The sequence below is a fragment of the Amycolatopsis sp. NPDC051372 genome (genome assembly GCF_040682095.1).
GTDB lineage: Bacteria > Actinomycetota > Actinomycetes > Mycobacteriales > Pseudonocardiaceae > Amycolatopsis.
The window spans coordinates 1-45,994 of the sequence record NZ_JBFBAF010000053.1 but is presented as its reverse complement, the minus strand read 5'-3'; the positions used below and the strand labels follow the sequence as shown (position 1 = coordinate 45,994).

Genomic DNA, 45,994 nt, shown 5'->3' with positions numbered 1-45,994 from the left:
AATCTAGATTTCTCAAAGGAACCTCATACGAGGTTACATATAAGCTCTACTGGCTTAGTTCACTAGCACACTGTTGAGTTCTCAAGCAACACACCGCAACCCAGCCCACCCAGCAGGCAAACCAGATCACCGCGTTGTTTCAAGCTATTTTGTTCCGGAGACCTACAGTACACCCTGGCGAAACTCGCGCTTCGCGGGGGGCTGGTTCAGCTCCGGAGGTTTGGGACCACCCACTCTACCACCAGAGGTGGGAGCTTGGTTCGTGTTCCCGGCGGCCGCTCGGTTTCCCTGGCGACTTGGAGAACTTTACATGGCCGAAAACCGGCCTGAACAGGGGGGTCCCTTAAGACCGCGCCAGCCCCCTGACCTGCATCGATACGCCGCTCAAGCCCAAGAGATCCGAAGCAGCCCACCACAGGCCCACCGACGCCCGATCAAGCCGACCGCATCCGCCCGTGACTCGCGAACACCGTCAGCGCCACCAACGCGGCCGCCAGCACCGCCGCGACGTGAATGGGCGCCGGCCCGAACGAAGCCGCCAGCACGAGCACCGCAGTAACGGGGTATCCGATCGCGATCTCCCGGCACTCGTTCGTCGGCCCGATGTGCAGCAGCCACACGCTCAGCATGAATACCGCGACCGGCACCGTCACCACGAGCGCCGTGGCGAGACCGCTGATCGCGCTGTGGTGCGTGTCGTAGTCCACCGCCAGCTCGAGCCCGGTCCCGACCGCCGCGGCCGAAGCGAAGATCAGGTAGTGCCCGTACCCCCAGCTCGAGGTGCTCAGCAGCGACGGGTGGCGCACGAGCCGCAGGTGCCCCGGCTGGTCGAAGTACAGCCACCACATCGAAAACACCAGCACGAGCCCTGCCGCGGCGAGCCCGATGAGCGTGCCGATGTGCTCGCCCTCGGACACGCCCTCCCGCACCGCGGTGGTGGCGCTCAGCACCACCTCGCCGAGCACGATCAGCGTGAAGAGCCCGTAGCGCTCGGCGATGTGGTGCGGGTGCCACGAAGTGCCGCCCCGTGACTCCGCGATGCTCGGCACCGCGAGCTCGCAGACCACCAGCACCGCGAACAGGATCACCGCCGTGGTCTGGGGGAAGCCGATCAACGCGTCGGCGACCCACAACGCCTGCACCACCGTGATCCCGCCCGCGTACCAGAGCGCGGTCGTGCGGTGTTCCGGATCCGATTTCGCGGCACGCAGCCACTGCGTCACCATCGCGAGGCGCATCAGCACGTAGCCGACCATCACCACACGGAAGTCGCCGTTGAACGCGCGGTCCACGCCGGCCGCGACGGTGAGGCCGCCGGCGATCTGCACGAGCGTGGCCAGCCGGTAGGGCACGTCGTCGGTGTCGAACGCGGAGGCGAACCAGCTGAAGTTCAGCCAGCCCCACCAGATCGCGAAGAACACCATCGCGTAGCTCAGGATCCCGTGGCCGATGTGCCCTTCGACCAGCTCGTGGTGCAGGTCCGCGCTCGCGGCCCCCACCGCGACGACGAAACACAGGTCGAACAGCAGCTCCAGCGGGGTGGACACGCGGTGGTTCTCCCCGCTGTCGCGCGACAGCATCGGCCGGTACCACACCCGGAACCGCTGGACCGGAAAAATCCCCTGGGACATCGACGCTCCCCGCACTCACCCGACGAACGCCGCCATCCCAACACGGCCAAAGCGCTCAGGCGAGTACGCCCCCCACCGGAGGGTGAAAGGGGAGAAAATCCGAGGTGAAAAAGGGCGGGCCCGGGTTCCCCCACTTCCGGGCCCGCCCGAATGCCTTCGCTGCACTCCCTCGCCACCTCGGGGGCAATGCTCCCGGCGGTCGCCGTACGGTCCCCCGCGGACGCCGACGATCCGGTGCCTGGGAGGTGACCAAGAGTGTCCATTCCATGAAACTCCGGAACTCTCAGCCGCTCGGCCGATCGACCCATCCCCGGTCGATCGATCGAAATGCCACTGTAGGTAGCCAAAGTGTGGTGCTGAAGGCTCCATAAGGTCTACCTGGTTGCTCTGAGTAGCACCAGGGTCAAACGTAGCGTGTCACTCGGATGGAGCATCGCGGATTCGCTGAAAGTATTCACCTGTAGTGCCGAGTGAGCGTGATCTGCTCACTGTCGGTGAACGCCGGCAGCCGCTTCCGCAGCGTCACGCTCCTCGTTACGCGCAGCCCTGTTGCGACGCGCCCGCAGCTCCAGCACTGCCAGCACGAGCGCGACGCACGTGAGCCCGGCCGAGCAGCACATCGCCGTGGTGAGGGCCAGCGAGTAGTTCCGGTTCGAGCCCACCACCACCGACTGGAAGACCGACGCCAGCACCGCTGTGCCGATCGCCGTGCCGATGCGCTGCCCGGTCTGCAGCGCGCCACCGGCGACGCCTGCCATCGACGTGGGCACGCACTCCAGCGTCAGCGTGGTGTTCGGCGCCAGCACCATGCCGCCGCCGATGCCGCCGATCAGCAACGGCAGCGCCACCGCCAACCCGGCCGCGGACGGCGGCACGAGCTCTACTACCAGCGCCACCAAGAGCAACGCGATCGCCACCAGGCTCAGACCCGTGACGGACAACCGGCGGCCGAACCGCGGCACGAGCCGGCCCGCGACCGCCGCCGAGACGGCCGAACCGATCGCGAAGGGCGTGACCGAAAGCCCCGACTGCAGCGGCGTGTAGCCCAGCCCCTGCTGGAAGAACAACGCGAAAACGAGCCAGATCCCGGCGAACCCGCAGAAGTACAGCGCACCCACCGCGGCGCCGGCCGAGTAGCCCGGCGTGCCCGTGAACAGCCGGACGTCCAGCAGCGGCGACCGTTCGCGGGCGACCACCCGGCGTTCCCACCGCACGAAACCGATGCCGAACACCACCGCCACGGGGAAGAGCCACCACAGCTTCGCGAGACCGCCCTGCTCCGACTCCACGAGTGGCAGCAGCACCCCGAGCACGGTGATCGCGAGTAGCGCGATGCCGACGAAGTCGATCTCCGAGCGCACCCGCATCGGCTTGCGTTCGGTCTTCGGCAGGAGCCGCATCGCCGGCACGAACGCGACGGCGCCCACCGGCACGTTCACAAAGAACACCCACCGCCAGCCGCCGGGGTCGCCGAACACCGCGAGGATCACGCCGCCCAGCACCGGCCCCACGGCCGTGGAGATCCCCACGACGGCGCCGAAGATGCCGAACGCGCGGCCGCGCTCGGCGCCGCGGAACAAGTCCTGGATCAGGCCGCTGTTCTGCGGCGTCAGCAGGCCGGCCGCGCAGCCTTGGGCGAGCCGCGCGATCACCAGCATGGTGGGGCCGGTCGCCGCGCCGGCCAGCACGCTCGTGGCCACGAACGCCGCCAGCGCGATGAGGAACATCCGGCGCCGGCCCAGCGCGTCGCCGAGCCGGCCGCCCGTGACCAGGACCAGGCCGAACGTGAGCGCGTAACCCGACACGACCCACTGGACCGTGCCGCTGCCGGTGTTCAGGCCGCGCTGCATCGCCGGCAGTGCCGTGTTGACGATGCTCACGTCGAGCAGCGTCATGAGCCCGGCCGCCAGCGTGACGGCGAGTGCCCGCCACCGGCGCGGGTCCGGCACGTACTCCGTCATCAGGTGTTGGCGGTGATCCCGGGGATGCCCTTGAGCTCACCGATGAGCATCGAACTGACCTTCACCGGGTAATCGTAAAGCGCGAACACGGTCTGGTTCTTGCCGACGAGCTTCAGGTGCACCGGGGTCTCGCCCTTGTGCGCCAGCAGCGTCGACTTGAGCTCGCTCACCACCGACTGGTCGATCTTCTCGGCGGCGGCCAGCAGCATCAGCGGTGGTTCCTCGTCGCCGTTGCCGATCTCGGACAGGTCCAGCGGCACGAGCCCGCCGCCGAACACCGACATCTTGTCCTCACGCCAGTTGACCCGGCCCTTGACCAGCACCGCGTTGTCCTCGACCAGGTCCGCGCCGAACATCGAGTACGCCTTGGCGAAGAACAGCACCTCGATGGCGGCGTCCATGTCCTCGACCGTGCAGATCGCCCAGGGCTCGCCCTTTTTGTTCACGCGCCGCTCCAGCGAGGTGAGCAGGCCCGAGATCACGACCTCGCCCTCCCTCGGCGGATCGGCGAGCAGGCCGGCGATCGGCTTGGGCGCGTGCTTGCGGAGGATGCGCTCGGCACCGTCGAGCGGGTGCGCGGACACGTAGAGGCCCAGCATCTCCCGTTCGTAGGCGAGCAGCTGCTTGCGCGGGTACTCCTCCTCGCCGAACTTCAGGTGCGCGAGCGGCGACGAGGACGGCGTGGCCTCGGCCGAGTCGTCGTCCCCGCCGAAGGAGCCGAACAGGTCGAACTGGCCCATGGCCTCCTGGCGTTTGAGCGGCACGACGGCTTCCACCGCGTCCTCGTGCACCTGGATCATCGACAGACGGGTGTGGCCCATCGTGTCGAACCCGCCGGCCTTGATCAGCGACTCCATGACCCGCTTGTTGCAGGCCACCAGCTCCGACTTGTCGAGGAAGTCGGTGAACGAGGAGTACTTGCCCTTCTCCTCGCGCGTCTTGATGACCGACTCCACCACGTTGGCGCCGACGTTGCGCACGGCACCCAGCCCGAAGCGGATGTCGGTCCCGACGGCCGCGAACCGCAGGGCCGACTCGTTGACGTCCGGCGGCAGCACCTTGATGCCGAGGCGACGGCACTCCGACAGGTAGATGGCCGACTTGTCCTTGTTGTCACCCACCGACGTGAGCAGCGCGGCCATGTACTCCGGCGTGTAGTTCGCCTTGAGGTACGCCGTCCAGTACGCGATCAGGCCGTACGCGGCCGCGTGGCTCTTGTTGAACGCGTAGCCGGCGAACGGGAGGATCGTGTCCCACAGCGCCTTGACCGCTTCGGGCGAGAAGCCGCCAGGCAGCAGAGGACTGGCCTTCATGCCTTCTTCGAAGCCCTCGTACTCCTTCTCGAGGACTTCCTTCTTCTTCTTGCCCATGGCTCGGCGCAGCGTGTCCGCTCGGCCCATCGTGTAGCCCGCGACCTTCTGCGCGATCTGCATGATCTGCTCTTGGTACACGATCAGGCCGTAGGTCTCGGACAGGATCTCCCGCAGCGGTTCTTCCAGCTCCGGGTGGATCGGCGTGACCTTCTGCCGGTTGTTCTTGCGGTCGGCGTAGTCGTTGTGCGCGTTCATGCCCATCGGGCCGGGGCGGTACAGCGCGAGCACCGCGACGATGTCCTCGAACCCGGTCGGCAGCATGCGACGCAGCAGGTCGCGCATCGCGCCGCCGTCGAGCTGGAACACGCCGAGCGTGTCACCGCGGCCCAGGAGCTTGTACGCCTCGGGATCGTCGAAGCCGAGGCGGTCGAGGTCGATCTCCTCGCCGCGGTTGGTCTTGATGTTGGCCAGCGCGTCGCCGATCACCGTGAGGTTGCGCAGGCCCAGGAAGTCCATCTTGAGCAGGCCGATGTTCTCACACGACGGGTAGTCCCAGCCGGTGATGATCGAGCCGTCGTCGCGCTGCCAAACGGGGATCGCTTCGGTGAGCGGCTCACTGGACATGATCACCGCGCAGGCGTGCACACCGGCGTTGCGGATCAGGCCCTCGAGCCCGCGCGCGGTATCGAAAATGGTCTTGCACTCCTCGTCGGTCTCGACGAGGGTGCGGACCTCCGCGGCTTCGGCGTAGCGCTCGTGCTTGGAGTCGACGATGCCGGACAGCGGGATGTCCTTGGCCATGATCGGCGGCGGCAGCGCCTTGGAGATCTTGTCCGCGATCGAGTAGCCCGGCTGCCCGAAGTGCACGCGGGCCGAGTCCTTGATCGCGGCCTTGGTCTTGATTGTGCCGAAGGTGATCACCTGGGCGACGCGGTCGGCGCCGTACTTGTCCGTGGCGTAGCGGATCATCTCGCCGCGGCGGCGGTCGTCGAAGTCGATGTCGATGTCGGGCATCGACATGCGCTCGGGGTTCAGGAACCGCTCGAACAGCAGCTTCTGCGGGATCGGGTCGAGGTTCGTGATACCCAGCGCGTACGCGACGAGCGCGCCGGCGGCGGAACCACGGCCGGGGCCGACCAGGATGCCGACCTCGCGAGCGTGCTGGATGAGGTCGGCGACGATGAGGAAGTAGGCCGGGAAGCCCTTCTGCTCGATGACGCCGAGCTCGTAGTCGCAGCGCTCCTCGTAGCCGTCGGGCACGCCGTCCGGGAAGCGCCACTTCAGGCCCTCGGCCACCTGGTGACGCAGCCACGTGGCCTCGCTGTGGCCCTCGGGCACCTCGAAGACCGGCATGCGGTCCTTGTGCGAGTAGACCTCTTCGTAGGACTGCACGCGCTCGGCGATCAGCAGCGTGCTGTCGGCCGCGCCCGGCACTTCCTTGTCCCAGTACTGCCGCATCTCCTCGGCCGACTTGAGGAAGTAGCCGTCGCCGTCGAACTTGAACCGGGTCGGGTCGTTGAGCGTCTTGCCCGCCTGCACGCACAGCAGCGCCGAGTGCGTGTCGGCCTGGTCCTTGGTGACGTAGTGCGAGTCGTTGGTCGCGAGCGGCTTGAGGTCGAGCAGCTTGCCCACCTCAAGCAGGCCGTCGCGCACGGACCGCTCGATCGGCAGACCGTGGTCCATCAGCTCGAGGAAGAAGTTGTCGGCGCCGAAGATGTCCTTGTAGTCCGACGCGGCCTGGATCGCGGCCTCGCGCTGGCCGAGCCGCAGGCGGGTCTGCACCTCGCCCGACGGGCAGCCGGTGGTGGCGATGATGCCCGCGTGGTTCTCGGCGATCAGCTCGCGGTCCATGCGCGGTTTGCGGTAGTAGCCCTGGATCGAGGCGATCGACGAGAGCTTGAACAGGTTGCGCAGCCCGGTGGCGTTCTCCGCCAGCATCGTCATGTGGGTGTAGGCACCGGCACCGGAGACGTCGCCGCCCTCACCCAGCTCGTCGGAGCCGCGCTGGCTGGCCTGGCCCCAGAACACCGGCTTCTTGTGGAAGCGGCTCTCCGGCGCGATGTAGGCCTCGATGCCGATGATCGGCTTCAGGCCGTGCTTCTTGGAGGTCTGGTAGAACTCGTCGCCGCCGTACATGTTGCCGTGGTCGGTCATGCCCACCGCGGGCATGCCCAGCCGCGCCGCCTCGGTGAAGAGGGGTCCGATCTTCGCCGCACCGTCGAGCATCGAGTACTCGGTGTGGACGTGCAGGTGGACGAAGGAATCGTTCGACACCAGCGAAAACCTCCCCTAGGCAGACGGCTTCCCGGTTGTTGCTGCGGCGCGGCCCGGGGTCCTCCACCCTAGTCCGCGCTCACGCTGTGCGGCTCGGTAGGGATCCTCTCTCCACACCCGCCCGCCGCGCCCGCCGACATGCCGCCCGGGGCCCGACGAAACCTTCGCGGGTGACGCCACGCCGACACCCTCGCACGCCCCACCGACAGAACCGGGACGAGTGAACCGGCCCACAGGATTCCGGTGATTCCCCCGGTCCGGATGTGGCAGACGTCCACCTGACTTGACACCGGTTCGGCGGAACTTCACGATCTCGTTCCATGAACCTGTCCGACAGCCAGACAGCCGGACAAGGCCCCCGTCGCGTGAGCGCCATGGAGGCCGTGCTGGCCTACCTGCGCCGCGCCATCGAACGTGGCGAGTACGCCGTGGGCGACAAGCTGCCGTCCGAAGCCGCGCTGAGCAAGGAGTTCGAGGTCAGCCGCTCGGTGATCCGCGAGGCGCTGCGCGGGCTGCAGGCGCTCGGGCTCACCGTCTCCCGCACCGGCAAGGGCACGTTCGTCACCGCGACCGGCCCGGCCGAGAACCCCACATTCGGTGGCTATTCGGCGCGCGACCTCATCGAGGTGCGCCGCCACGTCGAGATCCCCGTAGCGGGCTACGCCGCCTTGCGCCGCGACGCGGATCACCTCGACCTGCTCGGCCACCTCGCCGAGCGGATGGAGCTCGAGACCGACAACACGGCGTGGGTGGCGCTCGACTCGCGGTTCCACATCACCGTCGCCCAGACCTCGGGCAACCCGGTCTTCGCCAAGGTCATCGAGGAGATCCGCGACGCGTTGGCCCGCCAGTCTGCCTTCCTCAACCAGCTGGGCGACCGGCGCGCGGAGTCGAACGTGGAGCACCGGCGGATCGTCACGGCGATCGCCGACGGCTCCGAAGAGACGGCCGTGGCCGCGATGACGGCGCACCTCGCGCACGTCGAGCAGGCGCTGACCACCATCGTGCGGCCGGGCCGCACGGCGAAGCAGAACAGGAACGACTGAAAACCGTGAGTGAGCAGACCCTTCCGTCGTCCGGCGCGCGCAAGCGGATCGACATGAGCGCGTTCGAGAAGGCCGGACAATGAGCACTCCGGAACAGCGCGTGCCGCGCCACGTCCCCCTGGTCCACCTCCTGCGCGACGGCATGGTCGAAGGCGTGCACCACGGTTCGGTGATCGTCCTCGCGCCGGACGGGTCCACGCTGTTCGCCGCCGGCGACCCGGACGTCGCGATGTACCCGCGTTCCATGGCGAAGCCGCTCCAGGCCACGGCGATGGCACGGCTGGGCCTGCGGCTGCCGCCGGCGGGGTTCGCGATCGCCGCGGCCAGCCACTCGGGCGAACGCCGGCACCTCGACGCCGCGGCAGCCGTGCTGGCCGGCCACGGCTTCAGCGCCGAAGACCTCGGCAATCCGGCCGACTACCCGTTCGACCCGGTCGAGCGCGACGCGTGGGTCGCCGCGGGCCGGCCGCCCGCGCGCCTGGCGCACAACTGCTCCGGCAAGCACGCGGCGATGCTCGCGACCTGCCGGGAGCAGGGCTGGGACCCGCGCACGTACCTCGATCCCGAGCACCCGTTGCAGCTCGCGATCCGCGCGACCGTCGAGGACCTCACCGGGCAGACCGTGCCGCGCGTGGCGGTGGACGGGTGCGGCGCGCCGCTGTTCGCACTGTCGCTGCGGGGGCTCGCCCGGGCGGCCTCGCGGCTGGCGACCGCGGCGCCCGGCACACCGGAAAGCCTGGTGGCCCAAGGGATCCGGCGGCACCCGGACCTCGTGGGCGGCACCCGGCGTGATGTCACGGCGGTGATGCGCGCGGTGCCCGGGCTCCTCGCGAAGGACGGGTTCGAGGCCGTGCAGCTCGCCGCGCTGCCCGACGGCACGGCCGTGGCGCTGAAGATCGCCGACGGCGGCGACCGCGCGCGGCCCGCCGTGCTCGCGGCCGCGCTGGAGCTGTGCGGGGTCGACGCCGGCGTGCTCGAACCGTTCACGAGCCCGGCGCTGCGGGTCACGAGCGAATTCGAGGGCCGTCCGCGCGCTGCGTGACCCCGCTCACGCCAGACGGGTAGCTTCGAAAGCGTCCGGCTTGGTGAAAGGGGTAAACCTGTGCTGCAGCGCATCGCCGACTTCCTGCTCGGTCTCCCGAAGGCGGAGGGCCCGGCCCCCGTCGCCACCAAGGGCTTGCGGATACCCATGCCCGACGGGGTCCACCTCGTTGCCGACCGGTACACGCCGGCCGGCCAGCGATCGGGACCGGTGGTGCTCGTGCGCACGCCGTACGGGCGCAGAGGGCCGATCGCCGCGCTCTTCGGCAGCGTCTTTGCACGACACGGCCTGCAGACGGTGGTGCAGAGCACGCGCGGCACGTTCGGCTCCGAGGGCGAGTTCCGCCCGTTCCACCTCGAACGCGAAGACGGCATCGCCACCGCCGAGTGGCTGCGGGCGCAGCCTTGGTGCGACGGGCGGCTGGCGACGGCGGGCCTGAGCTACCTCGGGCACACACAGTGGGCGATCGGGCCTTACCTCGACCCGCCGCTCGAGGCGATGGCGCTGGGTGTGACGGCTTCGGAGTTCGTGAGCACGTTCTACCCGGGCGGGGTGCTCGCGGCCGACAACATGGTGTCGTGGTCGGCCATGATCGGCCGGCAGGAGGAGCGGTTCGGAGGGCTGCCGAACCCGGTGCAGACGCGCAAGACGCGCCGCGCGATGACGCACCAGCCGCTGAACGCCGCCGATGTGGCCGCGATCGGCAAGCAGGTGCTGTTCCTGCGCGACGTGACCACCCACGCCGAACCGGACGACGGCTACTGGGCCATGTCCGACCACAGCGCGGAGGTCGCCGGGCTCACCGTGCCCGTCAGCATGGTCACCGGGTGGTACGACCTGTTCATCCAGGGGCAACTCCGTGACTACCGGACCCTGCAGGACGCCGGGCGCGCGCCGCGGATCACGATCGGGCCGTGGGCCCACGGCGACCCGGCCAGCCTGCGGATCTCCGTGCAGGACCAGGTCGGGTTCCTGCGCGCGCACCTGCTCGACGACCGCGCGCAGCTGCAGCGCTCGCCCGTGCGGCTGTACCTGCAGCAGGCGGCGACCTGGCTCGACTTCGACGCGTGGCCGCCCGAGTCCACGGCCACCGACTCGCACCTGCGGCCGATCGGCGGCCTCGGCGAGGTGGTCGACGGCGAAGCCCGGCCCACCGCGTTCACCTACGACCCCGCCGACCCGACACCCGCGGTCGGCGGGCCGCTGCTGATGGGCGCCAACAAGCAACAGGACAACAACGTGGTCGAGGCCCGCGACGACGTGCTCGTGTTCACCGGCGAACCGCTGATCGCCGACCTCGACGTGATCGGCGAGGTGCGCGCGACCGTGTTCGTGCGCACCGAACTCGGCCACGCCGACGTGTACGTACGGATCTGCGACGTGGACCCCGACAGGCGCTCCCGCAACGTCACCGACGGCATCCTCCGGCTGCGGCCCGGCGCGCCCGAGCCGGACGCCGACGGGATCGTGACGGTGGGGGTTCAGCTCGACCCGACGGCCTATCGGTTCCGCCGCGGCCACCGGCTGCGCGTGCAGGTGGCGGGCGGCGCGTTCCCGCGGTTCGCCCGCAACCACGGCACGGGCGAACCGGTGGCGAGCGCCGTCGACGGCAAGGCGAACCGGTTCGAGATCTTCCACGACGCGGCGCACCCGTCGCGCGTCACGCTGCCCGTCTTCAGCCGCTGAACGGCACCACCCGCTGGTGGGTGGTGAGCCGGCCGTCGTCGTGCAGCACGTGCAGCAGCAGCGACGGCGGCCGCTCGAGGTCGATCGGGCCGCCCTCGGCCCAGGAGCGGTCGGCGCCGGGCTCGACGGGCAGCAGCCCACCGGAGACGACGCCCGGGGCGACGCGCACGGGCACGCCCGCGAACGTGGTGGCGGCGCCGGTGTGGACGTGGCCGCAGAGCAGCGCGAGCACCCGCGGGTGGCGCCGCAGGACCTCGGCGAGGCGGTCTTCGCCGGTCTGGCGGATGGCGTCCACGAGCGGAATGCCGACCTCGACCGGCGGGTGATGGAACGCGACGAACGCGGGACCGTCGTGGGCCGCGAGCGCTTCGTCGAGCCACGCGAGCGTCGCGTCTTCGAGATAACCCGCGCCCTCGCCGGGGATCGTCGAGTCGCACATGGCCACGAGGACGCCGTTCACGTCGGTGGCGACGTTCACCGGGGCGACGCTCGCCGGCTCGCCGAGCAGGACCTCGCGGAAGGCCTCGCGCACGTCGTGGTTGCCGGGGCACGTGAGCACGGGCGCGGGGTGCTTGAGCAGCTCGGTCGCGCGGCGGTATTCCTCGGGCAGGCCGTGGTCGGCGAGGTCGCCCGTCACGAACACGGCCTCGACCGGGCGCGCGAGGGCGCGCAGGTAGTCGAGGACCGCGGTGGTGCGTGCGTCGGCGCGATCGCCGCCGTCGAGGTGGATGTCCGACAGGTGCGCGAAGAACTTCATGCGTTCAGCTCCGTTCGAGGTACCCCAGTGCCTTGACCCAGTTGCGCACGAGCAGCGCCGTCGCGCCGGGCCCGTCGCCGGAACGCAGCGCGTCGGCGATCCCCCGGTGCTCGGCGATGCTCTCGGCGGCCCGCTCGGGGCCGCCGAAGTACACGGATTCGTAGCGTTTGAGCAGGGGTTTGGTCTGCTCGATCAAGCGCAGCAGGTGCGGGTTGCCGCAGCGGGAGAGCAACAGCTCGTGCCAGCGGTCGTCCACAGTGGACAGATCGGCGCCGGCAGGCAGGGCCGCCATCTCGTCGGCGATCGCGTCGAGCGCGTCCGGCAGGAGGGTCAGGTCCAGTGGCGAGGTCCAGCGCAGGGCGAGCGACTCCAGCTCGGCGACCAGCGGGTAGAGCCGCCGGGCCTCCTCCGGGTCGAGCGGCGCGACGAGGAACCCGCGGCCGGGCGCGGCGACGAGCAGCCCGCGGTCGGCGAGCCCGATCAGCGCTTCCCGCAGCGGCGTGCGGCTCACGCCGAGCTCGCGCGCGAGGTGCACCTCGTTGATCCGGGCGTCCAGCCGGCCGTCGAGCACGCGCGCGGTGATCTCCTCGATGAGCTCACCCCGCAGGAGTCTCCTGGTCATCCGCGCAGCATTACACACAAACCGGCATTGCATACACAAGAGCCCTACTGTATTCAGTTTCACATGGTCAGCATCCAGCCCGCCGACGTGGCCCGCGCCCGCGCCGAGACGCCCGGCTGCACCGGCGTCGTCCACTTCAACAACGCCGGTTCGGCGCTCCCCCCGGCCCGCGTCACCGACACGATGGTCGACTACCTGCGAGCCGAAGCGCTGGTCGGCGGCTACGAGGCCGCCGCGGCGGCGGCCGAGCGCACCGAAGCCGTGTACACGTCCGTGGCGAGGCTGATCAACGCCGCACCCGAGGACATCGCGATCACCGACAATGCGACCCGTTCGTGGCAGGCGGTCTTCTACGCGCTGCGCTTCGACCCGGGCGATCGGATCTTGACCTCCCGAGCCGAGTACGCGAGCAACGCGATCGCCTACCTCCAGGTGGCGCGCCGCACCGGGGCGCGCGTGGAGGTGGTCGCCGACGACGAGACCGGCCAGCTCGACGTGGCCGACCTTCGCCGCCTGATCGACGACGACGTGAAGCTCATCGCCGTGAGCCACGTGCCGACGCAGTGCGGCCTGGTGAACCCGGCCGAAGAGATCGGCAAGGTCGCGCGCGAGGCCGGGATCCCGTTCCTGCTCGACGCGTGCCAGTCGGCCGGGCAGCTCGACCTCGACGTCGAGCTCCTGCAGTGCGACGCGCTGTCGGCCACCGGCCGCAAGTACCTGCGCGGGCCGCGCGGCACCGGCTTCCTCTACGTGCACCCGCGCCTGCGCGATCGGCTCGAGCCGGCGACGCTCGACCTGCACTCGGCCAGCTGGGAGTCGCCGGACGAGTTCGTGATCGACCCGACGGCGAAGCGCTTCGAGGTTTGGGAACGCGACTACGCGGCCGTGCTGGGGCTCGGTGCGGCGGTCGACTACGCGCTCGAATGGGGCCTGCCGGCGATCGAGCACCGCGTGGCCGAGCTGGGCGCGACACTGCGCGGCCGCCTCGGCGAGCTCGACGGCGTGCGGGTGCACGACGTCGGCGCGCGCAAGTGCGGGCTCGTCGCGTTCAGCCTCGACGGCCTCGGCGCGGAGCAGGCGAAGGTGCGGCTTTCGGCCGCGAAGATCAACACGAGCGTGACCCACGCGACCTCGGCGCAGTTCGACTTCACCGCCCGCAACCTGCCCGACCTCGTCCGCGCGTCGGTGCACTACTACAACACCGAGGGCGAGATCGACCTGCTGACGAGCGAGGTGGCGAAGCTGGCCCAGGAGTCGCGCAACGGCTGACTCGCTACCCGGCGAACCAACCTGCGACGTCGAGCCGGAAGCCGCCGCCGGTCACGGTGCGCAGGTCGGCTTCGAGGGCGCGGACGCGGTCGGCGCCGAGTTCGGCCACCCAGTTCGCACGCAGTGTTTCGAAGATGGCGGCGGAGCGGGCGAGGGAGTCGATGCCGCGGGGGGTGAGCCGTACGAGTTTGCGGCGGGCGTCCTCGGGGTCTTCGGCGCGCTCGGCGTACCCGAGCTGCTCCAGGCGGTCGACGGTCTTGCCTGCGGCCTGCTTCGAGACGCCGAGCCGCTTGCCCAGCTCCGACGCGGTGGCCCCGCGCGGTCCGATGGCCTGCATCGCGAAGCCGGACGCCGGGCGCACGTCGGGGTGACCCTGGCGAGCGAGCTCGGCGTGCAGGTCGTCGATCAGCGTGCGGAAGCCCGAGAACAGCAGCAACGGCAGCTCGAAGCCGGGCGCGTCAGCCATGCCGCTTGCCAAATTCGACAACCAGGTTTACCTTCTGGAATTCGACAACCACGTTGACGACTTTACCTGAGGAGGGTTCCGTGCCGCACTTCCCCGAGCACACCGCCGAGACCGCGCCACCGGCCGCCCGCCGCGCACTGGCCGCGACCGAAGCCCAGTTCGGCTCACTGCCGGCCGCCGTCGCGCGGCTGGCGACGTCGCCGGAGCTACTGAACGGGTTCCTCAAGCTGAGCGCCCTGTTCGAGACCACCACGCTGTCGCCGCTGGAGCGCGAGACGCTGATCCTGGTGGTGTCGACGCGCAACAGCTGCCACTTCTGCGTCGCGATGCACACCGCGAAGCTGGTGCAGCTCGACGCGCCGGCTTCGCTGATCGCGGCGCTTCGCGCGTCGGCGCCGTTGCCCGTGCCTCGGCTGGAGGCGCTGCGCCAGTTCGCTTTGACCACGTTCGCGACGACCGGCGACGTGCCCGCCGCCGACCTCGACGCGTTCCTCGCCGCCGGCTACACCCCGCGGCAGGCGCTCGAGGTGGTGCTGGGCATCGGCGCGTACACACTTTCGACGTTCGCCAACCGGCTCGTGGCCGCTCCCCTGCACCCGAGCCTGGCCGAGCACGCGTGGACCGCCGCCTGACAGCGCCGATCCTCGTCGGGTCGTCGTCAGTCGTCGTCGGGTCCTCCTCGGTCTCGGAAGATCACCCGTTTGCCGCAGTCTCCGACGTATCCACCGGAGCCCACCGAGCCTCCTACTCCACGTTCACCCGCGACGCGCACCACGCGGCCGGGCCTGTCGAGGGGGCAGGCCCGGCCCCGGTCCGCCGGCCTCAGAACGGCGGCGGCTCCACCGCGGTCCACTCCCGGTAGTGCTTGATCGCCTCGCGGATCGCGTAGGCCGCCGCCAGCACGGCGATGATCCAGCCGGTGACGCCCTGCGGGAGGACGTAGTCGCCGTTCGGGGCGGTGAGGTAGCCGTAGACGTAGTTGCCTGCGAGGTACAGCAGGCCCATCCACGGCTGGGCGCCGCGGGTCATGATGTTCAGGCAGGTGATCGACCCGAGGAGGATGCCGGCGACGCCGATGACGGCGCCGACGACCGAGAGACCGGCGCCGGCGTCGAGGGCGTAGCCGATCGCCACCAGGGCGAGGGCGCCGAGGGAAGCCGGGTGGGACAGGGCGCGCCAGGCGGATCGGCGGGTCGACCAGTTGACCATCATGAGCAGCAGGATCGAGAAGCTCACGACCGCCGGCCCGGCGAGGACGCCAAAGCCGCCGGTGAGGAGCTCGGCCCAGGTGGGGCGGTCGTCGTCGGACAGCAGCCGGGGCACGGTCGCGCCTGCGAACAGCGCGGCGTCGACCAGCGTGCCGACCAGCCAGAGCCGGGTCGCTTGGATCGGCCGCGGCGGCTCAGGCTCGACCAGGACCGCGATCCCCGCCGCCTGCAGCGCAAGCAGCTCGTGCCGTTCCCGAAAACGCCACGAGTAGTACCCGGCGGCCGCCAGGAGCACGAGCCCGGCGAACAGCAGGAGAATCGGCCGCGGGAAGTCCACGAGTGCCTGCAGGCGCGCACGTGATTCGGCGTCCCCGAGTTCGCCGGCCACGACCGCGGTGCCGGCCACCGCCCCGAAACCCGCCGCGGCGAGCACCCAGGCGGCCAGCGTGAACGGGAACGCCGGCGAAAACCCCGCCCGGCGCCGCCGCCTGGAGGCTTCGACGTACCCCGCCGACGCGACCTTCCGCCCGACCCGCAGCGCCACCGCTCCGACCACCGCGATTCCCGCCAGCACCAGCGCGGGCGTCCACTCCACCCTCGACCGGCTCAGTGCTCCGTCAGCGACGACCGCCGTGCCCACCGCGGTGCTGAACAGCAGCGCGAAGAATCCGAACGTCCCGCTGACCCGTCGATATGCACGCTGCGCGTCCACTCGTCCCCCCACCGCAGACCGGCGACCCCCCGATCACGCCGGTCCAGCGTAGGGCCACTCCGCTGCGCCGGTCTCGCCCCGTCCCCGACCGATCACCAACCGTTACTGATCAAACAAAGACGCCCACCGCCGGGGGCGGCTCCGGGAACTCCCCGCACGACCACCGCCGAAAAGTCCGGCACCGCCACGACCACCCCAGCCGACGACCGCCGGAACCCGGGAGACCACCCACCCAAGCCGACCACCGCAGGAATCCGGGGGCAACACCACCCAAGGCGACCACCGTGGGGGTCCGGGGGCGACGAAACGACCCAAGGCGACCACCGTGGGGGTCCGGGGGCGAAGCCCGCCGGGCGGGGTTTGGGGGTTGCACCCCCGAAAGACACCGCGGGACGAGCCGGTTCGCGCATTCCGCGAACACAGCTCACCGCGAGAACCGCGTGGGCGCAGCAGGGTTCGAACCTGCGACCGCTCGGGTGTAAACCGAGTGCTCTTCCGCTGAGCTATGCGCCCGCTGACGGGACCGGCCGGTGAGAAGCCGGGCCCGTCAATCAGGGGAACTCAGGCCAGTTCGGCCACGGCCTTCTTCCACGCCGACTGGTCGCGAGCCTCGCCGGGCTGGTTGACCTCGGCGAAGCGGACGATGCCGTCGGTGTCGATGAGGAACGTGCCGCGCAGGGCCATGCCGGCCTTGTCGTTGAAGACGCCGTAGGCCTGGGCGACCGCGCCGTGCGGCCAGAAGTCCGAGAGCAGCGGGAACTGGTAGTTCTGCTGCTCGGCCCACACCTTCAGCGAGAAGACCGCGTCGACGGAGACGCCCAGGATCTGCACGCCCTGGGTGTCGTAGTCGGCGAACTCGTCACGCAGCTGGCACAGCTCGCCGGTGCAGGTCCCGCTGAACGCGAACGGGAAGAAGACCAGCAGCACCGGCTTGTCGCCCTTGAACGACGACAGCGTGACGGGCTGCTTGTTGTAGTCGTTGAGCGTGAAGTCCGGGGCTGGCGTACCGACCTCGACGGCCATGCGGCGAATCCTCTCCGAAAGCGATCACGAAACCTGCGTCGACAAGCCTATCGTGTCAGCTGCGCAGGCCCCGGTTCACCGCTGTTTCGCCTTTGAGGACTTCGGCGACACCAGGCGGGTCCCGAGCCAGTCGGCTCCCACGCTGATGTTGGCGGTCTGCGACAGACCGACCTGGGGCACGGCTTCGGCGATCTCACTGGGCTCGACGTGCCCGGGCTGACCCGTCTTGGGCGTCAGGACCCAGATCACGCCGTTCTCGTCCAGCGGACCGCGGGCGTCGACCAAGGCGTCGCCCAGGTCGCCGTCGTCTTCGCGCCACCAGAGCAGCACGACGTCGATGACTTCGTCGGCGTCCTCGTCGAGGAGTTCGGCGCCGATCGCCTCCTCGATCGCCGCGCGGACGTCCTCGTCGACGTCCTCGTCCCAGCCGATCTCCTGGACCACCATGTCCGGCTTGATGCCAAGGCTCTCGGCGACGCCGGCAGTGCCTGCGTCTCCCGCGGCGACCACTGCTTCCACTCCTCCAACTACGACGGAGCGCGGTGGTCGGACACACGGGCGAAGCCGCGCCGGCCACCACACTCGGGTACACGGTTGTCGATAGCGAACACTGGCGCGGCGCTGCGCGCAACCGTCCACACCGGATCTTTGACAAGTCGTGTCGCAGCGTGGAGGCCCCCGGGGTCTTCGGGAACCCCGGGACAGGTGTCTGTGGGCAGTGTCGCACGACCGCTCCGGCAACCCCCGGAAACCTCTCCTCTAGTGTTGGGGAGAAGAAAACGCGCGCGCGATACACCGCACGCGGGGAGTGGTGCACTCGGGGCGACCCTTGTTACCGGACAGTAAAGGTGACGGGAGCCGGGCCGGGGACGACGATGGGAATCGGCGTGCACTCCCGCCCAGCAGCTACAACGGCTACAACCAGCTACAAGGAGACCCCTTGGCCCCGCAGAACGACGGCGCCTCCGGCAAGGAGACCCCGGCACGCGTACGCGTCATCCGTGACGGACTCGCGGCGCACCTGCCCGACATCGACCCGGAGGAGACCGCCGAGTGGCTGGACTCCTTCGACGAGGCACTGGCCAGGGGTGGCCAGCAGCGCGCGCGTTACCTGATGCTGCGCATCCTGGAGCGCGCCCGCGAGCGCAACGTCGGCGTGCCCGCGCTCACGTCCACGGACTACGTGAACACCATCCCCACGGAGAACGAGCCGTGGTTCCCCGGCGACGAGGAGATCGAGCGCCGCTACCGCCGCTACATCCGCTGGAACGCCGCGATCATGGTGCACCGCGCGCAGCGGCCGGGCGTCGGTGTCGGCGGCCACATCTCGACCTACGCCTCGTCCGCGGCGCTGTACGAGGTGGGCTTCAACCACTTCTTCCGCGGCAAGGACCACTCCGGCGGCGGTGACCAGGTCTTCTTCCAGGGCCACGCCTCCCCGGGCATGTACGCGCGGGCGTTCCTCGAGGGCCGTCTGTCCGAGCGGCAGCTCGACGGGTTCCGCCAGGAGTACAGCCACGCCGGTGAGGGTGGCGGCCTGCCGTCGTACCCGCACCCGCGGCTGATGCCGGACTTCTGGGAGAACCCCACGGTGTCGATGGGCCTCGGCCCGATGAACGCCATCTACCAGGCCCGGTTCAACCGCTACCTGCGCGACCGCGGCATCAAGGACACCAACGACCAGCACGTCTGGGCGTTCCTCGGCGACGGCGAGATGGACGAGCCGGAATCGCGCGGCCTCATCCACGTGGCCGCCGGCGAGGGCCTCGACAACCTGACCTTCGTGATCAACTGCAACCTGCAGCGGCTCGACGGCCCGGTGCGCGGCAACGGCAAGATCATCCAGGAGCTCGAGTCGTACTTCCGCGGCGCGGGCTGGAACGTGATCAAGGTCATCTGGGGCCGCGAGTGGGACTCGCTGCTCCACGCCGACCGCGACGGCGCCCTGGTCAACCTGATGAACGTGACGCCGGACGGCGACTACCAGACGTACAAGGCGAATGACGGCGCGTACGTGCGCGAGCACTTCTTCGGCCGCGACCCGCGGACGAAGGACCTGGTCAAGGACCTCTCCGACGGCGACATCTGGAACCTCAAGCGCGGTGGCCACGACTACCGCAAGGTGTACGCCGCGTACAAGGCGGCCATGGAGCACCACGGCCAGCCGACGGTGATCCTCGCCCACACCATCAAGGGCTACGGCCTCGGCCCGGCGTTCGAGGGCCGCAACGCCACGCACCAGATGAAGAAGCTCACGCTCGACGACCTCAAGCTGTTCCGCGACGCCCAGCGCATCCCGATCAGCGACGCCGAGCTCGAGCGCGACCCGAAGCTGCCGCCGTACTTCCACCCGGGCCCCGACTCGCCCGAGATCGAGTACATGATCGGCCGCCGCAAGGCGCTGGGCGGGTACCTGCCCGAGCGCCGGCCGAAGCACGCCAAGGCGCTCGTGCTGCCGGGCGACAAGGTCTACGAGGGCATCCGGAAGGGCTCGGGCAAGCAGGAGGTCGCCACCACCATGGCGTTCGTCCGGCTCGTGCGAGAGCTCGCGAAGGACTCGGAGATCGGTAAGCGCGTCGTCCCGATCATCCCGGACGAGGCCCGCACGTTCGGTCTCGACTCGATGTTCCCGACGGCCAAGATCTACAACCCGCACGGCCAGACGTACACGTCGGTCGACGCGAGCCTGATGCTGGCCTACAAGGAGTCCGAGAAGGGCCAGCTGCTGCACGAGGGCATCAACGAGGCCGGTTCCACGGCGTCGTTCACGGCCGTCGGCACCTCGTACGCCACGCACGGTGAGCCGATGATCCCGATCTACATCTTCTACTCGATGTTCGGGTTCCAGCGGACCGGCGACGGCCTGTACGCGGCGGCGGACCAGATGGCGCGCGGCTTCGTGCTCGGCGCCACCGCGGGCCGCACCACGCTGACCGGCGAGGGCCTGCAGCACGCCGACGGACACTCGCTGCTGCTGTCGGCGACCAACCCGGCGGTCGTGGCCTACGACCCGGCTTACTCGTTCGAGATCGCGCACATCGTCCGCGACGGTCTGCGGCGCATGTACGGCGAGACCGGGCCGCACGGCAACGGCGAGAACGTCTTCTACTACCTGACGATCTACAACGAGCCCTACCAGCAGCCCGCCGAGCCGGAGAACCTCGACGTCGACGGCCTGCTCAAGGGTCTCTACAAGTACGCCGACGCCCCCGCGGGCGACGGCCCGGAGGCGCACATCCTGGTCTCCGGCGTCACGATGCCCGACGCGCTCAAGGCCCAGCAGCTGCTGGCCGAGGAGTGGGGCGTGCGCGCGGCGGTGTGGTCGGCCACGTCGTGGACCGAGCTGCGCCGCGAGGCCGTGGAGATCGACCACGACAACCTGCTCCACCCGGCCGACAGCCCCCGCGTGCCGTACGTGACGCAGGCGCTGTCGGGCGTCAACGGGCCGGTCGTGGCGGTGTCGGACTGGATGCGCGCGGTACCGGACCTGATCCGCCCGTGGGTGCCCACCGACATGCTCACGCTCGGTACCGACGGGTTCGGCTTCTCCGACACCCGCCCGGCCGCCCGGCGCAAGTTCCTCGTGGACGCGCAGTCGATCGTGGTCGGCGCCCTCACGGCGCTCGCCAAGCGCGGCGAGGTGGCGCAGGACAAGGTGACCGAAGCGGTGCGCCGCTACCGCCTCGACGACGTCTCGGCCGCCGGCCCGCAGACGTCGGACTCGGGCAACGCGTAAGCAGTGGTCGCGGCGAGACCCTCCGGGCGCACAATGGCCCGGAGGGTCTTGCTGTTTCGAGACCCCAGCCCACTAAGGTAGACATCGGATGTATCTATGCGTCTGAGAGCTCCCAGCGCTTGAGGAAGGGTGATCGCGCGTGACCCAGCGTCGTCTGCCGCGGCCGAGTGAACTGAAGCAGATCCTGCGGCCGAAGCCGATCGTGCTCAACCCGACCGAGCGGCGCTTGGCCGGCGCGCACACGATCGCCGACCTGCGGATGATCGGGCGCAAGCGCACGCCGCGCGCCGCGTTCGACTACACCGACGGGGCGGCTGAGCTCGAAGACAGCCTGCTGCGCGCCCGGCAGGCCTACCGCCGCGTGGAGTTCCACCCCAACGTGCTGCGCGGGGTGTCCGATGTGGACACCACGCGGACGGTGCTCGGCAAGACCTCGGCGCTGCCGTTCGGCTTCGCGCCCACCGGGTTCACGCGCATGATGCAGCACGAGGGCGAGCGCGCCGTGGGCCGCGTGGCGCAGCGCAACGGCATCCCGATGAGCTTGTCCACCATGGCGACCACCTCCATCGAGGACCTCGCCGCGGCGGCGCCCGACGCGCGCAAGTGGTTCCAGCTCTACGTGTGGCGCGACCACGGCGCGGGCGAAGATCTGATGAATCGCGCGTGGGAGAACGGCTACGACACGCTCCTGCTCACCGTCGACACCCCGGTGGCCGGCGCGCGCATGCGCGACGTGCGCAACGGCCTCACCATCCCGCCGGCGCTCACGCTCAAGACGTTCGCCGACGGCGCGATGCACCCGGCGTGGTGGTTCAACCTGCTCACCACTGAGCCGTTGAACTTCGCGTCGCTGAGCCACTTCGACGGCACGGTGGCCGAGCTGCTGGCCCAGCTCTTCGACCCCACGCTCGACTTCGACGACCTCGACTGGGTGCGCCGCACCTGGCCCGGCAAGCTCGTGGTCAAGGGCGTGCAGAACGTGGCCGACGCGCGTGACGTGGTGAAACACGGCGCCGACGGCGTGGTTCTGTCCAACCACGGCGGCCGCCAGCTCGACCGCGCGCCGACGCCGCTGGAGCTGCTGCCCGCGGTCCTCGACGAGCTCCAGGGCACCGCCGAGGTCTGGGTCGACACCGGCATCCTCTCCGGCGGCGACATCGTGGCCGCGATCGCGCGTGGCGCCGACTTCGTGCTCGTCGGGCGCGCGTTCCTCTACGGCCTGATGGCGGGCGGCGAGCGCGGTGTGCAGCGCTGCGTCGACATCCTGCGCACGGAGGTGATCCGGACCATGCAGCTGCTGGGCGTGCGCCGCGTCGAGGACCTGCGGCCTTCGCACGTGACCCTGCGCTGACCTTCCGCCGAGCCTGAATCGCCCGATGTGGCGTTCGTTGTGCGCGTTGCACCGAACGCCATATCCGGTGCGCCCAACACACCCAATGCCCCTTTGCGGCATTGGTCCAGACGTGCGACACCGGGTTGACGTACCAGTGGGTCTGTGACGAGTATCTCTGCCACCTCGTGAAAGGCTGTTTCCGCGATCCGGAAACGGCGGTCCCCCCGGGAGGTCGGCGTGTTCGTGCAGGACCTGGCTCCGCTCGGTGGTCTCGGGCTTTCGGCGCTCGTCGCGGTGGTGCCGCTGGCCGTGGTGCTGGTGCTGCTGGGCGTGGTCCGGACCAAGGCCCACCACGCCGCACTGATCGGGCTTGTCGTGGCGCTCGTCGTCGGCATCGCCGTGTACGGGATGCCTGTGGGACAAGCGATTTCCGGCGCACTGCAAGGGGCGGCGTTCGGGCTGTTCCCGATCCTGTGGATCGTGGTCAACGCGCTGTGGATCTACCGGATCACCGTGCACACGGGTCATTTCGACGTGCTGCGCCGCTCGTTCGGGCGGATCTCCGACGACCCGCGGCTGCAGGCGCTGATCATCGCCTTCTGCTTCGGCGCGCTGATGGAGGCGCTGGCCGGCTTCGGCGCGCCCGTGGCGATCAGCGCGGTGATGCTCGTGGCAGTCGGGTTCGGGCCGGGCAAGGCCGCCGTGGTGGCGCTCGTCGCGAACACCGCGCCGGTCGCGTTCGGCGCGATGGGCACGCCCGTGGTCACGCTCGCGCAGGTGACGGGGCTGCCCCTGGAGCAGGTGTCGTCGATCGTCGGGCGGCAGACGCCGTTGCTGGCGCTGTTCGTGCCGCTGCTGCTGGTGATCATCGTCGACGGGAAACGCGGCCTGCGTGAGACGTGGGTGCCGGCGCTGGTGTGCGGCGCCGCGTTCGGCGTGGTGCAGTTCCTGGCCTCCAACTTCGTTTCGCCACAGCTGGCCGACATCGGTGCGGCCCTGGCCGGCGCCGCCGCGCTCGTGGCGCTGCCGATGACGCGCCGCGCGGTGCCCGCCGAGGTCCGCGCGCAGGTGCTCACAGGCTCTCGCACCGCGACGCTCGACCGGCCGGACGAGCGCGGCGAGGTCGTGCGCGCCTACCTGCCCTACGCGTTGATCATCGTGATCTTCTCGCTCGCGCAGGTGCCGCCGATCAAGAAGCTGCTCGACGCGGCCACGTGGAAGTTCCACTGGCCCGGCCTCGACGTGCACGGCCCGGACGGCAAAGCCGTGTCCGGCAACACCTTCTCACTGCCGTTCCTCAACACCGGCGGCACGCTCGTGCTCATCGCGGGGCTGCTCACGCTCGTGGTGCTCAAGGTCGCCGCGGGCACGGCCGGACGGGAGTGGCTGGCGACGGTGAAGGAGCTGCGGTTCGCGATCGTCACCGTGACCGGGGTGCTCGCGCTGGCCTACGTGATGAATCTGTCCGGCCAGACGACCACCATCGGTACGTTCATCGCCGCAGCAGGGGCCGGGCTCGCGTTCCTCTCCCCCGTGCTCGGCTGGTTCGGCGTCGCCGTCTCGGGTTCCGACACGTCAGCCAACGCGTTGTTCGGTGCCCTGCAGGTCACGGCCGCGCATCAGACCGGCCTGCGCGCGGACCTGCTGGCCGCGGCGAACAGCTCCGGCGGCGTGCTGGGCAAGATGATCTCGCCACAGAACCTGACCATCGCGTGCGTCGCGGCCAACCTGCCGGGCGAAGAGGGCAAGCTCTTGCGCAAGGTGCTGCCGTGGAGCGTGGGGCTGCTGCTGGTGATGTGCCTGATCGTGTTCGGGCAGAGCACCCCGGTGCTCAGCTGGATGCTGCCGTGACCGCCCGGTGCGCGGCCACGCGCCTGGCCGAGCGGTTCCAGTTCCACCAGCCGTGCACGACCAGCACCGCGAAGACGAGGTAGATCGCGGCGGAGAAGTACAGGCCCGAGGAGATCTGCAGCGGTACGCCGATCGCGTCGACCACCAGCCACACACCCCAGAACTCGACCAGCCCCGCGCCCTGCGCGCCGAAGGCGACGAGCGTGCCGATGAAAATCGCGGCGTCCGGCCACGGCGCCCACGACGCGTTCAGCGCCTGCAGCACCAACGCCATCGCCACCGTGCCGGCCACGAACGCGCCGAGCATCACCCACCGCTCGGCCGCCCGCGCGGTGCGCACGACCACCCCGTTGACAGGGTCGGTGCGGCGCCGCCACGCCCACCAGCCGTAGAGCGAAATCGCGAGGATGGCGATCTGCCGGCTGGCCAGGCCGCCCAGGTGCGCGGAAACGTAGACGGAGAACAGCAGGATCGTCGCGCCGACCTGCACGGGCCAGGTCCACAGCGTCCGCCGGTCGGCGAGGAACACGACCGCGAGCGCGAGCACCTGCCCCGCGAGCTCCGCGATCGAGATCCACTGGCCGAACACCGTGACACCGTGCTGCAGCAGGAAGTCCACGTCCGCACCCTTTCTCGTCCCCCATATAACTCTGGCGGCAACACCCCGGGCGGGCGCGGGATTCCCCGAGGTGTGAGGCGGGCGACACCGTCCCAGCACGCGGACAGGCCCGGTGCCGTCGGCGATGCACCGGGCCTGTCCGAACCGCGCCGGGATCAGCGATCAACGCGGTTGAACCCGACCGGCGGGGTCGGGGTGTCGTTCCCGGCCTGGTGGCCGTTTCCCGGCTGAACGGGCTGCGTACGGGTCTGCGCGGTCTGCGTGGTCTGGGCCTGGGTCTGAGTGGTCTGGGCCTGCGGCCGGCTACCGACCTGGGGCCGGCCACCACCGTCGCCCGGGCTCAGCTGGCCCTGCAGGTTGGCGAGCCAGCCACCCCAGCGGTCCTGGGCGGGCTTGATGAGACCACCGCCGAAGCCGACCACGATCACGCCGCCGATGGTCGCCAGCACCGTGATGAGCACCGGGCCGGTGATGGCGGTGGCGATGTTGACCTGGCCCAGCGCGGCGATGATGCCGAACGCCATGATCAGCCAGTAGGCGACGGTGCCGAGCAGCCGGCCCGCCGGCCGCGTGGACATCGCCGAGTTCACGACGTCGCGCACGACCTTCGCGATGGCGGCGGCCACGACGATGAGCACCAGCGCCACCACGATCCGCGGCAGGAAGGCGATGATGTCGTTGAGCAGCTGGCTGACCGGATTCGACTCACCGAACACGCCGAACGCCAGCTGGAGCGCGATCAGCAGAATGAAGTAGTAGACCAGTTTCACGAGGATGCCGGTGGCGTCGACATTCGCCTGCTTCATCATTCCGGTCAGCCCCGTCTTCTCGACGAGCCGGGAGAATCCGAGCTTTCCGAGCACCAGTGACAGCGCTTTGGACACCGCTTTCGCGATCAGCCAGCCGATCAGCAGGATGATCAGAAAACCGACGAGTTTCGGCACGAACGTGGCCACCAGATTCCAGGCCTGTCCGAGTCCGTCCTTGAGTTGCTCACCCACGCTGGGCTCCCTTCGTCATGGATTCCCGGCTGCGGGCTGTTGCAGCGGGTCGATGATCAGGTACCCAGCCAGCGGGAGTGCGTTGCACCACGATCGAGTGAGACGACTGGCGCGAGAAGATCAATGGCGGCCATACTTGTACTACCGGTGGGGACCGGGGAGACGAGGCCGTCCGGCGCAGCGTAAACCGCAAGCGCCGGGCGGCCTCGAGCATTTGCGGGTATTACCACCGGGCGTATTCAGCGGGTGTTCGCGTCGTCGCCCTGCGAATACGCTTCAGGTTTCGCCGGACCCTTCAGGGCTTTCAGCACCCTTCGAGGTTTCAGCGGCCTTCGGGTTTCACAGGGCGACGACGCACGTTCACCGAACGGACACTCAGGCCGCGCGCAGCGCGTCGCGCAGTTTCACCTTCGCGCCCGTACGCATCACCGCGTTGCGGTAGATCCGCGCGGCCAGCCAGACCAATCCCGGAATCAGCAGCACCACGAGCCCCACCGACACCACGGCTTCCCACACCGGCACCCCGCCCATCGCGAGCCGCATCGGCATGAGCGTCGGCGCGAACACCGGAATGACGGAAAGCACCTCGGCGAACTTGTTCGACGGGTCCGAGGGCAGCACCGAGATGCCCACCACGTAGCCGACGATCACGAGCATCAGCACCGGCGACACGGCACCGCTCACGTCCTCCTGCCGAGACACGAGCGCGCCGAGTGCTGCGAACACGATCGAATACATGAAGAACCCGAGCAGGTACCACACGACCAGCCAGACGACCGTGCCGATGGCCGCGGACACCGAGATGGTGAGCACCCCCGTCCCCAGACCCGCGGCGATGCCGACGACCCCGATCGCGAGCATCTGGATCAACCCGACCGTGCCGATGCCGAGCACCTTGCCCGCCATCAGCTGCCACGGCTTGATGGTGGACAGCAGCAGCTCGACCACGCGCGAGGTCTTCTCCTCGACCACGCCCTGCGCCACGGTCTGGCCGTTGAGCAGGAGTGACATGTAGATGAGAATGCCCGCGATGATGCCGAGCACGAGCTGCTGGCTGTCGTAGTCGTACGGTTTCTCCAGCGGCGGCAGCTCGTCGATGCTCGCGGTCGCGACCGCGGCGTCCACCTTCGCCGGGTCACCGTGCTGCGCGATGATCTCCGAGTTCTGCGCGACGCGGCCGGCGAGCACGGTGAGCACGTTCTTGAGGTTGCCGTCCAGGTCCTTCTCGACCTGCACGTGCACGCGGTCGGCGCCCTGCACCAGCAGCGCGTCGATCGAGCCGTCCTTCAGCTTCGCGATCCCGGCCCGGTCGTCGGCGACGGGCTGCGTGGCGATGTTCTGCCCCACCGACTTCCCGATCGCCGTCAGCGGTGCCGAGAGCGGTGCCGCGGCCGGCACGAAGCCGACGGTCGCGTCGGGCCCGCTGCTGCCGCCGAACAGCTTCAGCACCACGACGCCGACGACGATGAGGATCAGCAGCACGAGCGTGCTGATCCGGTAGGCCTTGGACTTGAGCCGCGTGCTGATCTCGCGCGAGGCCACCAGGCCCACCCCGGACAACGGGCTCATGCGGATGTCGGGCGCGCTCATGCCGCCACCTCCTCCTTGTGGTGGTGCTCGGTCACGACGGACCGGAACAGGTCGGTCAGCGACGGGAGCTTCCGCGTGAACTCGCGCACCGGCCCGGTCGCCAGCGCCGCGCGCAGCACGACCTGGTCGTCGGCACCGTCGGCCAGCTCGAGCTCGGTCACCGAACCGTCGCGGCCCAGCACCGTGACGCCGGGCAGGTTCACGGCCCAGCCGTCGGCCGCCTGCGGCGCGTCGACGAGCAGCCGCACGGCGCCGCCGGCCCGCAGCTGCGAGACTGTGCCCATCGCCTCCATCCGTCCACTCCGGACGATCCCGATGCGGTCGCAGAGGCGCTCCACCAGATCCAGCTGGTGGCTGGAGAACACGACGGGCACGCCGTCGGCCGCCTTCTCCTTGAGCACCTTGCTCATCACGTCGACCGCGACCGGGTCCAGGCCCGAGAACGGTTCGTCCAGCACGAGGATGCGCGGTTCGTGCACCAGCGCGGCCGCGAGCTGCACGCGCTGCTGGTTGCCGAGGCTGAGCTTCTCCACCTCGTCGTCGCGGCGCGAGGCCACGCCGAGCCGTTCGGTCCAGCGCTCGGTCGACGCCTTCGCGTCGGCCGCCGACATGCCGTGCAGCCGCGCGAGGTACGTCAGCTGCTCACCCACCTTCATCTTCGGGTACAAACCACGCTCTTCCGGCATGTACCCGACGTGCCGCCGGGTGTCGTGCGTGATGGGCGAACCAGCGAAGCGGACCTCGCCCGCGTCCGCGCTGAGCACCCCGAGCGCGATGCGCATCGTGGTGGTCTTGCCCGCGCCGTTGCTGCCGACGAAGCCGAACAGCTCACCCGGCCGCACGTCGAAAGTCATCTTCTCCAGTGCCACGACGGTGCCGTAGCGTTTGGAGATCGCGTCGATCTCCAGTCCGGGCTCTGGCATCGGCCCTTTCCCCCTTGTTGTCGGATTTCGGTGACGTACATCACTGGTTACGGATCGTAGAGTTCCCGCTGGACGGTGCCTAGCGCCCCCGGTTGCGTGTCCGCCACCGAAAGTTGCCGATCGAATGTCCAACTAGGATTCCAGCGGAGGATCGGAACGAATGGCAGAGACGACGGGGCGCCGGGTCCCCAAGCACCACGGGCTGTCGGCGAAGACGCTGCGCTCGCTCGACCACGCCTCGGGGCGGCTCGCGAGCGCGAGCGTCGCGGTGATGGAACGCCGGCTGGTGTGGTTCGGGCGGCTGCCCGCCGACCAGCGCGCCAGCGTGCTGCTGATCACGCAGGCGGGCGCGGCGGGATTCGTCGACTGGCTGCGCGACTCGAAGGAAGCACTCAAGCTCACCACCGAGGCGTTCCGCGACGCGCCGGCCGAGCTGTCGCGCTACATCAGCCTGCGCCAGGCCGTGAGCATGGTGCGGCTCGCGATCGAGCAGTTCGAGGAACAGCTGCCGGAGTTCGCCGCGAACGAGGCCGAGCGCGCGGCCCTGATCGAGGGAATCCTGCGCTACGGCAGGGAGATCGCGTTCGCCGCGGCCAACTCCTACGCGGCGGCGGCCGAGGCACGCGGCGCGTGGGACGCGCGGTTGGAAGCGCTGGTCGTCGACGGCATCGTGCGCGGCGACGCCGAGGAGGCGGTGCTCTCGCGCGCGGCCGCGCTCGGCTGGGATCCCGCGTCGGCCGCGACCGTGATCGTGGGCAACCCGCCTTCGGAGGACCCGCCGACGGTGGTGTTCGAGGTCCGCAGCCGCGCCGCCCGCGTCGGCCGGCCCGTGCTGCTGTCGGTGCAGGGCTCACGGCTGGTGATCGTGATCGGCGGCCCGACCGAAGGCGGCGTGAAGGAACGCGAAACGCTCTCGCGGATGTCCGCGGTGTTCGCCGACGGTCCCGTGGTCGCCGGCCCGACCGTGCCGTCGCTCGCCGAGGCGCACCACAGCGCGGCCGAAGCGCTTTCGGGCCTGCGCGCGGTGGTCGGCTGGCCGGGCGCGCCGCGGCCCGTCCGCTCCGACGACCTGCTGCCCGAGCGCGCGCTGTCGGGTGATCCCGAGGCCGAGCGCCTGCTGGTGGAGCTCGTGGCGCGGCCGCTCGAGGAAGCGGGCCCCGCGCTGCAGCGCACCGTGGAGACCTACCTCGAAAGCGGTGGTGTGCTCGAACGCTGCGCGCAGACGTTGTTCGTGCACCCCAACACCGTGCGGTACCGGCTGCGCAAGGCGGCCGAGCTCACCGGCCGCAACCCCACCGAGCCGCGTGACGCGTTCGTGCTCCGGGCCGCGCTCACGGTCGGCAGGCTGGCCCGCTTCCGCGGCCTCTGGTGACCCTTGCGGCGGCCCGGATGACGACTCGGCGTGACGGGCCGGCGCGCGGCACCGGTCCCGTGACAGACTTCACGGCAAGCGATGGTTGAATCCCACAAGGCATCTGGGTTAAGGGCAAGGTTCTATCGCGGGTCTTTGGAGGTTTCCTCCAATAACGCCCCGCGGACTTGGTGACCGGCCGCATCCGAGGGACGCGACCGAGCGTGGTGTCATAGACGGCGTGACAGCAGCAGTCCTCTCCCCCGGCCAGGGCTCACAGGCCCCCGGCATGCTCTCCCCGTGGCTCGAGACCGACGGCGCACGCGCGCGCGTCGAGGAGTGGTCCGCCCGCGCCGGGCTCGACCTCGTCCGCCTCGGCACGGAAGGCGACGCCGAGGAGATCCAGGACACCGCGGTCGCGCAGCCGCTGATCGTCGCGCTCTCGCTGCTCTCGTTCGAGCGCTTGCAGCAGGTGGCGCCGGTGGCCGACGACGCGCCGGTGGCCGGCCACTCCGTGGGCGAGCTCGCCGCCGCCGCGATCGCCGGGGTGCTGACCCCGGCCGACGCCGTGGCGCTGGCCGCGGTGCGCGGTGCCGAGATGGCCAAGGCCTGCGCGCTGGAACCGACGTCGATGGCGGCCGTGATGCTCGGTGATCCCGAGCAGGTCGTCGCGTGGCTCGAGGAGCGCGGGCTGGCCGCGGCCAACCGCAACGGCGCCGGCCAGATCGTCGCTTCGGGCGCGGCCGACGCCATCGAGCGGATCGTCGCCGAACCCCTGGAGGGCACGAAGATCCGTGCGCTCAAGGTCGCGGGAGCCTTCCACACGCCGTACATGGCGCCGGCGGAAGACGCCCTTCGCGAGCACGCCGCCGGCCTCACCCCGGCCGACCCCACGCGCCCGCTGCTGTCGAACGCCGACGGCACCGTGGTCACCAGCGGCACCGAGTACCTGGAGCGGCTTCTCGCGCAGGTCACCCGGCCCGTGCGCTGGGACCTCACGATGGACGGCCTCGTGTCGCTCGGCGTGAGCAGCACCGTCGAACTCGCGCCCGCGGGCACGCTGACCGGCCTGGTCAAGCGGCAGCTCAAGGGCGTCGTCACCACAACCACCGCGCTGAAGACGCCGGCCGAGCTGGCGAAGCTGCGCGAGGAGGACGCCCAGTGACCGACCGTCCCAGCCTGCGCCAGAGCACGGGCCCTGCCAGCACCCGCATCCTCGGCGTCGGCAGCCACCAGCCGGAGAGGGTCGTGACCAACGACGACCTCTCGCAGCTCATGGACACCAACGACCAGTGGATCCGCGAGCGCGTGGGCATCATCGAGCGCCGCTTCGGGAACAAGGACGAACTGCTGGTCGACTTCGCCGTCGCCGCCGGCGAAGCCGCGATGGCCGACGCGGGCGTCGACCCGTCCGAAGTGGACACGGTCATCCTGCCGAACTGCACGATGCCCTCGCAGATCCCCAACGCGGCCGGCCAGGTCGCCGCGCGGCTCGGCATCCCGAGCCCCGGCGCCTTCGACCTCAACGCCGCGTGCGCCGGCTTCTGCTACGGCCTCGGCGTGGCCTCGGACCTGATCCGCGCCGGCTCCGCGAAGAAGGTGCTCGTGATCGGCGCCGAGAAGCTCACCGACGTGGTGGACCCGACCGATCGCGCCAACGCGATCATCTTCGCCGACGGCGCGGGCGCCGCGGTGGTCGGCGGCTCCGACGAGCCGGGCATCGGCCCGGTCGTGTGGGGCAGCGCGGGCGACCTCGTGGACCTGATCTACATGCGCGACGAGAAGTGGATCTACCAGGAGGGCCAGTCGGTCTTCCGCTGGGCGACCACGCAGATCGCGCCGATCGCCCTGCGGGCGCTCGAGGCCGCGGGCCTGCAGCCGTCCGATGTGGACGTGCTGATCCCGCACCAGGCCAACCTGCGCATCGTCGAATCGATCGCGAAGAAGCTGCGCGCCGCCGGCGCGCGCGAGGACATGATCGTGGCCGACGACATCAAGTACTCCGGCAACACCTCGTCGGCGTCGGTCCCGTTGGCGCTGGACCACATGCGCAAGGCGGGCACCGCGAAGCCGGGCGACATCGTGCTGGCGATCGGTTTCGGCGCCGGGCTCTCGTATGCCGGACAGGCCTTCGTCTGCCCCTGATGGATACTTCCCTCGCGGGCGCTGTGCCCGCGAGGTGGACCTGTAGAAGAACCGAGAAGGGAACAACTCCAATGGCTGACAACGCTGAGATCCTCGCCGGCCTCGCCGAGATCGTCGAAGAGGTGGCCGGTGTGGCTCAGGACGACGTCACCGCCGAGAAGTCGTTCGTGGACGACCTGGACATCGACTCGCTGTCGATGGTCGAGATCGCCGTGCAGGCCGAGGACAAGTTCGGCGTCAAGATCCCGGACGACGAGCTCGCCAACCTGAAGACCGTGGGCGACGCCGTGAACTACGTGTCCGCCAACTCTAAGTAAGTCCTCTTCGTACCCGGGCCGGGGAAGCCCCCCGGTCCGGAGCCGAGACCTTGGGGAGACTCCCATGAGCAACATCGACGTCGTGATCACCGGTATGGGGGCGACCACGCCCCTCGGCGGGGACGTCGCGTCCACCTGGGACGGCCTGCTGTCCGGCCGCAGCGGCATCCGCCCGCTGACCGCGGACTGGGTCGAGGAACTCGGCCTGCCCGTGAAGATCGGGGCGACGCTGGCCGTCGATCCGTCCGAGGTCCTGCCGCGGGTCCAGGCCCGCCGGCTGGACCGGTGCGAGCAGGTGGCGATCATCGCCGCCCGCCAGGCCTGGGCCGACGCGGGGTTCGCCGAGCAGACCGACGAGCACACCGACGTCGAGCCGGAACGCCTCGGCGTGTCGATCGGCACCGGCGTCGGTGGCCCGATGACGCTGCTGAGCCAGAACGACCTGTTGCACCAGCAGGGGCTCCGCAAGGTGTCGCCGCTCACCGTGCCGATGCTGATGCCCAACGGGCCGGCGGCACACGTGAGCATCGACCTCAAGGCGCGGGCGGGGGTCCACTCCCCTGCTTCGGCTTGCGCCTCCGGCGCCGAGGGCATCGCCACCGGCTACGAAATGATCCGGTCCGGCCGGGCCGACGTCGTGGTCGCGGGCGGGGCCGAGGCGTGCATCCACCCGATCACCCTCGCGGGCTTCGCCCAGGCGCGCACGGTGTCGACCCGCAACGACGACCCGGCGGCCGCGTCCCGGCCGTTCGACGCCAGCCGCGACGGCTTCGTGCTCGGCGAAGGCTCCGGGGTGGTCGTGCTGGAACGGGCCGACCTCGCCAGGGAGCGCGGCGCGCGGATCTACGCGAAGCTCGCCGGCTACGGCATCACGTCCGACGCCTACCACATCACGGGCAACCACCCGGAAGGCATCGGGCAGATCGCGGCGATGCGGGCGGCCATGAGCATGGCCGGCCTGTCCCCGGCGGACATCGGTCACGTCAACGCGCACGCGACGTCCACTGTGGTCGGTGACATCGGCGAGGCGGCGGCGATCCGCAAGGCCGTGGGCGACCACGCCGTGGTCACCGCTCCGAAGGGCGCGCTCGGCCACCTCGTCGGCGGTGCCGGCGCGGTCGAGGGAATCGCCACGATCCTCGCGCTCTACGAAGGCGTGGTGCCCGCCACGCTGAACCTCACCGACCTCGACCCGAAGGTGCATCTCGACGTGGTGTCGGGCGAGAACCGCAAGGTCGAGCTCACCGCGGCGCTCAGCAACTCGTTCGGCTTCGGCGGCCACAACACCGCCCTGCTGTTCACGCCGGCCGCCTGATCGGTTCCACCGCAACGAATCAGGGCCCCTCCCGACGTGGGAGGGGCCCTGATTCGTTGTGCGGGTTCAGCACTTCTCCTGTTCGGGCAAGGTCCCGGGGGTGACGGTGTCGATCTTGTACCCGCCGCCTTCGAGGATCATCGGCAGCACCAGGCGCCAGCGGATGCAGCCTTCCTTGAGCGCCTCCGGTGCCTCGTTGGACGACTGCGTGCTGGTGAAGCCCACGAGCACCCGCAGCGACGCGCCGGCGCCGGGTTCGATGCGGTACAGCAGGATGCTGCCGTCCTTCGTGGACCTGTAGTCACTTGTCCACTTGGTGCGGGGGTTGTCGTCGATCCGGCCCTTGCTGACCGAGCGTGCCCATTGGTCGTAGTCGTGGTGGTTGATGCCGTCGAAGTAGTCCTGCAGCACGGCTTGCACGGCTTTGCCGTGCGGGTGCCGGGCGGCGTCCTCGGTGACCTTGACGTCACCGGGGCCGGGCAGATCGTCCTTGTCCACCGGCGTCGGCGTCGTGAGGGCGATGGGGTCGGCGGTGTCGACGACCGGGCGGCGGTACAGCTCGCGCGCGAGCAGGCCACCGCCGACGGTGATCGACAACACCACGACGAGGACGGGTACCAGCCACCGCTGGCGGGCGGGTGCGGGCGGACGGGCGGTCACCCCCGAGAGGGTACCCACCCGCCCGCGGGTGTCACCCGACCTGGTGCAGCCACGTGACGGGAGCGCCGTCTCCGGCGTGTCGGTAGGGCTCAAGCGCTTCGTCCCAGCTCGCCGCGAGCAGCTCGTCCAGCTTGTGCGCAAGCGACTCCCCGCCGCGAGTCATGCTCACGAGGGCGCGCAGCTGGTCCTCGCCCACCACGATGTCGCCGTTGGCACTGGTACGGCCGTGCCAGAGGCCCAGTCCGGGCGCGAAACAGAACCGTTCGCCGTCGACGCCGGCGCTGGGTTCCTCGGTGACCTCGAAGCGCAGCATCGGCCACGCCTTGAGCGCCGAGGCCAGCTTGCCCGCGGTTCCGGACGGCGCGCGCCAGCCGCACTCGGCGCGCAGCTGTCCGGGACTGGCGGGCTGCGCCGTCCACTTCAGCTCGACTCGGGCTCCGAGGGTGCCCGAAATAGCCCACTCGACGTGCGGACACACCGCAGACGGCGACGAGTGGACGTACACCACACCTCGGGTGTTGCCACGGGTGCTCACTGCTGACCTCCGCTTGCTCGACGAGGGACGTCTTCCCCTACGACCTCTCGAGCTTCGCTTCGGCTGGTGGGCCTTCCGTGCCGCTTCCCCGATCTGTGTAGCACATTCTGCACCCCAACCGTGCCATTTGGCCACACGAACACCACAAGTCGCACGGGAATCCCCCTTGAGGAGGGAGGCTCGCCGACGCGTCCGCGTGTAGCACGGATCTGCGGGGCAGGCACGCTAGCGTGGGCCGCGAAACGGTCGAGGTGAGGAGGGTTTCGGTGCGACTGGTCCGCCTCGGGCAGCAGCCGTCGCGCGTCGCCGAGGATGTGCGGGCGGCGCTGGCCTCCCTCGGCCGCGGCAGCACCGTGATCGGTGGCGTGGCCCTGATCGGCGCCCGCCCGGCCGGCGGCGAGCGCGCCGTCGAGGCCGTGGTGGTGCTGCCGAAGGGCGTGCTCATCGTGATCGGCGTCGACCTCCCCGACCCCGCGCTGCGCCTCGAAGCGCCGCTCGGCGGCCCGTGGAAGGCCGACGGCTGGCCGCTGGTCCACGGTGACGACGCCGTCAACCCCGCCACGGAAGCCCTGGACCTCTCGGCCGAGTGCGAACGCCGCATCGCCGAGCTGGCGCCGGGTTCCGGCCCGGTGGGCACGATCGTGGCGGTCGGTCCGTATGTCGAGACGGTCGATCAGCCGCCCGCGGACCTCGCCGGGCCGGTGCGCGTGCTGCACCCGACGCCGACGACGATGCTGGCCGCGACGGTGTCGCTGGCCACGGCGCGGAGTCCGCGGTCGCTGGACCAGGCGCGAGCGTTGATCACGGCGCTGGCCCCGGATGCGCCGGCGATGTCGGACGAGGTGCTGCTGGGTGAGGGGTTCGTCCGGTACACCGATGATCCGCCGGTCCCGGTGCCTGCTCCTGTTCCGGCTGCGGCTCCTGTTACTGCTTCTGGTGTGCCGAAACCCGCACAGCGCATTCGCATCACGTCGGTGCCGCCGCCACCGCCGGTCATCCCGACCACCCGGCCGGTGCCGCACGTCGCCGCGCCTTCACTTCCGGGCGTCCCGGCCGAGGCGCCGGCTTTCCCGGGTGCGTCCACTTCGGTCACTTCCCCGGCCGCGGTTCCCGAACAGGCGGGTCACCTCGCCACCGCACCCACCGAGTCGACGGCGGCACCGGGTTCGTCCACTTCGGCCGCTCCCCCGGCCGCTTCGCCGCTCCCCGCGGAGTCTTCCTCGGTGGCCGTTCCCCCGGCCACCGGGGAAACCACCGGCACCGACCCGGCGATCCACCTCGCCGACGCCCCCACGGAGTCCATCGCCGCACCGACCTTCCCCGGTACGGCGAGTACGGCTGCTTCGGCGGCCGCTGCGGACCCGGCCACCGAGCCTGAGCAGGCGATTCCCCTCGCCGAAGCGCCAACCGAGTCGACTGCCGCGCCGAGGTTCCCCGGCGCGGAGGCGAACGGTCCGTCCACTTCGGGCGGTCGCCGGAGTGGTTCGCTGGAGTCGGCGGTGACGGAGAAGATGACGTCGCCGAAGCAGGGTGGGCCGAAGCAGAGCGGGCAGCGGCCGGCCGGGCCGCGAGCGGTGCCTGCGCCGAGGCCGTTCCCGCCGGGGAATGGCAACGGCAGGCCGACTGGCACGCCGCATGCCACGCCCGGCGGAAAGGCGCCGGTCCCTCCCGGCGGCAACCCGCCTGTCGCTCCGGTTGGTGGCAAATCTTCTGGCTCTGCCGGGGGTAAGGCTCCGGCTGGACAGCCTCCCGTCGCCGCTGGTGGAAAGCTCGGTCCTGCCGGCAAGCCCGCCGTGGTCGGCACCAATGCCGGACCGACTGGCAAGCCGCCGGCACCGGCGGCCCGGCAGGGTGCCGCAGCGACCGCGACGAACGCAGCGAGCCCGCCGAGGGCTGTGTCGTCCGCGCCGTCGGCTTCCGGGTCGGTGGAGGTGCCCGCGGGTGGCGGTGCGCCGCCGCGGGAGAAGGAGCAGTCGCGGACCGTGCGGTGGGTGCCGGTCGCCGCGATCGGGTTGCTGGCGATCCTGCTGGTCACGGCGATCGTCGTGGCGGCGACCGGCGGCGGTGGGGGTGGCGAGGCCGCTCCCGCACCGAGCTCGAGCGCGCGGCCGGTGCCGCCGCCCGCGGCCGTGAGCAGTGCGCCGGCCAGCAGCGCGGCGCCGAGCCTGTCGTTCGAGCCGCGGGCGAGCAGTTCGGACCAGCGGTGCGCGTCGCACGCGTTCGGCGACGTGCAGGCCAGCCTGCAGCAGACGAGCTGCTCCGCCGTCAGCCGCGCCAGCTACACGGCCCTGGTCGACGGGCGCGCCGCCGCGGTGACCATGGCTGTGGTCCGGTTCCCCGACGCCGCCCAGGCCACGCACTTCAAGCAGGTCGCCGACACCCCGGGCGGCGGCGGCATCCTCGACGTCGCCACCGAGACCGGCAAGTGGCCGGGTCCGCCCCCGCAGTTCGACAGCGCCGCCTACACCAGCAAACTCGACGGCACCGGCGTGCGACTGGTGCAGGTCGTGTGGCAGTCCGGTCCGTCCACTCCGGACGACCCCGGCCTCACCCGGGCGGCCCAGGGCGCCCTCGCGCTCGCCATGCCCGCCTGACCGCACTCGGCCCCGACGAGCAGCGCCCGGCACACCACCCCGCCCGAGTGCGGCTGGCCACCGAGATCCGCGGCGCCGTCGCGCCGGCCGTGCCCGCCGACCCGCCACCCGAACTCGCACGCAGCGCCGTCGCACAGCGAACCGCCAACAGACCTCGGCGCGGCCGGGCAGTCCCGTGCGCGACCGCCTGAGCACGGCCGACCGCGGAAACCTGCGCGCGCTCGAGCTCGCCCAGCCGCGGCGCACTGCCGAAACCCGCGGCAGCCTCGAAAACAGCCGGTCCCCAGCAAGAGCCGGGGACCCGCCGCCTCTCAAAGCCCTGCCTACAGGCCGTAAGCCTCCAGCAGCCGCAGCCAGACCTCGCTGATCGTGGGGAACGCGGGGACCGCGTGCCACAGGCGGTCGAGGGGGACTTCGCCCACGACGGCGATCGTGGCGGAGTGCAGCATTTCCGCGACGTCCGGGCCGGCGAAGGTGACGCCCAGGATCACGCCTCGGTCGGTGTCGACGACCATGCGGGCCTTGCCCGTGTAGCCGTCGGCGGAGAGGGCCGAGCCGGCGACCGCGATGTCGATGTCGACGACGCGATCGGCCGAGCCCTCGCGAGCCTCGCTGAGGCCGACGCACGCCACCTCCGGGTCGGTGAAGATGACCTGCGGCACGGCGTGGTGGTCGGCGGTCGCGCTGTAGCGGCTCCACGGCGCGGTGGAGATGTCCTCTCCGCGGCCGCGCGCGGCGATGCTGTCGCCGGCCACGCGGGCGCCGTACTTGCCCTGGTGGGTCAGCAGTGCGCGGCCGGTCACGTCGCCCGCGGCATAGAGCCAGCCACCGTCCACGGCGGACACGCGGCCGCTCTCGTCGACCTCGAGCGGGCTGTCGGTGGGCAGGCCGAGGACGTCGAGCCCGACGTTGCCGGTCGCCGGTACGCGGCCAGTGGCCACCAGCAGCTCGTCGACCACCAGGTCTTCGCCGCCGGTGAGCTTGAGCGACGCGCCGCCGCCGTCCACAGCGGACACCTCGTCGATGCCCGAGCCGGTGTGCGCGATCACGCCGTCGGCGCGCAGGCCCGCGAGAACCAGGTCGCCCGCGAACTCCGGCAGCCGCGGCAGCGGGCGCCTGCCCGTGATGATCAGGTGTACCTGCGCTCCCAGGCGCGCCCACGCCTGCGCCATCTCCACGCCGACGACGCCACCGCCCAGCACGCCGAGCCGCGCGGGCACGGCCGACGACGACGACGCTTCGCGCGAGCCCCAGGGCTTGATCGTGTCGAGGCCGGGGATCGGCGGGTTGCGCGGCACACTGCCGGTGCAGACGATCACGCCGTGGCGCGCGGTGAGCACCTGCCCGTCGGACAGCGTCACCTCCCGTTCACCGGAAATCCGCCCGTGGCCGCGGATCGGCTCGACGCCGACCCCTCGCGCCCAGTCCACCTGGCCGTGGTCCTGACCTTGCGGGTCACCGCGGCCGGTGAACGAGTCCCGGCGGGCGAGCACCTGCGCCGGGTCGAGCGCGTCGCCGACCACCACCCCCGGCATGCGCTTGGCCGCGGCGAGCAGGTTCCCCGGGCGCAGCAACGCCTTGCTGGGGACGCACGCCCAGTACGAGCACTCACCGCCGAACAACTCGTGCTCGATGAGCGCCACCTTGAACCCGCCCATGGCGGCGCGTTCCGCGGCGACTTCACCGACCGGGCCGGCCCCGATCACCACGACGTCGAAAGTCTGTCCTGACATGGGTTCAGCGCACACCACTGCGCGGCTTCACGCAAGCCAGCCGCTACTCTCTTCCGCGAGCTGCAAGAAATCGGCGACACCGGGTCACCGGGTCGTCGCCGTGCCGATTGCACGCACGTCCACGATCGAGCACGGAGGGCTTTCGCATGGCCAAGAACACCGCCGTCCGCGTGTTGGACGATCTCACCGGCGAACCCGCCGCCGAGACTGTGGGCTTCGGCCTCGACGGACTCGACTACGAGATCGACCTGTCCGCCCGCAACGCCGCGGCACTGCGGGAAATCTTCGACCCCTACGTGACGAACGGCCGTCGCACGGGTGGCCGCAAGCAGCGGCCGCGGATGGTGACGGGGGCGAAAGCCGTCGAACCACAGCAAGTTCCGGCGAAGGCCAAGCCCGCCAAGCGCACTGCGGCAGCGGCGAAGACGACGGCCCGCCCGGCCGAGCAGACCGAGCCGGCGCCGAAGACCACGCGGGCCAAGCAGCCGGTGAAAACCCCTGTCGCGGAACCGAAAACCGTGGTGAAGACCACTGAGCCGAAGCCGGTCAAGGCCGTCCGACGTCCGATGAAGAAGATCCCCGCCGTCACGTTCTCCGCCGGCGAGTAGCGCTCACCGGCGCTGGTTGCCGTCGGTGTGCCAGCCGTCGTAGTGGTAGCGCGTGTCCAGCAGCACGCGCTGCCGCTCGAGCTCCGCGTCTGTCGGCGGCCGCGGCACGAGCGGGCCGAGCAGCCCCGCGGCCGCGGCACGCACCACCGACTCCACCTCGCCTTCCGCCGGGTGCACGCCGTGGTCGGCCAGCGAGGCGACCTTGCTGCGGTGCGAGTCGAGCGGCTTCGGGTCCGGCGGCGGCCCGGTGAGGTAGGCACCGACGCGCGCGGCGTCGGTGTCGATCAGCAGCGTCGAGTGCGCCAGCAGCCCGTTTTTGGTCCGGAACACCGCGAACCCGCACAGCTTCGCGTCACCGATGAACAGGCCGCGCTCACCGAGGCGCGGCGGCAGGCCGAGCTTCTCGACGGCCGCCGACATCACCAACCCGAGCATCTCCAGCGGCCGGTCGGCCGGGCCGGGCAGCACGAGCGTGACGTTGAGGTTGCCCGGGTCGTGGAACACCGTGCCGCCACCGCTGGCCCGGCGCAGCACCGGCACGCCGTCGCGCTCGCACTCGGCCACACGCACTTCGCGCGCCACCTTCTGCCCGCGGCCGACGACCACGCTCACCTGGTTGCGCCACAGCCACAGCACCGGCGTGGCCGGGCCTTCCCGCAGCAGCGCCTCGTCGAACGCCAGGTTCCCGGCCGGGTCGCTGAACTCCGCACGCACGTCCGACCCGGTTTCCACAGCGCTCCTCCACGACCTCGCCCGCCGAAGATCCGGCGTCCCCGAAGAACAGGCTGGTCGACGAAATCGTAGCTCTCGGGCGCCGGCCCGCGGCTAGGCGGACGGGCGCCAGTGGGGCACGCCCACGAGGATCATCCGCAGGCGCTTGCGGGCCAGCTCCAACGTGCGTTCGTCGGCCTCGCGGTCGCCGTGGCGGACGTCGAGCAGGTCGACGACCGTGGCGAGCATGGCCGTGACGATGAGGTCGGCCAGCGCGTGGAGGTCTTCGGTGGGCCACTCGCGCAGGTGGTCGAAGCGGGCGAGGTCGATGGCCAGATCGCTGGAGAACAGCCGCAGCTCCACGCCGATGGCGCGCGCGACCGGGCCGGTTCCGGCGTAGCGCTCGCGCGTGACGAAGCGGAAGTGGTCCTCGTTGGCTCGCACGTGTTCGTACAGCGTGCGCACGGACGCGTCGATCATGCCGCGGTGGCTCACGGGCTCGGTGCGCGCGGAGCGGATCATGCCGCGCAGCGTGCGCGTGGTCTCCTCGACCAGGGCGACGCCGAACTCGTCCATCGAGGCGAAGTGCCGGTAGAAAGCGGTCGGCACGATGCCCGCGCGCTTGGTGACCTCGCGCAGCGACAGGCTGCCGAACCCGCGGTCGGCCAGCAGCTCCAGTGCCGCGTCGAGCAGCGCCTGGCGGGTGCGCTGCTTGCGCTCCTGCCGGCTCACCGCGGCCGGCATCTCCGCTTCGGACACGTCCGGCAGCGTACTGACGCCTTCGGCATGGTCCACGTCACATCACCTCGCTCCCGCGTTGACAGCCACCCGGGCCGTGCCCCCACACTAGTGAGTGTACAGATGTGCACTCAAATCCGGAGGGCGTGATGACCGCACTGCTCCCGCAGCGCCTGCGCGGGCTCGCCTCGCTCGCCGAGGCCCTGCTCACCCCGCACGGCGCCGACCGCTACCTGGAACTGCTCGACCCGATGCTGGTCCGCCGCGAGATCCGCGGCCGCGTCGTCGACGTGCGGCACCAGACCCCGGACACGGTCACGTTCAGGGTGCGGCCGAGCCGCGCGTGGCGGGGCTTCGAGGCCGGGCAGTACGTGCGCCTGACCGTGGAGATCGACGGCGTCCGGCGCACCCGTTGCTACTCGCCGTGCGGGCCGGGCGGCGGCGACCTCGAGTTCACCGTGAAGGCCGACCCGCAGGGTCTGGTGTCGCGCCACCTGCACGCCACCACCCGCGTCGGCACGGTCTTCGGGCTGTCCGCCGCGGACGGCGAGTTCACCCTGCCCTCGCCGCGACCTGAGCGGATCGTGCTGGTCAGCGGCGGCAGCGGCATCACGCCGGTGCTCGCGATGACACATCGGCTCGTCGCCGAGGGGCACCGCGGCGAGATCGCGTTCCTGCACTACTCCGACACCGCCGACGACGTGCTCTACCGCACCGAGCTGGCCGGGCTCGCCGAGCGCCACCCCGGCTTCCGGGTGGTCCACGCGCACACCCACGGCCGGGGTGGCGACCTGCGCGGGTTCTTCTCGAAGCAGCACCTCGCCCACGCCGCGCCGTGGTTCCGCGACGCCGAGACGTTCCTCTGCGGTCCGAAACCGCTCATGGACTCGGCCCGCGAACTGTTCGAGACCGAAGGCCTCGGTGAACGACTGCACACCGAAGAGTTCACGGCACCGCCGTTGACGTTCGACACAGCGACCGCCGAAGGCACCGTGCGCTTCGCCCGCAGCGGCCGCGAATGTGCCAACTCGGGCAAGCCGCTGCTGGAGCAGGCCGAGGACGCGGGCCTGTCGCCGGAGCACGGGTGCCGCATGGGCATCTGCTTCTCCTGCACCCAGGTGAAGACCGCCGGGCGCGTGCGCAACGCCCGCACCGGCGAGGTCTCCGGCGAAGAGGACGAAGAGATCCAGCTCTGCATCAGCGTCCCGGTCGGGGACGTCGAGATCAACGCCTAGGAGGGACGCCATGACACGACTTCAGGACCGCCTCACGCCCGAACAGATCGAGGAGTTCGGCCGCGAACTCGACGTGCTGCGCCGGCGCGTCGTCGACGACCTCGGCGAGGCCGACGTCGAGTACATCCGCACGATCATCAAGACCCAGCGCGGGCTGGAGGTCGCCGGGCGCGGGCTGCTGTTCGCCGGATTCCTGCCGCCCGCGTGGGTCGCCGGCGTCGCGGCGCTGTCGCTGGCCAAGATCCTGGACAACATGGAGATCGGCCACAACGTGATGCACGGCCAGTACGACTGGACGCGCATCCCGGAGCTGAGCTCGCAGCGCTTCGAGTGGGACAACGTCGCGCCCGCAGAGAACTGGCGGCATTCCCACAACTACCTGCACCACACGTTCACGAACATCCTCGACAAGGACCGTGACATCGGTTACGGCATCCTGCGGATGGACGCGGCGCAGAAGTGGCACCCGTACTACCTCGGCAACCCCGTGTACGCGACGCTGCTGGCCCTGCTGTTCCAGTGGGGCGTGATGCTGCACGACCTCGAAATCGAGCGGGTTTTCAAGGGCGAGCGCACATGGACCGAGAACGTGCCGGTGCTGCGCAAGATCGTGCGCAAGGCCGCGCGGCAGATCGGCAAGGACTACCTGCTCTTCCCGCTGCTGACCGGTCCCCTGGCGCCGCTGACGCTGGCGGGCAACGCGAGCGCGAACCTCGTGCGCAACCTATGGGCGTTCGCGATCATCTTCTGCGGCCACTTCCCCGCCGACGTGGAGAGCTTCACCCAGGAAGAGACCGACGACGAGTCGCGTGACCAGTGGTACCTGCGCCAGATCCTGGGGTCGGCCAACATCACCGGCAGCCCCCTGTTCCACATCCTTTCGGGGAACCTTTCGCACCAGATCGAGCACCACCTGTTCCCGGACATCCCGGCGCGCCGCTACCCCCGGATCGCGGCCGAGGTGCGCGAGATCTGCGAGCGCTACGGCCTGCCCTACAACACCGGGCCGCTGCGCAAACAGCTGTGGTCGGTGGCCAAGAAGATCGTGAAGCTGGCGCTTCCCGGAACGCCTCGGGGCGGCCCGGAGGTTACGGTGGACCCCGATCGGCAACTCCGAGCAGCCTGAGGAACCTCACATGGTGGGTCAGTTCGAAAGCGGCAAGGACACGGTGCAGGAGCTCACGGAATCCGCGGCCACCCACATCGGGGCGATCGCGACGATCATCACCGGCGCCGTGCGCGACATCGCGCGCGAAACCGGCAGCTGGCTCACCGACGTGATCGAAATGCGCGAAGCGTCGCAGCGCGCTCGGGAGGACAGCGTCCGTGAGCACGGTGCCCGTGAGCACGGTGCCCGTGAGCACAGCGCTCCAGAGCACAGCGCTCGCGAAGACGAGCAGCGCCCCCAAGCAGACTGACGCCCTGGGCCGGGCGGGGGAAATCCCCCACCCGGTCCAGGGCGAACCCGGTGGTCGGCCGGCCGGGTGGCGGGCAGACTTCGGGGCATGACTTCTCGGGCCGCGGACGCACGCGCGCCGCGGCGCGGGTGGTGGCCGGGGCCGCTGCGGCAGACGCGGGCGGAAGCGGTGTGGCTGGTGGTGGCCGGGGTGCTGTCGCCGGTCGCACTCGTCGTGGTGCTCGTCGGGCTCGCGATCGGCGTCGCGTTGAGCCCGCTCGGGCTGGGGCTGCTGGTGCTCGCGGGGGTCGTGCGGGGGATGCGGCTGCTCGGGGGCCTGCACCGGCGGCTGGTGGGCGTGTTGCTCGACGCACCGCTGCGCGCGCCGGCGCCGGTGGCGCTGCGGCCCGGGTTGTGGCACTGGCTGGTCGCGCGGCTCGGCGACCGGCACGCGTGGCGCGCGGGCGCGTACCTCGTGCTCCGGGTCCCGATCTCCTTCGCCGGGTTCGCCGTGGCCGGGTCGCTCCTGGTGTTCGGCGTCGCGGGGGCGAGCTACCCGGTGTTGTGGTTCTTCACGCGCGACGTGCTGCCGGTCTACAACATCGTCAGCCGCACGTGGCCGGGCACAGTGCTGTGGGCGGTCGGCGGCGTGATCGCGCTGGCCGCCGTGCCGTGGGTCGTGCACGCGCTGGCGGTCCTCGACCGGCAGCTCGGGCGGCTGCTGCTGTCCGGGCCCGGGTTGCTGCAGCGCCTGCGGTTCCTGGAGGAGACGCGGGCGACGGCGCTCGAAGACGCGGCGCAGCAGTTGCGCCGCATCGAACGCGACCTGCACGACGGGGCTCAGGCTCAGCTCGTCGCGATGGCGATGAAACTGGGGCTGGCGAAGGAAGAGCTGGCCACGGACACCGTCGACCTGGACCAGGTGCGCACGCTCGTCGAGGCCGCGCACGGCAACGCCAAGCAGGCCCTGGTGGAGCTGCGCGACCTCGCCCGCGGCATCCACCCGGCCGCACTGGACAAGGGACTCGACGTGGCACTGTCCACTGTGGCCACTTCCGCCGGGATGGCGGCGACGGTGTCGGTGCGGCTGGGCCACCGGCCGCCGCCGTCACTGGAGGCCGTGGTGTACTTCGCCGCCGCGGAGCTGATGACGAACGTGGCGAAGCACTCCGAAAATCCTTGCACCGTCCGGATCGACAAGCACGACGCCGTGCTGCGGCTGACGGTCACCGACCCCGGCCCCGGCGGCGCGGCAATGGTGCCCGGCGGCGGGCTGGCCGGGATCATGGAGCGGCTGCGGCCGGTGGACGGCGAGCTGACCGTGACGAGCCCGCCCGGCGGCCCGACCGTGGTCACGGCCGAAGTCCCGCTGCCTCGCTAGGCTGGCGACAAGGGGGACGCATGCGGATCGTGATCGCCGAGGACTCGACCATCCTGCGCCAGGGCCTGGTCGAGCTGTTGGGGCTGCGAGGCCACGACGTCGTCGCGGCGGTGAAGGACGCCGAGGAGCTGCGGGCGGCCGTGCGGGCACACCGGCCCGACGTGTCCGTGGTCGACATTCGCATGCCGCCTTCGCACACCGACGAGGGCCTGCGCGCGGCGATCAAGCTGCGCGAGGAGCTGGCGGGGTGCGCGATCCTGCTGTTCTCGCAGTACGTGGAGACGAAGTACGCCAAGCAACTGCTCGCCGACCAGGCCGGCGCGGTCGGCTACCTGCTCAAGGACCGCGTCGCCGAGGTCTCCGACTTCCTCGACGCGCTGCGCCGGGTCGCGGCCGGCGAGACCGTGCTGGATCCCGAAGTCGTGCGCCAGCTGTTCGCCGCAACCGGCCGGTCGGGGCCGCTGGGAGAACTGACCGCCCGCGAACGCGAGGTGCTCGACCTGATGGCGCAGGGCCGGTCCAACTCCGCCATCGCCGCGGACCTGTTCCTGTCGGCGGGATCGGTCGAGAAGTACGTGACGAGCATCTTCGCCAAGCTCGGCCTGCCGCCGTCGGAAGGCCACAATCGCCGGGTGCTCGCGGTGCTGCGGTACCTCGGCGTGTGAACACACCTACGCTCAACACCATGTACTCAACCGAGCTCGAGGTGCACACAGGAAACACCGCCGTCGTGCACGACCTGACCCACGAGGCCGAGAAGTTCCTGCGCGACGCCGACGCCACCGACGGCCTGCTGCACGTCTGGGTACCGCACGCCACGGCCGGTCTCGCAATCCTCGAGACCGGCGCCGGCAGCGACGACGACCTGCTCGCCGCACTGGAGGACATCCTTCCCCGCGACGCGCGCTGGCGGCACCGCCACGGCAGCCCTGGCCACGGCCGTGACCACGTGCTCCCGGCGCTGGTGCCGCCCTACGCGACGGTTCCGGTGCTGGGCGGGGTGCTCGCGCTGGGCACGTGGCAGTCGATCTGCCTGGTCGACACTAACGTCGACAACCCGGTGCGCAAGGTCCGCTTCAGTTTTGTGTGCGGCTGAGTTGTCTGCCCCGGCTCCGCCGGGGCGGCGAGATCGCCTTTGAGCCGGCTTCCGGATGGGGCGTCCAGCAGGATCATGAAGAACCCCAGGCACAACGCGCTCAGCGCGGCCCAAGG

The 45,994-nt window shown here is 70.6% G+C and carries 38 protein-coding genes, 1 tRNA gene and 1 pseudogene; 21 read left to right on the top strand and 19 right to left on the bottom strand.

The features are described 5' to 3' along the window. Positions 1–434 precede the first annotated feature (434 nt). The 3 genes from AB0M56_RS47260 to dnaE all read right to left on the bottom strand — a co-directional run bounded on the left by AB0M56_RS47260 (position 435) and on the right by dnaE (position 7,179). Positions 435–1,631, bottom strand: coding sequence for a low temperature requirement protein A (locus AB0M56_RS47260; protein ID WP_364189229.1), 1,197 nt, complete (start codon positions 1,629–1,631; stop codon positions 435–437). Between the two features lie 485 nt (positions 1,632–2,116). Further along, the gene (locus AB0M56_RS47255) at positions 2,117–3,592 is read right to left on the bottom strand and encodes an MFS transporter (RefSeq protein ID WP_364189226.1); all 1,476 of its coding nucleotides are present in this window, start codon (positions 3,590–3,592) and stop codon (positions 2,117–2,119) included. Next, positions 3,592–7,179 carry a DNA polymerase III subunit alpha gene (dnaE, locus tag AB0M56_RS47250; RefSeq protein ID WP_364189223.1) on the bottom strand — a complete coding sequence of 1,196 codons (3,588 nt, stop codon included), beginning with the start codon at positions 7,177–7,179 and terminating at the stop codon, positions 3,592–3,594. The genes AB0M56_RS47255 and dnaE overlap by 1 nt, the downstream gene beginning before the upstream one ends. A 374-nt stretch (positions 7,180–7,553) precedes the next feature. Here dnaE and AB0M56_RS47245 point away from each other — a divergent pair, with 374 nt between their 5' ends. The 3 genes from AB0M56_RS47245 to AB0M56_RS47235 all read left to right on the top strand — a co-directional run bounded on the left by AB0M56_RS47245 (position 7,554) and on the right by AB0M56_RS47235 (position 10,953). Then, positions 7,554–8,225 (top strand): FadR/GntR family transcriptional regulator, encoded by a 672-nt coding sequence (locus AB0M56_RS47245; RefSeq protein ID WP_364189235.1) that lies wholly within the window; start codon positions 7,554–7,556, stop codon positions 8,223–8,225. Positions 8,226–8,304: 79 nt separating this feature from the next. After that, positions 8,305–9,267 (top strand): asparaginase, encoded by a 963-nt coding sequence (locus AB0M56_RS47240; protein WP_364189220.1) that lies wholly within the window; start codon positions 8,305–8,307, stop codon positions 9,265–9,267. A 60-nt stretch (positions 9,268–9,327) separates the two neighbouring features. Then, positions 9,328–10,953: a CocE/NonD family hydrolase gene (locus tag AB0M56_RS47235; RefSeq protein ID WP_364189217.1), complete on the top strand. Its 1,626-nt coding sequence runs from the start codon at positions 9,328–9,330 to the stop codon at positions 10,951–10,953. Here AB0M56_RS47235 and AB0M56_RS47230 read toward each other — a convergent pair. After that, positions 10,943–11,710 carry a metallophosphoesterase gene (locus tag AB0M56_RS47230; protein ID WP_364189214.1) on the bottom strand — a complete coding sequence of 256 codons (768 nt, stop codon included), beginning with the start codon at positions 11,708–11,710 and terminating at the stop codon, positions 10,943–10,945. The two genes, AB0M56_RS47235 and AB0M56_RS47230, sit on opposite strands and share 11 nt — an antisense overlap. Before the next feature lie 4 nt (positions 11,711–11,714). Next, on the bottom strand, positions 11,715–12,332 hold the full coding sequence (locus tag AB0M56_RS47225; RefSeq protein WP_364189213.1) for a GntR family transcriptional regulator: 618 nt from the start codon (positions 12,330–12,332) through the stop codon (positions 11,715–11,717). Positions 12,333–12,395: 63 nt separating this feature from the next. Here AB0M56_RS47225 and AB0M56_RS47220 point away from each other — a divergent pair, with 63 nt between their 5' ends. Beyond that, complete coding sequence (locus AB0M56_RS47220) at positions 12,396–13,601, top strand: aminotransferase class V-fold PLP-dependent enzyme (protein ID WP_364189211.1); 1,206 nt, start codon at positions 12,396–12,398, stop codon at positions 13,599–13,601. 4 nt (positions 13,602–13,605) lie between these two features. Here the strand turns inward: AB0M56_RS47220 and AB0M56_RS47215 are convergent, their stop codons facing one another. Next, positions 13,606–14,067 (bottom strand): MarR family transcriptional regulator, encoded by a 462-nt coding sequence (locus tag AB0M56_RS47215; protein ID WP_364189209.1) that lies wholly within the window; start codon positions 14,065–14,067, stop codon positions 13,606–13,608. A gap of 80 nt (positions 14,068–14,147) precedes the next feature. Between AB0M56_RS47215 and AB0M56_RS47210 the strand changes: the two genes are divergently transcribed. Beyond that, on the top strand, positions 14,148–14,699 hold the full coding sequence (locus AB0M56_RS47210; RefSeq protein ID WP_364189206.1) for a carboxymuconolactone decarboxylase family protein: 552 nt from the start codon (positions 14,148–14,150) through the stop codon (positions 14,697–14,699). A gap of 190 nt (positions 14,700–14,889) precedes the next feature. Here the strand turns inward: AB0M56_RS47210 and AB0M56_RS47205 are convergent, their stop codons facing one another. The 4 genes from AB0M56_RS47205 to AB0M56_RS47190 form a co-directional block, all read right to left on the bottom strand. Then, entirely contained in the window at positions 14,890–15,987 is a 1,098-nt protein-coding gene (locus AB0M56_RS47205) for a hypothetical protein (RefSeq protein ID WP_364189203.1), read from the bottom strand. Between the two features lie 441 nt (positions 15,988–16,428). After that, positions 16,429–16,500 (bottom strand) — tRNA-Val (locus AB0M56_RS47200). A 48-nt stretch (positions 16,501–16,548) separates the two neighbouring features. Then, complete coding sequence (locus AB0M56_RS47195; RefSeq protein ID WP_220237891.1) at positions 16,549–17,010, bottom strand: peroxiredoxin; 462 nt, start codon at positions 17,008–17,010, stop codon at positions 16,549–16,551. 75 nt (positions 17,011–17,085) lie between these two features. Then, a complete protein-coding gene (locus AB0M56_RS47190) occupies positions 17,086–17,520 on the bottom strand; it encodes a DUF3052 domain-containing protein (RefSeq protein ID WP_220237890.1) in 435 nt (144 codons plus the stop codon). 430 nt (positions 17,521–17,950) lie between these two features. Here AB0M56_RS47190 and aceE point away from each other — a divergent pair, with 430 nt between their 5' ends. The 3 genes from aceE to AB0M56_RS47175 all read left to right on the top strand — a co-directional run bounded on the left by aceE (position 17,951) and on the right by AB0M56_RS47175 (position 23,930). Then, entirely contained in the window at positions 17,951–20,746 is a 2,796-nt protein-coding gene (aceE, locus tag AB0M56_RS47185) for a pyruvate dehydrogenase (acetyl-transferring), homodimeric type (RefSeq protein WP_364189200.1), read from the top strand. A gap of 139 nt (positions 20,747–20,885) precedes the next feature. Then, positions 20,886–22,097, top strand: a complete 1,212-nt coding sequence (locus tag AB0M56_RS47180; RefSeq protein WP_364189197.1) for an alpha-hydroxy acid oxidase — start codon at positions 20,886–20,888, stop codon at positions 22,095–22,097. A 219-nt stretch (positions 22,098–22,316) separates the two neighbouring features. Further along, a complete protein-coding gene (locus AB0M56_RS47175; protein ID WP_364189194.1) occupies positions 22,317–23,930 on the top strand; it encodes an L-lactate permease in 1,614 nt (537 codons plus the stop codon). Here AB0M56_RS47175 and AB0M56_RS47170 read toward each other — a convergent pair. The 4 genes from AB0M56_RS47170 to AB0M56_RS47155 form a co-directional block, all read right to left on the bottom strand. Then, positions 23,911–24,549, bottom strand: coding sequence for a nicotinamide mononucleotide transporter family protein (locus AB0M56_RS47170; protein ID WP_364189191.1), 639 nt, complete (start codon positions 24,547–24,549; stop codon positions 23,911–23,913). The two genes, AB0M56_RS47175 and AB0M56_RS47170, sit on opposite strands and share 20 nt — an antisense overlap. A gap of 155 nt (positions 24,550–24,704) precedes the next feature. Continuing rightward, a complete protein-coding gene (locus AB0M56_RS47165) occupies positions 24,705–25,550 on the bottom strand; it encodes a hypothetical protein (protein WP_364189189.1) in 846 nt (281 codons plus the stop codon). A 375-nt stretch (positions 25,551–25,925) separates the two neighbouring features. Then, positions 25,926–27,140 carry an ABC transporter permease gene (locus AB0M56_RS47160; RefSeq protein WP_364189186.1) on the bottom strand — a complete coding sequence of 405 codons (1,215 nt, stop codon included), beginning with the start codon at positions 27,138–27,140 and terminating at the stop codon, positions 25,926–25,928. Continuing rightward, positions 27,137–28,063: an ATP-binding cassette domain-containing protein gene (locus AB0M56_RS47155; RefSeq protein WP_364189183.1), complete on the bottom strand. Its 927-nt coding sequence runs from the start codon at positions 28,061–28,063 to the stop codon at positions 27,137–27,139. Before AB0M56_RS47155 ends, AB0M56_RS47160 begins: the two co-directional genes overlap by 4 nt. 160 nt (positions 28,064–28,223) lie before the next feature. Between AB0M56_RS47155 and AB0M56_RS47150 the strand changes: the two genes are divergently transcribed. The 5 genes from AB0M56_RS47150 (at position 28,224) to AB0M56_RS47130 (ending at position 33,191) form a co-directional block, all read left to right on the top strand. Continuing rightward, complete coding sequence (locus tag AB0M56_RS47150) at positions 28,224–29,435, top strand: helix-turn-helix domain-containing protein (protein ID WP_364189180.1); 1,212 nt, start codon at positions 28,224–28,226, stop codon at positions 29,433–29,435. Positions 29,436–29,655: 220 nt separating this feature from the next. Next, complete coding sequence (locus AB0M56_RS47145; protein ID WP_354884121.1) at positions 29,656–30,579, top strand: ACP S-malonyltransferase; 924 nt, start codon at positions 29,656–29,658, stop codon at positions 30,577–30,579. Continuing rightward, the gene (locus AB0M56_RS47140) at positions 30,576–31,559 is read left to right on the top strand and encodes a beta-ketoacyl-ACP synthase III (RefSeq protein ID WP_364189177.1); all 984 of its coding nucleotides are present in this window, start codon (positions 30,576–30,578) and stop codon (positions 31,557–31,559) included. The genes AB0M56_RS47145 and AB0M56_RS47140 overlap by 4 nt, the downstream gene beginning before the upstream one ends. Before the next feature lie 71 nt (positions 31,560–31,630). Next, positions 31,631–31,876, top strand: coding sequence for an acyl carrier protein (locus AB0M56_RS47135; RefSeq protein WP_004559006.1), 246 nt, complete (start codon positions 31,631–31,633; stop codon positions 31,874–31,876). 64 nt (positions 31,877–31,940) lie between these two features. After that, positions 31,941–33,191 (top strand): beta-ketoacyl-[acyl-carrier-protein] synthase family protein, encoded by a 1,251-nt coding sequence (locus AB0M56_RS47130; protein ID WP_364189174.1) that lies wholly within the window; start codon positions 31,941–31,943, stop codon positions 33,189–33,191. A 66-nt stretch (positions 33,192–33,257) separates the two neighbouring features. Here AB0M56_RS47130 and AB0M56_RS47125 read toward each other — a convergent pair whose 3' ends face one another. Together AB0M56_RS47125 and AB0M56_RS47120 are read right to left on the bottom strand one after the other, a co-directional pair. Beyond that, complete coding sequence (locus AB0M56_RS47125; RefSeq protein WP_364189171.1) at positions 33,258–33,851, bottom strand: hypothetical protein; 594 nt, start codon at positions 33,849–33,851, stop codon at positions 33,258–33,260. A 31-nt stretch (positions 33,852–33,882) separates the two neighbouring features. Beyond that, entirely contained in the window at positions 33,883–34,386 is a 504-nt protein-coding gene (locus tag AB0M56_RS47120; protein ID WP_285969400.1) for a DUF3145 domain-containing protein, read from the bottom strand. Between the two features lie 266 nt (positions 34,387–34,652). Here AB0M56_RS47120 and AB0M56_RS47115 point away from each other — a divergent pair, with 266 nt between their 5' ends. After that, entirely contained in the window at positions 34,653–36,980 is a 2,328-nt protein-coding gene (locus tag AB0M56_RS47115; RefSeq protein WP_364189168.1) for a hypothetical protein, read from the top strand. 323 nt (positions 36,981–37,303) lie between these two features. On the opposite strand, the gene AB0M56_RS47110 is transcribed toward AB0M56_RS47115, so the two are convergent. After that, positions 37,304–38,713, bottom strand: coding sequence for an NAD(P)/FAD-dependent oxidoreductase (locus tag AB0M56_RS47110; protein ID WP_364189166.1), 1,410 nt, complete (start codon positions 38,711–38,713; stop codon positions 37,304–37,306). A 146-nt stretch (positions 38,714–38,859) separates the two neighbouring features. Here AB0M56_RS47110 and AB0M56_RS47105 point away from each other — a divergent pair, with 146 nt between their 5' ends. Further along, positions 38,860–39,321, top strand: coding sequence for an Lsr2 family protein (locus AB0M56_RS47105; RefSeq protein ID WP_364189163.1), 462 nt, complete (start codon positions 38,860–38,862; stop codon positions 39,319–39,321). Positions 39,322–39,324: 3 nt separating this feature from the next. Here the strand turns inward: AB0M56_RS47105 and AB0M56_RS47100 are convergent, their stop codons facing one another. Further along, positions 39,325–40,053 carry a lipoate--protein ligase family protein gene (locus AB0M56_RS47100; protein ID WP_364189161.1) on the bottom strand — a complete coding sequence of 243 codons (729 nt, stop codon included), beginning with the start codon at positions 40,051–40,053 and terminating at the stop codon, positions 39,325–39,327. A gap of 93 nt (positions 40,054–40,146) precedes the next feature. Then, positions 40,147–40,776 carry a TetR family transcriptional regulator gene (locus AB0M56_RS47095; RefSeq protein ID WP_364189232.1) on the bottom strand — a complete coding sequence of 210 codons (630 nt, stop codon included), beginning with the start codon at positions 40,774–40,776 and terminating at the stop codon, positions 40,147–40,149. A gap of 143 nt (positions 40,777–40,919) precedes the next feature. Here AB0M56_RS47095 and AB0M56_RS47090 point away from each other — a divergent pair, with 143 nt between their 5' ends. The 6 genes and pseudogenes from AB0M56_RS47090 (at position 40,920) to AB0M56_RS47065 (ending at position 45,878) form a co-directional block, all read left to right on the top strand. After that, positions 40,920–42,005 carry a ferredoxin reductase gene (locus AB0M56_RS47090; RefSeq protein ID WP_364189158.1) on the top strand — a complete coding sequence of 362 codons (1,086 nt, stop codon included), beginning with the start codon at positions 40,920–40,922 and terminating at the stop codon, positions 42,003–42,005. A gap of 10 nt (positions 42,006–42,015) precedes the next feature. Then, complete coding sequence (locus AB0M56_RS47085) at positions 42,016–43,131, top strand: acyl-CoA desaturase (RefSeq protein ID WP_364189155.1); 1,116 nt, start codon at positions 42,016–42,018, stop codon at positions 43,129–43,131. 10 nt (positions 43,132–43,141) lie between these two features. Further along, positions 43,142–43,324: pseudogene (locus tag AB0M56_RS47080) on the top strand (hypothetical protein); the annotation flags it as partial. Positions 43,325–43,510: 186 nt separating this feature from the next. Then, positions 43,511–44,782 (top strand): sensor domain-containing protein, encoded by a 1,272-nt coding sequence (locus AB0M56_RS47075; protein WP_364189152.1) that lies wholly within the window; start codon positions 43,511–43,513, stop codon positions 44,780–44,782. Positions 44,783–44,802: 20 nt separating this feature from the next. After that, on the top strand, positions 44,803–45,447 hold the full coding sequence (locus tag AB0M56_RS47070) for a response regulator transcription factor (RefSeq protein ID WP_364189149.1): 645 nt from the start codon (positions 44,803–44,805) through the stop codon (positions 45,445–45,447). A gap of 20 nt (positions 45,448–45,467) precedes the next feature. Next, the gene (locus tag AB0M56_RS47065) at positions 45,468–45,878 is read left to right on the top strand and encodes a secondary thiamine-phosphate synthase enzyme YjbQ (RefSeq protein ID WP_364189146.1); all 411 of its coding nucleotides are present in this window, start codon (positions 45,468–45,470) and stop codon (positions 45,876–45,878) included. The last annotated feature ends 116 nt before the right edge of the window (positions 45,879–45,994 follow it).

Bases quoted from the DNA above. Each gene is read 5' to 3' on its own strand.
- AB0M56_RS47260 (WP_364189229.1), bottom strand. From the start codon at position 1,631: ATGTCCCAGGGGATTTTTCCGGTCCAGCGGTTCCGGGTGTGGTACCGG.
- AB0M56_RS47255 (WP_364189226.1), bottom strand. From the start codon at position 3,592: ATGACGGAGTACGTGCCGGACCCGCGCCGGTGGCGGGCACTCGCCGTC.
- AB0M56_RS47245 (WP_364189235.1), top strand. From the start codon at position 7,554: ATGGAGGCCGTGCTGGCCTACCTGCGCCGCGCCATCGAACGTGGCGAG.
- AB0M56_RS47240 (WP_364189220.1), top strand. From the start codon at position 8,305: ATGAGCACTCCGGAACAGCGCGTGCCGCGCCACGTCCCCCTGGTCCAC.
- AB0M56_RS47230 (WP_364189214.1), bottom strand. From the start codon at position 11,710: ATGAAGTTCTTCGCGCACCTGTCGGACATCCACCTCGACGGCGGCGAT.
- AB0M56_RS47225 (WP_364189213.1), bottom strand. From the start codon at position 12,332: ATGACCAGGAGACTCCTGCGGGGTGAGCTCATCGAGGAGATCACCGCG.
- AB0M56_RS47220 (WP_364189211.1), top strand. From the start codon at position 12,396: ATGGTCAGCATCCAGCCCGCCGACGTGGCCCGCGCCCGCGCCGAGACG.
- AB0M56_RS47215 (WP_364189209.1), bottom strand. From the start codon at position 14,067: ATGGCTGACGCGCCCGGCTTCGAGCTGCCGTTGCTGCTGTTCTCGGGC.
- AB0M56_RS47195 (WP_220237891.1), bottom strand. From the start codon at position 17,010: ATGGCCGTCGAGGTCGGTACGCCAGCCCCGGACTTCACGCTCAACGAC.
- AB0M56_RS47160 (WP_364189186.1), bottom strand. From the start codon at position 27,140: ATGAGCGCGCCCGACATCCGCATGAGCCCGTTGTCCGGGGTGGGCCTG.
- AB0M56_RS47155 (WP_364189183.1), bottom strand. From the start codon at position 28,063: ATGCCAGAGCCCGGACTGGAGATCGACGCGATCTCCAAACGCTACGGC.
- AB0M56_RS47150 (WP_364189180.1), top strand. From the start codon at position 28,224: ATGGCAGAGACGACGGGGCGCCGGGTCCCCAAGCACCACGGGCTGTCG.
- AB0M56_RS47135 (WP_004559006.1), top strand. From the start codon at position 31,631: ATGGCTGACAACGCTGAGATCCTCGCCGGCCTCGCCGAGATCGTCGAA.
- AB0M56_RS47130 (WP_364189174.1), top strand. From the start codon at position 31,941: ATGAGCAACATCGACGTCGTGATCACCGGTATGGGGGCGACCACGCCC.
- AB0M56_RS47110 (WP_364189166.1), bottom strand. From the start codon at position 38,713: ATGTCAGGACAGACTTTCGACGTCGTGGTGATCGGGGCCGGCCCGGTC.
- AB0M56_RS47105 (WP_364189163.1), top strand. From the start codon at position 38,860: ATGGCCAAGAACACCGCCGTCCGCGTGTTGGACGATCTCACCGGCGAA.
- AB0M56_RS47095 (WP_364189232.1), bottom strand. From the start codon at position 40,776: ATGCCGGCCGCGGTGAGCCGGCAGGAGCGCAAGCAGCGCACCCGCCAG.
- AB0M56_RS47090 (WP_364189158.1), top strand. From the start codon at position 40,920: ATGACCGCACTGCTCCCGCAGCGCCTGCGCGGGCTCGCCTCGCTCGCC.
- AB0M56_RS47085 (WP_364189155.1), top strand. From the start codon at position 42,016: ATGACACGACTTCAGGACCGCCTCACGCCCGAACAGATCGAGGAGTTC.
- AB0M56_RS47075 (WP_364189152.1), top strand. From the start codon at position 43,511: ATGACTTCTCGGGCCGCGGACGCACGCGCGCCGCGGCGCGGGTGGTGG.
- AB0M56_RS47070 (WP_364189149.1), top strand. From the start codon at position 44,803: ATGCGGATCGTGATCGCCGAGGACTCGACCATCCTGCGCCAGGGCCTG.
- AB0M56_RS47065 (WP_364189146.1), top strand. From the start codon at position 45,468: ATGTACTCAACCGAGCTCGAGGTGCACACAGGAAACACCGCCGTCGTG.